Below are 54,977 nucleotides of genomic sequence, written 5' to 3' on the forward strand. Positions count from 1 at the left end.
TCATGACCTACACCACGGCGCTCATCATGGAGTGGCTCTCCTCCATCCTCTGGCCCCTGGCCCGGGTGAGCAGTCTCCTGATGGTGATGGCGGTCTTTGGCAGCCGGCTCGCCCCTGCCCATATCCGCATCGGCCTGGCGCTGGCGATCACCCTCATCATCGCCCCCCTGCTGCCCCCCATGCCGAAGATCGAGCTCTTCTCCCTCGGCAGCTTCCTGGTGCTGGGGCAGCAACTGCTCATCGGCATCGCGCTCGGCCTCATGACCCAGTTCCTGCTGGAGACCTTCGTGATGGCGGGTCAGGTCATCGCCATGCAGACCAGCCTGGGCTTTGCCACCCTGGTGGACCCCATGAACGGCCAGTCGGCTCCCGTGGTGGGCCAGTTCTACCTGATGCTGGCGACCCTGGTGTTTCTCGCGGTGGACGGCCACCTGCTGATGCTGCGCATGGTGGTGCTGAGTTTCGAAACCCTGCCGGTATCTGACAGCGGGCTCACCCTGCCTGCCATCCGCAGCCTGGTGAGCTTTCTCGGGGTCATGTATCAGGCTTCTCTGGTGATGGCGCTCTCGGCCATCATCGCCCTGCTGCTGATCAACTTCGCGTTCGGGGTGATGACCCGTGCGGCCCCCCAGCTCAACATCTTCAGCATCGGCTTTGCGGTCAGCATGATGTCGGGTTTGTTCATCCTCTGGCTCACCATAGGTGGCTTCATGGGACACTTCGACGCGCTCTGGGAGCGGGTGCAGGAGACCAGCTGCGAGCTCATCAACGTCCAATGCTTCGGGGGCCAGCATGACTGAGGCCCTCCCGGTTGCGGCCCTTTTGCCGCCAGTCTGGCGGGCCGCCAGTCGGCTGATGCCGGCAGGAGGCCAGCATGGCTGATACCGATCAGGAACGCACAGAGCAACCCACGGGCAAACGACTGCAACAGGCCCGGGAAAAAGGGCAGATTGCACGTTCCAAGGAGCTGGGTACCGCCAGCGTCCTGCTGGCGACCGTGTTCGGCCTCCTGATGATCAAGGAGAGTCTGGCAGGGGCCATGATCAAGGTGCTCACCATGGGCTTTACCCTGGACCGGGACCAGGCGTTCGACCCCAATGCCATGGGGGCCATGGTGCCCGCCCTGCTGGGGGAGCTGATCCAGCCTCTGGGGCTGCTGTTCATGCTGGTGATCATCGCCGCCTTCGTCGGCAACACCCTGCTCGGCGGGATGAACTTCTCCTCCGAGGCCATGCTGCCCAAGTGGAGCAAGCTGAGCCCCCTGAGCGGCATCAAAAGGATGTTCGGGGTGCAATCCCTGGTGGAACTTGTCAAATCCATCGCGAAAGTGGTGTTTATCAGTCTGTTCGCCTGGTGGATGCTGTCGAGCCAGTTCAACCATCTGCTGAATCTCTCTCTCGAGGGCTTTCCCGGCGGCATCGTCGATGCCCTGGACCTGCTGCTCTGGATGCTGATCATCCTCTGCTGCGCCCTGATCCCCATTGTCGCCATCGACGTGCCGTTCCAGAGTTGGAACCACAATCGCCAGCTGAAGATGACCAAGCAGGAGATCAAGGACGAGTTCAAGGACAGCGAAGGCAAGCCCGAGGTCAAGGGGCGGATACGCCAGTTGCAGATGCAGATGGCCATGCGCCGCATGATGGGGGATGTCCCCAAGGCCGATGTGATCATCACCAACCCGACCCACTACTCGGTGGCGCTCAAATACGATGCGGGCAAGCCGGGGGCGGCGCCCAAGGTACTGGCCAAGGGGGTCGACGAGGTGGCGATGAAGATCCGGGAGATCGGGCGCGAATACGACATCCCCGTCATGTCCTCCCCGCCGCTCACCCGGGCCCTCTATCACGCCACCGAGATTGGCCAGGAGATCCCGGAGGGGCTCTTCTCCGCCGTCGCCCAGGTCCTGGCCTATGTCTATCAGCTCAAGAAGTTCCGCCGTGGCCGCGGCCGGCGCCCGACCCCCATCGCCACGGATCTGCCCATTCCACCCGAGTTTCGCAAATAACGCAGTGGTGGCAGCCTGATCCCGTGTGCTCTCCCTTGTGCTCCCCGCGTTTCGCAAATAAAGCGGTGGGATGGCCCCACCATCCGATCTCTCCCTTGTGTCGCAAACAAGGCCGCAATCTCCCTGTCGAGGCGCGTCGCCTCGCCCCATGGCCTTTGGCCTGCTTGGTGAAGGCAGCTTCCCCCCTGTCATCATTCCCCGTGACGCCAACGACGGACTTCTGACAGCGTTAAAATAAAAGCCATATAGATCAATGCATTGAATCCTTGGCTTGATATTTGCTTTAATCCGTCATTGGCAGTTTATCATTGAGAAGCACGATGGGATTCAAAGCGGGACTGGGCCGTTTCAAAGAGTACAAGTGGCTGCTCAGCAGAGGGGTAGGGACGCCGCTGCTGGTATTGGCCTCTCTGGGGATGGTGGTACTCCCCATTCCGCCCCTGATGCTGGATATCCTCTTCTCATTCAACATCGCCCTCTCCATCGTGGTGCTGCTGGTGGCGGTCTATACCCGCCGCCCCCTGGAATTTGCCGCCTTCCCCACCGTCTTGCTGATCGCCACCCTGCTGCGGCTCGCCCTCAACGTCGCCTCCACCCGGGTGGTGTTGCTGGAAGGCCACAACGGCAGCGCGGCGGCAGGCCATGTGATCGAGGCGTTCGGCAACGTGGTGATCGGCGGCAACTATGCCGTGGGCATCATTGTCTTCATGATCCTGGTGATCATCAACTTCGTGGTGGTCACCAAGGGTGCGGGCCGGATCTCCGAGGTGAGCGCCCGCTTCACCCTTGACGCCATGCCCGGCAAGCAGATGGCCATCGATGCGGACCTGAACGCCGGTCTCATCAACCAGGAAGAGGCCAAGAAGCGCCGTCAGGACGTGACTCAGGAAGCGGACTTCTACGGCTCCATGGACGGTGCCTCCAAATTCGTGAAGGGGGATGCCATCGCCGGCATCATGATCCTCTTCATCAACATCATCGGCGGCTTCATCATCGGCATGATGCAGCACCAGCTCACCTTCGGCGAAGCGGCCCAGGTCTATACCCTGCTCGCCATCGGTGACGGTCTGGTCGCCCAGATCCCCTCGCTCCTGCTCTCCATTGCCGCAGCCATCATCGTCACCCGTCAGAATACCGACCAGGACATGGGGACAGCGGTACTCGGCCAACTGTTCGAAAATCCCAAGGCGCTGGTGATCTCCGCAGGTATCCTGCTGATGATGGGCAGCGTGCCCGGCATGCCGCACCTGGCTTTCCTGAGCCTGGGGGCGGTGGCGGCGGCGGGCGCCTGGTGGCTGCTGCGCCGCGAGAAGCAGAACAAGGCGAAGGCGGCGAGCGGCGAACTCATGCCGGCCCAGGGGGATGCCCCGGTGGAGCAGAAGGATCTCAGCTGGGACGACGTCATGCCGGTGGACATCATCGGCCTGGAGGTGGGTTATCAGCTGATACCTCTGGTGGACAAGAATCAGGGGGGCGAGCTGCTCAACCGGATCAAGGGGGTGCGCAAGAAGCTCTCCCAGGAGCTGGGCTTTCTGGTGCCTGCCGTCCACATTCGCGACAACCTGGATCTTGCCCCCAACCAGTACCGCATCACCCTGATGGGCGTGAGCACGGGGGAAGCCACCGTCTATCACGACAAGGAGATGGCCATCAACCCGGGGCAGGTGTTCGGCCAGATCCACGGTATCGCTACCCAGGACCCGGCGTTCGGGCTGGAGGCGGTCTGGGTCGCCAAGGAGCAGGTCTCCCAGGCCCAGACCCTTGGCTACACCGTGGTCGATGCGGCCACCGTGGTGGCTACCCACCTGAGCCAGATCCTCTCAAACCATGCGGCGCTGCTGCTGGGTCATGACGAGGTGCAACAACTGCTCGACATGATAGGGAAGCATCAGAGCAAGCTGGTGGAAGGACTGGTTCCCGAGGTGATCAGCATGGGCAACCTGGTGAAGGTATTGCAGAATTTGCTCAATGAAGGCGTGCCAATTCGCGATATGCGCACTATCCTGCAGACCCTCGTGGAATATGCGCCCCGCAGCCCGGACCCGGAAGTGCTGACCGCAGCCTGCCGGATCGCCCTGCGCAGATTGATTGTGCAGGAGATTGCCGGCCCCGAGCCCGAGCTGCCGGTGATCACCTTGTCACCAGAACTGGAACGTATATTGCATCAATCCCTGCAAGCAGGTGGGGGAGATGGCGCCGGTATCGAACCGGGACTGGCGGAGCGGATGCAACGCTCCCTGGTGGAAGCCACTCAACGACAAGAACTGGAAGGCCAGCCGGCCGTGCTTCTGACATCGGGGATATTGCGCAATACCCTGGCGAAATTTGTCAAGAATGCCATTCCTGGATTACGCGTGCTGTCCTATCAGGAAGTGCCTGACGACAAGCAGATCCGCATCGTCAGTGCGGTGGGACAGGGCTAGTTAGCGGAGATGACGGGTGAAGATTAAGCGGTTTTTTGCCAAAGACATGCGCACGGCGCTGGCCGAGGTCAAGGAGACTCTCGGACCCGATGCCGTCATCATGTCCAACAAAAAGGTCACCGGTGGGGTGGAGATAGTCGCGGCCGTCGATTATCAATCCCAGGTACCGGGGCCTAAAGACGCGCCGGTTCGCCGTCAGTTGAATGAAGAGAGCGTCAATATCTCGTCTGCGGGCAAGCAGATGACGAGGTCGGCGCCACCCAAGGAACAGAACGAATACTACGCCGATACCCTGGCGGCCCTGCTGGCACGCCAGCAGAAGCTCAATCCGGCCAACCCGGCGGGTGGCAATGGCGCACCGGGATCATGGTCTGGCAACGGAGGCAACGGTCAGCCAGCTTCGGCCTCCTGGCCCGCCAATGGCGCTGCCGGCACCCAGTCCGCCGGACTGGCGGGCGCGGCCAGTGCACCCAGAACCCTGGCCGAACAGGGCCAGTGGGGCGCCGCTCCCGAGTCCGCCAAGCCCAAGGCCCGTCCTGCCGCCGCCCCGCGCCAGGCCCAGTCCGCCCAGCGGGATCAGGAGATGGAGGGGATGCGCAAGGAGATGGCCAGCATCCGCAAGCTGCTGGAGCACCAGATCTCCGGCCTGATGTGGCAGGAGGTGGAACGCCGCGAACCCATGCGCGCCCTGCTCATCAAGGAACTCAAGAAGATGGGGTTCGACGATGCCTTCGCCGATCAGCTGGCGGGCCTCATCCCCGAAGACATGCCGATCCATCAGGCCATGGCCCAGTTGGCCGAGGTGCTGACGGCCCAGCTCAAGATCAGCGAGGACGAGATCCTGCGTCAGGGAGGGGCGGTGGCCCTGCTCGGACCGACCGGGGTGGGCAAGACCACCACCATCGCCAAGCTGGCGGCCCGCTTTGCCATGAAGTATGGCGCCGAGCAGGTGGCGCTCATTACCACGGACAACTACCGGATCGGTGCCCACGAACAGCTGCAGACCTATGGTCGCATCATGGGTTGCCCGGTGCGGCAGGTGCGGGACGCCGAAGAGCTGGCCAGTGCCCTCTATCAGTTCCGCCATCGCCGGCTGGTGCTCATCGACACCGCCGGGGTGGGTCAGCGGGATATCCGCCTGACCGAACAGCTCGACACCCTGGTGAAGAATGCCAAGGTGCGCATCCGCAGTTATCTGGTCATGTCGGCCACCTCCCAGCGACGTGTGATGCAGGAGGCGGTGGATCACTTCCGGCGCATTCCGCTCTCCGGCTGCATTCTGACCAAGCTCGACGAGAGCCTGAATCTGGGTGAAGTGATCAACGTGTGCATTCAAAACGCCCTGCCCATCAGTTACATCACCGACGGGCAACGGGTGCCGGAAGATATTCAAGTTGCCAACGCGGCGCTGCTGGTCGGTGCCGCCATGGGGTCGCTGGAACGGGAAGCAGAAGATCCCTATTTCTGGGGATCGGGTTTTGGCGAATCCGAAGATTCGGAGTTTTATGAGTAACATGTATATGGATCAGGCGAGTGGTCTGCGCAAAATGCGTCAAAACAATCGAGTGAAAGTGATCGCCGTGTCCGGAGGCAAGGGGGGCGTCGGCAAGACCAACGTGACCCTGAACGTGGCGGGAGCCATGGCCGCCCAGGGCAAGCGGGTGTTGGTGCTGGACGCCGACCTTGGTCTGGCCAACGTCGACGTCATGCTGGGGCTGAGGGTGCATCGCAACCTCTCCCACGTGCTGGCGGGGGAATGCACCCTGGATGACATCATCGTCGAGGGGCCCTACGGCATGATGATAGTGCCAGCCACCTCGGGCACTCAGTCCATGGTCGAGCTCTCCCCGGTACAACATGCCGAGCTCATCCGCGCCTTCAGCGAGATGAAGACCCAGGTGGACGTGTTGCTGGTGGACACGGCGGCGGGGATTTCCGACATGGTGCTGAGCTTCACCCGTGCCGCCCAGGACATCATGGTGGTGGTGTGCGATGAACCCACCTCCATCACGGATGCCTACGCGCTCATCAAGATCCTCTCCAAGGATCACGGTGTGTTCCGCTTCAAGGTGGTGGCCAACATGGTCCGCTCCCTGCGCGAGGGGCAGGAGCTGTTCGCCAAGCTGACCCGGGTCACCGACCGCTTCCTGGATACCTCCCTGGAGCTGGTGGCCTGCGTGCCTTACGACACCAACCTGCGGGCCGCGGTGCGCAAGCAGAAACTGATAGTTGAGGCGTTTCCAAAATCCCCTGCCGCCCTGGCATTTCGTGCCCTGGCGAACAAGGCGGCGAGCTGGCCCATCCCGAATCAGCCGGGCGGCCACCTCGAATTTTTCCTGGAAAACTTGTTGCAAAAGCCGGTCATAACACAGGAAGACTCCCGTGAATAAAGCCCAAGCATACTTGCGTCATCAGGATTCCTACGTGCTGGTCGAGCGACACGCTCCGCTGGTCAAGCGGATTGCCCAGCATTTATTGGCTCGCCTGCCAAGCAGTGTCTTGCTGGATGACCTGATCCAGGCAGGTATGATTGGGCTGCTCGAAGCTTCCCGCAACTTTGACGGCAGCAAGGGCGCCAGCTTTGAAACCTATGCCGGCATCCGCATCCGTGGTGCCATGCTCGACGAGATCCGCCGCGGAGACTGGGTGCCCCGCTCGGTGCACCGCAACAGCCGTGCCATTGCAGAAGCGATCGAGAACGTGGAGCAGGCCCATGGCCGGGATGCCAGAGACACCGAGGTGGCCGCCAATATGGGGGTGTCCCTCGGGGAGTACCATGCCATGCTGCAGGATGTCTCCTGCGGCAAGATCATCGGCATCGAGGATCTGGGGGTCAGCGAGGATGTCATCGGTCATCCCGATGAAGGCAACGGTCAGGGAGGATTCGACGATCTGGCGGCCGAGCGCTTCCAGGGGGCCCTGGCCGAGCACATCGCCCGCCTGCCGGAGCGGGAGGCGCTGGTGCTCTCCCTTTATTACGATGAAGAGCTGAATCTGCGCGAGATCGGTGAAGTATTGAGTGTGAGTGAGTCTCGGGTGAGCCAGATTCATAGTCAGGCCATGCACAGGCTGCGCGCCCGTTTGCGAGATTGGAATTTATAAGTGGTTGTACTGGCTACACTGGAGCACAACTCTAAGGCATAATCCGCACCATAAAACCTGCGATCTGCATCATGTAAGTGAGCCGTCTTGGCGGCTATTTAGGAGGAACTTTGGACAAGAACATGAAAATCCTCATCGTCGATGACTTTTCAACGATGCGCCGGATTATCAAGAACTTGCTGCGTGACCTGGGATACAACAATACCCATGAAGCAGACGATGGCAACACGGCGTTGCCGATGCTGAAAAATGGCGACTTCCAGTTCGTGGTCACCGACTGGAACATGCCCGGCATGCAGGGCATCGACCTGCTCAAGGCGATTCGCCTCGACGACAAGCTCAAGCACCTGCCGGTTCTGATGGTGACTGCCGAAGCCAAACGCGAGCAGATCATCGAAGCCGCCCAGGCCGGGGTCAATGGCTATATCGTCAAGCCGTTCACCGCTGCCACCCTCAAAGAGAAGCTCGACAAAATCTTTGAACGTATCGGCTAAGGAGCGGCAGGGATGAAGGCCAAAACGAGTGCCATGATCTCGCTTGACCAGGCAAGGATGCTGGTTGCCCACCTGGAGCGGGAAGAGTTTGAACAGGCCGATACCATCCTCGCCGATGTGTGCGCCCCCAACGCGGCGGCCCTGTTTGACAAGGTGGGGCAGCTGACCCGCCAATTGCACAACTCATTGCAGGATTTTCGCCTGGATCCCAGGATCCCCGACCTGGCCACCCATGAGATCCCGGATGCCCGGGAGCGTCTGAGCTATGTCATCGACATGACGGACAAGGCGGCCAATCGCACCATGGATGCGGTCGAGGCAAGCCTTCCCATCGCCGATCGACTCAACGACAACATTCAGCTGGTCATGCCCAACTGGAATGCCCTGATGAGCCGGGATCTCGAGCTGGGTCAATTCAAGGCGCTGTGCCATCAACTGAATGATTTTATTAAGGCTTCTGAGACGGATGCCGATAAGTTACGACAACTGCTGACGGAAATTCTGATGGCTCAGGATTTCCAGGACCTGACCGGTCAGATGATCCGCAAGGTGATCAAATTGGTGCAGGAAGTTGAAACTAAGTTGATAGAGATGCTGACCATGTTCGGTGAGGGCGTTAGCGACAATTCGGCACGTAGCCTGCCAGCGAGCGGCATCGAGGCGGAAGGGCCCATCATGAACCCGCAGACCCGCTCAGATGTGGTCAATGGTCAAGATGATGTGGACGATCTGCTGTCTAGCCTGGGATTCTAATGGAGTGACGCATGGCCTTCGAAGTTGATGAAGACATACTGCAAGACTTTTTGGTCGAAGCATCAGAAATATTGGAACAGTTGTCTGAACAACTGGTCGACTTGGAAAAGCGGCCCGATGACAAGAACCTGTTGAACGCCATCTTCCGCGGCTTCCACACCGTCAAGGGGGGAGCGGGTTTCCTCTCCCTCACCGAACTGGTGGATGTCTGTCACGGTGCCGAGAACCTGTTCGACATGCTGCGCAACGGCAAGCGGACCCTCAGTGCCGAGCTGATGGATGTCATCTTGCAGGCGCTGGATGCCATCAACGTCATGTTTGCCCAGGTCCAGAACCGCGAAGAGATAAGCCCCGCCTCTCCCGATCTGCTGCACGATCTGCACGAGCTGTGCAAGCCGGAAGGGCAGGAGCAGCTGCGTACCGCCAGCGTGGCGGCCCAGCCAGAGCCTGAGCCCGAACCCGCACCAGAACCCGAGGTCATCGCCGAGGTGGCGCCTGTCGCCGTCAATGGCGGTGGCTCCATCGACGAGATCTCCGCCGACGAATTTGAACGCCTGCTCGATGAGCTGCACGGTGTCGGCAAAGCGCCGACGGTCTCAGCCGCCCCCGTGCTGAGCGGTTCAGGTGACATCACAGACGACGAATTCGAAGCCCTGCTCGACCAGCTCCATGGTCAGGGCCAGCACGGTGGTGCCCCCGATCTGGCCCCCCTGCAGTCGGTCCAGAAAGAGGTGGACGAGCTCATCGACGACGACGAGTTCGAGCGCCTGCTGGATGAACTGCACGGCCGTGGGCAGGGGCCCCAGCACAGTCTGGCATCTGCTCCTACGCCCGCTCCCGAACCCAAGGCCCCGGCACCCGCTGCCCCCGCAGCCCCGGTGACGCCGCCCAAGGCGCCGGCGGCCGCCAAACCCGCGCTGGCAGAGCCCCCAGCGCCAGCCAAGGCCGCCCCTGCCAAGCAGGCGGCTCCCGCCGAGAGCAGCGCGGTACAGAGCGATACCACGGTGCGGGTGGATACCAAGACCCTGGACGTCATCATGAACATGGTGGGCGAACTGGTGCTGGTGAGAAACCGCCTGGTGAGCCTCGGCATCGCCAGCAATGACGAAGAGATGTCCAAGGCTGTCGCGAACCTCGACGTCGTGACCGCCGATCTGCAGGGCGCGGTCATGAAGACCCGCATGCAGCCTATCAAGAAAGTATTCGGTCGCTTCCCGCGCGTGGTGCGCGATCTGGCTCGTACCCTCAAGAAGGAGATCGAGCTGGTGATGGTGGGTGAGGACACGGATCTGGACAAGAACCTGGTGGAGGCCCTGGCCGACCCCCTGGTTCACCTGGTGCGCAACTCCTGCGACCATGGCGTCGAGATGCCTGACGTGCGCGAGAAGGCGGGCAAACCCCGTCAGGGTACCATCACCCTGAGCGCCTCCCAGCAAGGGGACCACATTCTGCTCTGCATCGAGGATGACGGCGCAGGGATGGACCCGGAGAAGCTCAAGTCCATCGCCATCAGCCGTGGCGTGCTCGATGCTGACAGCGCGGCGCGCATGAGCGACAACGATGCCTACAACCTGATCTTCGCCCCCGGCTTCTCCACCAAGTCGGAGATCTCCGACATCTCCGGCCGTGGAGTGGGCATGGACGTGGTGAAGACCAGCATCGTCAGCCTCAATGGCTCGGTGCACATCGATTCCACCTGGGGCAAGGGCACCCGTCTCGAGATCAAGGTTCCCCTGACCCTGGCCATTCTGCCGACCCTGATGGTGGAGGTGGGTCAGCAGACCTTCGCCCTGCCCCTCGGTTGCGTGAATGAAATTTTCCACCTGGATCTGAAAAAGGCCAACGTGGTGGATGGCCAGCTCACCATCATCGTCCGTGACAAGGCGATTCCGCTGTTCTACCTGCACAAGTGGCTGGTACGCGGTGCCGGCAAGACGGCCCGCCAGGACCAGGGCCACGTGGTCATCGTCCAGATAGGGACCCAGCAGGTGGGCTTCGTGGTAGACAACCTCATCGGTCAGGAAGAGGTGGTGATAAAGCCCCTGGACAACCTGCTGCAAGGTACCCCCGGCATGGCTGGCGCCACCATTACCAGCGACGGCGGCATCGCCCTCATTCTGGATGTGCCCAGCCTGCTCAAGGCCTATGCCCGTCGCCACTGAGCGCCAGGCTCAAGGAGTTAAAAGAATAACAATGGCAGTCAAGGTATTAGTGGTCGACGATTCGAGTTTCTTCCGCCGTCGGGTCAGCGAAATCATCAATCAGGATCCCCTGATGACGGTGATCGACACGGCCCAGAACGGGCGGGAGGCGGTAGACAAGGCGCAGCAGTTGCGGCCAGACGTCATTACCATGGACATTGAAATGCCGGTGCTCGACGGCATCAGCGCCGTGCGCGAGATCATGGCCAAGTGTCCGACCCCCATCCTGATGTTCTCTTCCCTGACCCACGAGGGAGCCAAGGCAACCCTGGATGCGCTGGATGCGGGCGCCCTCGATTTTCTGCCCAAGAAGTTTGAAGACATCGCCCGGGACAAGGACGAAGCCGTCAACCTGCTGCAGCAGCGGGTCAAGGAGATCGCCCGCAAACGCTTCCTGATGGCCACCCGGCCCCGAGCCCCCGAGCCTGCCGTCCGGCCCGCCGTCACGGGGACCCTGAATCGTCCCTTGGCCGAACGCCAGCCCGAGCCTGCGCGGGCAGCGGCGGCTCCCGCCGCGTTCAAGCGCAGTGGCAAGAGTTACCAGCTGGTTGCCATCGGTACCTCCACCGGCGGGCCGGTGGCACTGCAGAACGTGCTGACCAAGCTGCCGGGAGATTTCCCTCATCCCATCCTGCTGATCCAGCACATGCCAGCCACCTTCACCGCTGCCTTTGCCGCCCGCCTCAACGGGCTGTGCCAGATAGGGGTCAAGGAGGCGCAGGATGGCGACGTGCTCAAGCCGGGTCAGGCCTATCTTGCCCCCGGTGGCAAGCAGATGTTGCTGGAAGGGCGCGGGCCCGGTGCCCGTCTTCGCATCATCGATGGCAATGACAAGGTCAACTACAAACCCTGCGTGGACATTACCTTCGCCTCCGCTGCCAAGACCTATGGCGACAAGGTGCTGGCCATCGTACTGACCGGCATGGGTGCGGATGGCCGCGACGGTGCCCGTCTGCTCAAGGAGCAGGGGGCGACCATCTGGGCGCAGGATGAAGCCTCCTGCGTGGTCTATGGCATGCCCCAGGCCGTTGCCAAGGCGGGCATAGCAAGCGAATCCCTGCCGCTGGATCGGGTGGCCCAGCGCATTCTGGTCGAGTTGGGTCGCTGACCATGGGCATGCTCGGCCTGGTGCTGGCGCTGGGGGCCGTCGCCATCGCCCAGTGGTGGCATGGCGGGAGCCTGCTGACCCTGCTGGATGGCCCGGCCTTTGTCATCGTCGTCGGGGGAACCTGGGGGGCGGTGATCTTGCAGACTCCCCGCAGGTACCTGCTCAGTGCCCTGAGGCAGGCAACCTGGATGCTGTTTCCGCCGCAGCTGGATCTTGCGGAGCAGGCCGAGCGCCTGAAGGCGTGGGCCCAGTTCGCCCGCCAGCAAGGCTTGCTGGCGCTGGAAAACCAGGCCGAGGCCGAGCCCGATCCCTTCACCCGCCAGGGGCTTTCCATGATTGTGGATGGCGTCTCCATCGAGGATATCCGCAGCTTGCTGGAGGCGGACATCGACATCGAGCAGGAGCGCAACGAGCACTCGGCCAGGGTGTTCGAGTCCATGGGGGGGTACAGCCCCACCATCGGCATCATCGGGGCCGTGATTGGCCTCATCCAGGCCATGTTTCATCTGGAGGAGCCAGGCACCCTGGGGGCGGGCATTGCCGTGGCCTTCGTCGCCACCATCTACGGGGTGGGCTTTGCCAACTTGCTCTATCTGCCGATTGCGAATCGGTTGCGCGCCTTCCACTACCATTACGGCCTCTATCAGGAGATGACCCTGGAGGGGCTTCTGGCCATCGCCCACGGGGAGAACGGCCCGCAGGTTGAAAGGCGGTTACGGGCTTATCTGAAAGGGGAGTAGCCATGCGCAAGCGCTATCGTTTGCACCTGCAAGGGCGAGAGCATCTCGATCGCTGGCTGGTCTCCTATGCCGATTACATGACGCTCATCTTCGCCCTTTTCGTGGTGCTCTACTCCGTTGCCATCGTCAACAAGGAGGAGTACCGCGCCGTCATCGAGGGCATGACCCAGGCCTTCAACCAGGCGCCGCGCAGCGATGGCCTGCTGGAAGGGCGGGGTAATTCCTTGCTGGACAACCCGGTCTCGGCCGCCCCCAGCCTGCTGGAGAGCCAGGCCTCTGCGTCCCCCTCGCGGGCCCCCATCACGGGTACGCCCGTCTCGCAAGATGGCACGGCTCTTGCGCAGATCGACATGCAGATCCAGGAGTCCATGGGCGCCCTGGTCGATGCAGGGGTGGTGAAGCTTGCGCAGGATGACAACTGGCTGACGGTGGAGCTGAGTTCAGGTCTCCTGTTCAACAGTGGCAGCGCTTTTCTGGGGAGCAATGCCGCACCCGTGCTCGATACGCTTTCAGGTATTCTCAAACCGGTCGATAACTATGTCAGGGTGCGGGGCTACACGGATAACCAACCGATAAACAACGAAATTTTCCGCTCCAACTGGACATTGTCAGCGGCCCGCGCCGAGGCAGTGCTCAATGCCCTGGTGGGCAAGGGGGTGGCTCCCGGTCGGCTCGCCTACGAGGCGTACGGAGAGTTTTCCCCCTTCGTCGACAATGGCACCGAGCAGGGACGATTACAGAATCGCAAGGTGGTGGTCGCCATATCCAGGTTCGCCTGGGTGCCGCCAGCCCCCGTCAAACCGCTGACGGCGGCACCGGTGCAGGACGCACCGCAGAGTGTCGACAGTGAAAAGATCAGGGTGATCGCGCTGCCCGGTGGGGGCATACGCATAACAACAAGGCAGGATTGATACAGTGATTGTTTGGACGGTTGCCAATCAGAAAGGTGGAGTCGGTAAAACTACCACGGTCGTCTCCCTGGCGGGCATTCTGGCCCAGCGTGGCCAGCGGGTACTGCTGATCGACACCGACCCACACGCCTCCCTGACCTCCTATCTCGATTTCGACTCGGACAGGTTGGAAGGCACCCTGTACGAGTTGTTCCAGGCGGCCAAACCCAGCGCAGAGCTGGTCAACCGGATGACCCTCAAGACCCGATTCGAGAACATCAGCCTGCTGCCCGCCTCGATTACCCTGGCCACGCTGGATCGGGTGATGGGCAACCGGGAAGGGATGGGGCTGGTGCTCAAGCGCGCTCTGCTGCGGGTGCAGGATCAGTTCGACTACGTGCTCATCGACTGTCCGCCGGTGCTGGGGGTGATGATGGTGAACGCGCTGGCGGCCTGCGATCGCATCCTGGTGCCGGTGCAGACCGAATTCCTGGCCCTCAAGGGGCTGGAGCGGATGATGAAGACCTTCGAGATCATGCAGCGCTCCAAGCGGGAGAAGTTCCGCTACACCATCATTCCGACCATGTTTGACAAGCGTACCCGCGCCTCCCTGATGACATTGCAGTCCATCAAGGAGCAGTATGGGGAGGCGGTGTGGAATGCGGTCATTCCCATCGACACCAAATTCAGGGATGCCAGTCTGGTGCACATTCCTCCCTCCATCTATGCACCGGGCAGCCGGGGCACCTATGCCTATGAGACCCTGCTCAACCATCTCGACGCGCTGGAGCGTCAACGGACCCAGGAGGTGATGCCGTGAGAGAGACCACCCAGGTTCGGGCCATGGACGACTATTTCCACTCCCTGCTGCTGGACGATGCCCTGCTGCGGGAAGATCCCGAAGACGAAGCACCGGCCCCTGCGTTGCAACGTCAGACCGTCGCCGTGCCGGAGGTGGCTGCCACCCCCTATCTTGAAGCCGATACCCGGCTGGCCCAGTTGAGCGAGCTGCTTGCCCAGGTGGGACAGGTCCAGTTCGAGATGGATGCCCTGAGCCACGAAGAGGTGCATGTCGAGCCATTCCAGCTCGAGGCGGAGGTGGTTTACAGTGAGCCTCTGGTCGCCCTGGCAGAGCCGGTGGTGGAAGCCGTGGCGGAGGAGGTCGAGCCCGTCGCCCTCGCAGTGGCGGAACCCGCACCCGCCCTCGGAGCGGCGCCCGCACCGTCGACCTGGGAGAACCTGGATACCGGCAACGAGTTTCAGGCGCTCTTCTTCGATGTGGCCGGGGTGACGTTTGCGGTGCCTCTGACCGAGTTGGGGGGCATCCATCAACTGGGGGAGGTGACGTCTCTCTTCGGCCAACCGGGCTGGTACAAGGGGATCATGACCTCCCGCGAACAGAAGATGAACGTGGTGGACACGGCCCAGTGGGTCATGCCGGGCCAGCATCTGGAGATGGACGATTACAAATATCTGATTATGCTGGGAGAATCACCCTGGGGATTGGCTTGTCACCAGTTGAAGGGCACAGAACTGCTGCACCGGGACCAGGTGAAGTGGCGCCATCAGGAGGGCAAGCGCCCCTGGCTGGCCGGCATGGTCAAGGAGAAGATGTGTGCCTTGCTGCACGTCAGGGAGCTCTTGCTGCTGCTAGGACGGGGCGTGAACATCGAAGGCCGCTGACAACATCGGCATCACCATGGTTTTATTGCTAATTTTACCCGTTGACGGGTTCATACAAGGATCAAGAAGATGACAGAGAAGCGCAATATTGCACAGAATCTGGCCGAAGACGAAGTGCTGCAGTGGGTGACCTTCCAGTTGGAAAACGAGACCTATGGCATCAACGTGATGCAGGTTCAGGAAGTGTTGCGCTACACCGAAATCGCTCCGGTTCCGGGTGCACCTGACTACGTGTTGGGTATCATCAACCTGCGTGGCAACGTGGTGACCGTCATCGATACCCGCTCCCGTTTTGGCCTGCCGGCCGGGGACGTGAGCGAGAACTCCCGCATCGTCATCATCGAGGCGGAGAAGCAGGTGATCGGCATCATGGTGGACAGCGTGGCCGAGGTGGTCTATCTGCGCTCCTCCGAGATCGATGCCGCCCCGGCGGTGGGCACCGAGGAGAGCGCCAAGTTCATCCAGGGCGTCAGCAACCGTGACGGCCAACTGCTGATCCTGGTGGATCTCAACAAGCTGCTCTCCGACGAAGAGTGGGAAGACATTGGTTCCCTGTAACAGGGACGGGAACGTGCGGACGGGGGCGATGGCACCTGTCCGCCTCCCTGTGACGGTAAGGTGATGGTTTGATGATTGAATTTGCAGCCTTGGGGTTGTCCTTGCTCGCACTGGTGCTGGCCCTTTACGGGATCCTGGGGCACCGTCGTCGCCAGCGAGAGTCCGAGGCCAGGGTGGAAGCGCTGCAGGGGCAGCTCGAGAGTCTGCGCAAGCAGATGATGGAGCTGCACACGGGCGCCATCGGCATGGGTCAGCGTCTGCAAGCCGCAGAAGGGGCCATGCAGAAGATCCACGACAGCCAGCAGGAGCTGACGTTGCAGGATCCGGAGCGCCGCCTCTACAGCCGCGCCGCCAAGATGGTGGAGCTTGGTGCCGATCTGGACGAGGTGATGAGCGAGTGTGAGTTGCCCCAGGCGGAAGCGGAGCTGCTTATTTCCCTGCGAAAGGGACGCAGCTGACGGATGTGTCGCGGGGAGGCCGGTGCCTCCCCGCTTTCTGTTCGGCCCGTAGCCACCTCTTTTTCGATGCCGGGACGGTGATAATCCTTTGGCATCAATCTCTTTGGTGGGGGCGCGATCTTCCCCACAAATCCTGTTGATTATTGGCATCTTTGAAAAGACGCCTCCGGATCCTGTGTTAAGATGCAGGCCGCCTCATTTTCAACGATTACATCCCCATGCTGCTTCAAGCGAACAATCTGAGCTGCGTGCGTGAAGATCGCACCCTGTTTGAACATCTCTCCTTCGCGGTGCGTGCCGGGGATTTGATGCAGATTGAGGGTCCCAACGGGGTGGGCAAGACCAGCCTGTTGCGCCTGCTCACCGGCCTCTCCCAGCCCTTTGCTGGCGAGGTGTGCTGGAATGGGGAGAATATCCGCCATTGCCGGGATGAATACCACGCCAGCCTGCTTTACCTGGGCCATCAGCCCGGCGTCAAGGCGACCCTGACCCCCCTTGAGAATCTCTCCTTCTACCAGAAGCTTCATGGCCCTGCCGGGGACGGCGTGGATCTCTGGCGGGTGCTGGCCCAGGTCGGCCTAGCCGGTTTCGAAGACTATCCCGCGGGGCAGCTCTCCGCCGGGCAGCAGCGACGGGTGGCGCTGGCCAGGTTGTGGCTGAGCGAGCGACCGGCGCTCTGGATCCTGGACGAGCCCTTCACCGCCATCGACAAGCAGGGGGTCAGGGTGCTGGAGCAGTTGTTCCTCGCCCATGCGGACAGGGGGGGCATGGTGGTCCTTACGACCCACCAGGATCTGACCCTGATGCAGGGGCGGCTCAAGACCCTCTCCCTGACCTCGCTGTTGCAGGAGTAGCCCATGCTGCGCGCCGTCATACACCTTATTCACCGCGAGTTGCTGATGGCCCTGCGCCAGCGCGCCGACATCTTCAACCCGCTCTGGTTCTTCCTCATCGTCATCACCCTGTTTCCATTGGGGATCGGGCCCGAGCCCCAGTTGCTGGCCCGCATCGCTCCCGGCATCATCTGGGTGGCGGCCCTGCTGGCGGCTATGCTCTCCCTGGAGCGGCTGTTTCGTGACGATTTCAGTGACGGCGCCCTGGAGCAGATGATGCTGATGCCCCATCCCCTGGGGTTGCTGGCCCTGGCCAAAGTGATCGCTCACTGGTTGCTGACCGGTCTGCCGCTGTTGCTGGTCTCCCCCTTGCTCGCCATCCTGCTCTCCCTGGAGCTGAAGACCTATCTGGCCGTGGTGGCCACCCTGGCGCTCGGTACGCCGGTGCTGAGCCTGCTCGGGGCGGTCGGAGTAGCGCTGACCGCAGGGCTGCGCAAGGGGGGCGTGCTGCTCAGCCTGTTGCTGCTGCCGCTCTATATTCCGGTGCTTATCTTCGCCACGTCCGCCATCGACGCGGCCAGCATGGGACTGCCCTATGCCGGTCAGCTCGCCATCCTGGGGGCCATGCTGGTGGGGGCATTGACCCTGACGCCCTTGGCCATCTCGGCGGCGTTGCGGGTGAGTGTCAACTGATTGATTTGGTGAAAAGATTTTCGTTTGAAGCCTTGTTAGGGGCGAGATAGTTGAGATAGATCAAGGGGATGGCTGCTTATTGCTTTCGGGGGATATGATGTTTTTCCCCCATGGGTATGGTAGCCCTCGCCACTTAAAAATTAATAACTGAAAGGTTTCGTGAGCTATGTGGAAATGGTTGCACCCTTATGCCAAACCCGAGCGCGCCTATGGGCTGGCCGGCACCCTGCTGCCCTGGTTTGCCGTGACAAGCCTGCTCGCCTTCATCATCGGCACCGTTTGGGGGCTGGCTTTCGCACCCGCCGATTACCAGCAGGGCGACTCTTTCAGGATCATCTATATCCATGTGCCCTCCGCCATCCTCTCCATGGGCGCCTACTCCACCATGGCGGTGGCCGCCTTCATCGGCCTGGTGTGGCAACTGCGCATGGCAGACATGACGGTGGCGGCCATCGCCCCGGTGGGGGCCGTCTTCACCTTCATCGCCCTCTTTACCGGCGCCGCCTGGGGCAAGCCCATGTGGGGCACCTGGTGGGTGTGGGATGCCCGGCTCACCTCCGAGCTCATCCTGCTGTTCCTCTATCTGGGTGTCATCGCCCTCTACAACGCCTTCAGCGACAAGGTAGTGGCGGGCCGCGCCGCCGGCATCCTGGCGCTGGTCGGGGTGATCAACCTGCCCATCATCCACTACTCGGTGGAGTGGTGGAACACCCTGCACCAGGGGGCCACCATCACCAAGTTTGACAAACCCTCCATCTCCCCCGAGATGCTGTGGCCGCTGCTCATCATGATCCTGGCGTTCGCCGCATTTCTCGGTGCCCTGACCCTGATGCGTTTTCGCAATGAGCTGCTGATGCGGGAGTGGCACCGCCCCTGGGTCGCCGACATCGCCAGGCAGGAGAAGTAAGCATGCACTTTGCCTCGTTCAGTGATTTCATGGCCATGGGAGGCTATGCCTTCTACGTCTGGCTCTCCTTCGGTCTGACCCTGCTCTGCCTGGTCGGCATCGTCATTTCCACCCGGTTGAAGACCCGCAGCCTGCTCGGCGAACTGCGCAACAAGCAGGCTCGGGAGGCTCGCCGCAAGGCGGCCCAGCAGATGGAGAACACCCTATGAACCCGCGCCGCAAGAAACGCCTCACCATCATCCTGGCCATCAGCCTGGGCCTTGCCAGCGTGACTGGCCTGGTGCTCTATGCCCTGAGCCAGAACATCGACCTCTTCTACACCCCGAGCGAGCTGGTGGAAGGGAAGGGGCCGGAGAAGATCAGGCCCGAGGAGGGGCAGCGCCTGCGCATCGGTGGCCTGGTGGTGCCGGGGTCTGTGGTGCGGGATCCCCAGAGCCTCAAGGTAGCCTTCAAGCTGGTGGACAACGGCGGCCATCTGGTGACGGTGGAGTTTGACGGCATTCTGCCGGACCTGTTCCGCGAGGGGCAGGGCATTGTCGCTCAAGGCACCCTCAAGGATGCCACCACGGTCGCCGCCTTCGAGGTGCTGGCCAAGCACGACGAGAACTACATGCCGCCGGAAGTGGCCGACGCCACCAACGGCATGCACTTCAAGCCCGAGTACACAGAGGCACAGTTGCAGGGAGCCAAGCAATGATGCCGGTATGCTCCAAGAATTCACTTCTTTATGCCGCCAAATCGGCAGGTTTCTCCGTGCAATCGAGAGGGAATAGTCAATGATCCCGGAATTAGGGCAGTTCTCACTGATCCTGGCCTTCGCCACCGCCCTGCTGCTGGGCAGTTACCCGCTGATCGGGGCCCATCTCGGCCGTCTTGGCATGATGTCGGCGGCCCGCCCGCTCGCCTACAGCCAGTTCCTGCTGCTGCTGCTGTCGTTTCTCTGCCTCACCTGGGCATTTATCGACAACGACTTCACCGTGCAGTACGTGGCCACCAACTCCAACAGCCTGCTGCCCCTGCAATACCGCATCTCGGCGGTGTGGGGAGCCCATGAGGGCTCGCTGCTGCTCTGGGTGCTGACCCTGGGGGGCTGGACGGCGGCGGTGGCCCTCTTCAGCCGCCGCCTGCCCCTGGATGCGGTGGCGCGGGTACTCGGGGTGCTCGGCCTTATCTCGGTGGGCTTCACCGCCTTCGTGCTGTTCACCTCGGATCCTTTCACCCGCACCCTGCCGTATTTCCCGGTGGACGGGCGGGATCTCAATCCGCTGCTGCAGGATCCCGGTCTCATCTTCCACCCCCCCATGCTCTACATGGGCTACGTGGGCTTCTCGGTGGCCTTCGCCTTCGCCATCGCCTCCCTGATGACGGGGCGTCTGGACGCCACCTGGGCGCGCTGGTCCCGTCCCTGGACCATGGCGGCCTGGGTCTTCCTGACGCTGGGCATCGTGCTCGGTTCCTGGTGGGCCTATTACGAACTCGGCTGGGGCGGCTGGTGGTTCTGGGACCCGGTGGAAAACGCCTCCTTCATGCCCTGGCTGGCGGGCACGGCCCTGCTCCACTCCCTCGCTGTGAGCGAGAAGCGCGCCACCTTCAAGGCCTGGACCGTGCTGCTGGCGCTCTCGGCCTTCTCCCTGAGCCTGCTCGGCACCTTCTTGGTGCGTTCCGGCGTGCTGGTGTCGGTCCATGCGTTTGCCTCGGACCCGACCCGGGGTCTGTTCATCCTGGGCTTCCTGCTGGCGGTGATAGGCAGCTCCCTGCTGCTGTTCGCCTTCAAGGGCTCCCAGGTGAAGAGCCACGGCAAGCATGAGCTGTGGAGCCGGGAGACCCTGCTCCTTGGCAACAACATCCTGCTGGTGGCGGGCCTGCTCACCGTGCTGCTCGGCACCCTGTTGCCCCTGGTGCACAAGGAGCTGGGGCTTGGCAGCATCTCCATCGGCACCCCCTTCTTCAACCACATCTACAGCTGGCTCATCATCCCCTTCGCCCTGCTGCTGGGGGTGGGCCCCCTGTTCCGCTGGCGCCGCCAGGATCTCGGTGAGCTCAAGGGCAAGGTGATGCTCGCCCTGGTGCTGAGCCTGGCCGCGGCTCTGCTGTTGCCCAAACTCTTTGCCGAGGCGTTCAAACCCTGGGCTGCGCTCGGTATCGGGCTTGGCGTCTGGATCATCGTCACCAGCGTGCAGGAGACCTGGGCGCGGGCCACCCACAAACACGGTTTTGCCACCGGCGTGCGCAAGCTTGGCAACAGCCACTGGGCCATGATCCTGGGGCACGTGGGGCTCGCGGTCAGCATCATCGGCATCGCCTGCACCCAGAACTACAGCATCGAGAAGGACCTGCGGATGCAGGCCGGCGATCGCGTCCAGTTCGCCGATTACGAGTTCGTCTTCACCGGCATCAAGGAGAAGAACGGCCCCAACTACGACGGTTTCAAGGGTGTGCTGGAAGTGCACCGGGATGGCAAGCAGGTTGCCCTGCTCAAACCTGAGAAGCGGATGTACACCGTGAGCCGCATGCCGATGACCGAGGCGGCCATCGATGCGGGGGTTACCCGGGATCTCTATGCGGCGCTCGGCGAGCAGCTCGACAACGGCGCCTGGGCGGTACGGATCTACTACAAGCCCTTCGTGCGCTGGATCTGGTTCGGCGGCGTCTTCATGGCCCTCGGCGGCGTGCTGGCCATGCTGGACAAGCGCTACCGCTTCGGACGTCGTGACGAGGAGGCCAAGGCATGAGCAAGAAGACCTGGCTCTATCTGCTGCCCTTCATCATCTTCCTGATGGGGGCCGTGTTTCTGTTCAAGGGGCTCTACTCCGATCCCACCAAGCTCGAATCCGTGATGGTGGACAAGGAGGTGCCCGTGTTCACCCTGCAGGACATCTATGACCTGGGCAAGCAGCACGACAGGAGCATCCTCAAGGGGCGCCCCATGCTGCTCAACGTCTGGGCCACCTGGTGCCCGACCTGTTACGGGGAACACACCTACCTCAAGGAGTTGGCGGGGCAGGGGATCTACATCGTCGGCATGAACTACAAGGACGAGCGTGACAAGGCCATCAAGTGGCTGGCGGAGCTTGGCAACCCCTACCAGATCAACCTCTACGATCCGGACGGCATGCTGGGGCTGGATCTCGGTGTCTATGGCGCGCCCGAGACCTTCTTCATCGACAGCCAGGGTATCATCCGCTATCGCCACGTGGGGGACATCAACCCAGACGTCTGGGCCAGTACCCTCAAACCCATCTTCGATGCCATGAAGTGAGGCCTCCCCGATGAAAACACTGATTGCATCCCTGTTGCTGCTGGCCGGTCTCGTCTGCGCCGGACAGGCCCGCGCCGCCATCGATGTCTACACCTTCGAGAGCGACGCCCAGGAGCAGACCTTTCGCGAGCTGACTAAGGAGCTGCGCTGCCCCAAGTGCCAGAACCAGGACATCGCGGATTCCAACGCCGGGCTCGCCAAGGATCTGCGGGACAAGACCTACCAGATGGTGCGCGAGGGCAAGGAGAAGCAGGAAGTGGTGGACTACATGGTGGCCCGCTACGGCAACTTCATTCTCTATGATCCCCCCCTGATGGCCTCGACCCTGATCCTCTGGCTTGGCCCCTTGCTGGTCATCGTGATTGGCGTCGTCACCGTGGTGGTGCGAAGCCGCCGCCATGCCCCTGCTCCCTTGCAACAGCCTGAAGGCACCCTGAGTGCAGAAGAGCAGGCCAGGCTGTCCGCCCTGCTCAAAGAGGAAGAGAAACCATGACCCCATTCTGGATACTGGGTGCGGCCCTGCTGGTGCTGGCGAGCCTGGCGCTGATCGTGCCGCTGTGGCGCGGCGAGGGCAGGCAGAGCATCAGTCGCTCGGCCCTCAACAAGCAGCTCTATCGCCAGCGCCTGCTGGAGATAGGGGAGGAGCGGGAGCAGGGGATACTGGCGGAGGAGCCGGAATCCCTGGTGGAGCTGCAGCGCAGCCTCCTGGACGACATTCCCGACGTGGAGCAGACCGCCCGTGGCGGCAAGAGCCTGATCTGGATCCCCGGTGTGCTGGTGCTGGCGGTGGTGAGCATCGGCCTCTACGCCAAGCTCGGCGCCTGGCAGGAGGTGAGCCGCTGGCAGGATGCCAGCAGCCGGTTGGGGGAGCTCAGCAATCGCATCCTGGTGGAGCGTGATGCCCGGGTGACCGAGCAGGATCTGCTGGACTTCACCCTGGCCCTGCGAACCCGGCTAAAAGAAGAACCGAACGACTACCGTGGCTGGCTGCTGCTGGGGCGCCTGACCCTGGATGGCAATGATCCCGAGATGGCCCGCGAGGCGCTGGAGCGTGCCTACGTCCTCGCGCCCCAGAAGGCCATGGTGGCGGTGCCCTATGCCCAGGCCCTGATGATGACGGGGGAGGAAGCCCGTGCGGATCAACTGTTGCAGGCGGTTATTACCGAGGACCCGGCCAACATCGAGGCTCGCTCCGTCCACGCCTTCATGGCCCTGCAAAAAGAGGATTTCCAGACCGCCCTCGACCGCTGGCAGGGGATGTTGCCGCTGCTGGAGCCGGGCTCGGCCCGCTACACCATGGTGGAGCGCTCCATGGAGTACGCCAGGCAGCAGCTTGGCCAGCGTGGCATCGCCGTGACTACCCCGTCTGCCGAAGGCCAGGCACAAGCCGAGGTGCTGGCGGTGAAAGAGGGGGAGTTCCCCCTGCACATCACCCTGGCGCCGGGCATCAAGATGCCGGAAGATGCCCATCTGTTCGTCTTTGCGGTGATCCCCAACGGTCCGCCCATGCCCATCGCGGTCAAGCGCATTGCAGGCCCGCATCTCCCGCTCACCCTCTCCCTGGGGGACGGGGATGCCATGATGGAGGGGAGCAAGCTGGCGGCCCATGCCGAGCTGCAGTTCAAGGCGCGCCTCTCCCGGGGCGGCAACGTCATGAACAAGGAAGGCGCCTTTGAAGGGGTTTCGGTCACCGTGCCGACCAGCACCATCCCCACAGCGCCGATTGACATCCGCATCGATCACGCCCTCTAATACGCTTTTGGCCCACCCCTTGGGGTGGGCCCCCTGTATAATTCATATCAATACCCAAAAAAATCTTAGGACTTTCATATGTATCTGCGTTCAGGAGCATTGGCGGTGGCATTGCTGCTCGCGGGCTGTGCGGGCGGCCCTCCCAAGCCGGGCCCGGAGAGCCTGGATCTCGGCGAGACCCCGAGCCGCCCCGGGGCATCCAGCACGGCCAGCGATCCTCGCGACCCCTTCCAGGGGCCCAACCGTGCCATGTGGGCCGTCAACTATGACGTGCTGGAGCCCTATGTGGCGCGCCCCGTGGTACACGGCTATGCCCGCTATGTTCCGCAAGGGGTGAGGGACAGCATCGAGAATTTCGTGGACAACTTCGACGAGCCGAGCAGCATGGTAAACCACCTGCTGGTGGGTGATCTGAAAGGGGCCGGTACCAACCTGGGCCGCTTCACCCTCAACACCACTGTGGGCCTGCTCGGTCTGTTCGACGTGGCCAAGCATGCGGGCCTGGCTCGCAACACGTTGGAGATGGACACCGTGCTCGGCAAGGCCGACATCGGGGATGGCGCCTATCTGATGGTGCCGGTCTACGGTCCCACCACCACCCGGCAACTGGTTGGGGATACCATCGATACCATCTACTTCCCCTATGCCCTGCTGACCTTCCCGCTGAAGGTGGTGCACTGGGCGCTGGATGGCCTCGGTACCCGCTCCAAGCTGATCGATCAGGAGCGCATCATCGACAACGCGCTGGATCCTTACGCCCTGACCAAGGACTTCTACTTGCAGTACAACGATGGCAAGGTGACGGGCCGCAAACCCGAGCTCCAGGAGCAGAAGCCAGAGGCGGCGGATGATGGCAACCTCGACGATTACATGGACGAGATAGACCAGTAAGCACGGTCATCTTCCACAAGGCGCCTGCGGGCGCCTTTGTTGTCGATGGCAGGTGTTCGACCATAAAAAACGCCCCGCAAGTGCGGGGCGTTTTGGCAAGAAAGGCTTATCAGGCAGCCAGGTTCTTGGCCACGAATTCCCAGTTGACCAGGGCCCAGAAGGTTTCCATGTACTTCGGACGCAGGTTGCGGAAATCGATGTAGTAGGCGTGTTCCCACAGGTCGACGGTCAGCAGCGGGGTGGTACCGGCTTCGGTCAGCGGGCAACCGGCGTTGGAGGTGTTGACGATGGCCAAGGAGCCGTCAGCCTTTTTCACCAACCAGGTCCAGCTGGAGCCGAAGTTGCCGATGGCAGACTTGGTGAACGCATCTTTGAACTCGGCGAAGGAGCCGAAGGCCTTGGTGATGGCATCGGCCAGAGCGCCAGTGGGCTCGCCACCGCCGTTCGGGGAGAGGCAGTGCCAGTAGAAGGTGTGGTTCCAGATCTGGGCAGCGTTGTTGAAGACGCCACCAGTGGAGGTCTTGATGATCTCTTCCAGAGACTTGCCTTCAAACTCGGTACCCGGCACCAGGTTGTTCAGGTTGACCACGTAGGTGTTGTGGTGCTTGCCATGGTGGTATTCCAGAGTTTCCTGGGAGATGTGCGGTTCCAGAGCATTGATTGCATAGGGCAGAGCGGGAAGTTCGAAAGCCATTTTCTACTCTCCATTGGCTGGTCCGTGCGAAGGCGACGGTTGCAAGACATTGCGTACTCTTTTCTATCTTGAAAAGAATTGTTCTTGAAATGAGGGGGCCAGACGGCCCAAAGCCCGTCGATTGTAGCAGTATCAAAGATGGGCGAACAACCCTTGATTCTTGCCATGATCCGGATCAAGCTGCGGCGTATTGATGCATGACTTCTTTCATTCGCAACGGTTTGCCAGTTTGTGGTCTGCCCGGATTGCAGTAGAATGGCCGCCGAAATCGCTCCAGTGAGGCATTTATGGAAACTATTGAAAAGATCAAACAGCAGTTGGCTGAGAATCCCATCATCCTCTACATGAAGGGATCCCCCAAGCTGCCCAGCTGCGGTTTCTCTGCCCAGGCCTCCCAGGCCCTGATGTCCTGCGGCGAGCCTTTCGCCTATGTCGACATCCTGCAGAACCCGGACATCCGCGCCGAGCTGCCGAAATTCGCCAACTGGCCCACCTTCCCGCAACTGTGGGTCGAGGGCGAGCTGGTCGGTGGTTGCGACATCATGATCGAGATGTTCCAGGCCGGCGAGCTGCAGACCCTGATCAAGGAAACTGCCGCCAAGCACAAGCAGGATGACGCTGCCGCCGAATAAGGCCGCATCCATACCATGCAAAAAGGGGAGCCATTGGCTCCCCTTTTCTTTGTGCCCACGACAGACATCAGGCGATGCGTTCGAGGCGCGCCATGTAGAAGCCGTCGAAGCCGGTCTCGGCCGGGCTGACGTTGTGATCGCCGATCAGGCGGAAGTGCTCGTTGGCGGCGAGGAACTTGTCCACCTGCTGGCGGTTCTCCTCGGGCAGGATGGAGCAGGTGGCGTAGACCAGCAGGCCGCCCACCTTCACCATCTGGCTGTAGCGCTGCAGGATCTCCTCTTGCAGGGCGACCAGCACCGGCAGGCGCTCGGCGGTGTCGCGCCACTTGGCATCCGGGTTGCGCTTGAGCACGCCAAGGCCGGAGCAGGGGACGTCCAGCAGCACGCGATCGGCGCTTTCTTTCAGGCGCTTGACGGTCTTGCTGCTGGTGATGACCCGGGTCTCCACGTTGTGGGCACCGGCGCGGCGGGCGCGCTGCTTGAGGTTCTCCAGTTTCCACTCTTCCACGTCCATGGCCAGCAGACGGCCCTTGCCCTGCATCATGGCGGCCAGGTGCAGGGTCTTGCCGCCGGCACCGGCACAGGCGTCGATGACCCGCATGCCGGGCTTGACGTCGAGGGCCGCGGCCACCAGCTGGGAGCCGGCATCCTGCTGCTCGAAGCAGCCATCGGCAAAGGCCTGGGTACGGAACAGGGCGGCGTCCGAGGTCACTTGCAAGGCGGTCTCCACTCCGTCGACGGGCACTGTGGTGACATGCTCTTTGGCCAGCATGGCTTGCAGCTCGTCCCGGGTGCACTTGAGGGTGTTGACCCGCAGGTAACGCTTGGGCATCCAGGCCAGGGCGGCACGCTCGGCCGGCCAGGCGTCGCCCAGTTGCTCGCTGCCGAGTTTTTCCAGCCAGGCAGGGCAGCCGTCCATCAGCACGGGGTTCTTCTTGGCCTCGGTCAGGCGGCGGCGGAACGCCTCCTCGTTGAAGCGATCCAGGGTCGGGTGGTTGGGCTGATCTATCTTGTGGAAGGCGTGCCAGCTGTGCAGCAGCGGCCAGACATTCTTCTCCGCCTGACGGACCTGGATGCCGGTGAGGAAGCAGTAGAGGCTGAGGCGGCGCAGCAGATCGCCGGTGACCAGGGCAATCCTTGCCTGTTCTTGCGGTTTGAGTTCGATGCCGGAGAAGTGACGGGCATAGGCGCGGTCGAGGGTAAGACCCTGACCCAGCACATCGTCAACGATGGCAACGACCAGATCCCCGAAACGGGGCAACAGTGGGGACTTGAGCATGAGATTAACCTTGGCCAAAGAAAGAGTGAACCGGCCCCGTCGAAGAGGGGTTCTGGAACGGACAAATCCGCGCCATGATAGGGGCTAGTCTGCATTGGTGCAACCTTCCCCATTCGGGGAATGTACAGAGGATGTTGCTGGACTAATCGGACCAGCGGGCAAATGATGCCGTGGCAGTTCAGGTGAATCCGTTTAAAAAGGAATTAAAAAGATGCAGTTGATGAAATATTCTCCGCTGGCGGTGCTGGTGGCGGGTCTGATGACGTCCGGCAACCTGATGGCCGGCGAGTGGCATACGGTCACGGCGCGGGCCACCGCCGCCGATGGGTACGAGGTGAGGGCCAGCCAGTATCGCATCGTCACCGTCTCCACCGATTACCTGGCTGCCCTGAAGGGGGGCGAGCGCCGCCTGACCCTGCCCCTGCCGGATGGCAAGGAGGTGACCTTCAGCCTGCAACCCTATGATCTGCTGCCGGCGGATCTGGCCGCCAAATATCCCGATATCCTGGCCTTCAAGGGGTACAACGAAGCGGCGCCGGGCGAGACCGGGCGCTTCGATCTCGGTCCCCAGGGATTCCACGCCATGTTCAGCCATGAAGGGAAGATGGTGTTCGTCGATCCCCTTCGCAATGGGGAAGGCTATGCCGTCTATTACCAGCAGGATGCCCACAGCCGGCTGGAAGAAGAGGCGGACAAGGTGATCGGGGGCGGGGCCAAAAAGCTGGCCCGCCAGGTGCTGGTGGATGGCAACGAGCGCAAGCGTTATGTCATCGCCATCTCGGCGGCGGGGGAGTATACCCAGTATCACGGTGGTACCGTGGAGGCGGGTCTTGGCGCCATCACCACCCTGCTCAACCGGGTCAACGAGGTCTACCAGCGTGACGTGGCGGCCGAATTCCAGCTCGCCAGCGGCAACGACACCATCATCTTCACCGACGTGGCGAACGATCCCTTCAACAATGATGACGGCGATATCGATGCCAACATGCAGGTGCAGGCCGATGCCCTGACCAAGGGGCTGGGGGCCTTCGACATCGGCCATGTGGTCAACACCGGTGGCGGCGGCCTGGCGGGACTGGGCGTACTCTGCACCCCTGACAAATCGGCGGGGATGACGGGCTCCTCCGAACCGGTGGGGGATGCCTTCTTCATCGACTACGTAGCCCACGAGATCGGTCACCAGTTCGGAGCAGACCACACCTTCAACGGCACCACAGGCAGCTGTGGTGGCGGCAACCGGGAGGCAAGCCAGGCCTGGGAGCCGGGCAGCGGCAGCTCCATCATGGCCTATGCGGGGATCTGCGGAGACGAAGATCTGCAGCCCCACAGCGAGCCCTATTTCCACAGCAAGTCCATCGAGCAGATGCGGGCCCACATGGCCACGGAGCCAAATTGCGGCACCCCGTTGGCGCTGGTCAACAATGCGCCCCAGGTGGCGGCAGGCAATGACTACGTCATCCCAGCCAACACCCCCTTCGTGCTCAAGGGGGCGGGGGCCGATCTTGACAGCGATCCGCTGAATTACACCTGGGAGCAGATCGATCTGGGGACGGAGTCGAGCAGCCCGGCCACCATGGTGGACGACGGCAGCCGCCCGCTGTTCCGTTTCGTGGCGCCGACCAGCGTGCCGGAGCGCACCCTGCCGAGTCTCACCTCCCTGCTCACCAACACCCTGGCGATAGGGGAGGCCTGGCCTGCCACCAACCGGGACTTGAACTTCCGCCTCACGGCGCGGGACGGCAAGGGCGGTGTCGCCAGCGATGACATGACGATCCAGGTGGTCAACACCGGCAAGGCCTTTGCCCTGACCAGCCCGGTGGTGACCCCCCTGGGGGCGGGCAAGACGCAGACCATCAGTTGGGAAGTGGCCGGCACCAATGCCGCCCCCATCAACTGCAGCAAGGTGGATCTCTTCATGACCCGGGACGAGGGGGCAAACTGGACTTCCCTTGCCAGCGGCAAACCCAACTCGGGCTCGGCGAGCGTCACCATCCCGGCGGGCAAGGATGGCACTGCCCGCTTGAAGGTGGCGTGCAGCGACAACATCTTCTTCGCCATCAGTCCCCTCAAGCTCTCGGTCACCCAGCGCGGTGAAGAGGGGGGAAGCGGTGGCGGCGGTGCCCTCGGCTTCTGGACCCTGGCTCTGGCGTTGCTGGGCTGGCAGCGGAGGCGGGCATGAGACTGGCCGGGGTGCTGCTGCTCACCCTGCTCGGCGGTTGTCAGGCCGATGCAGACACCCTGGATCAGGCGGTCAGCGCCAGCCTCGCCAGGCAGGATTACCGGCTGATCGTGCGGGCCGGGCGCGGCGAGGTGGCGCCCGGGATCGCGGCGGATCAGCAGGCGGCGGCCAAGGCCCGCTGTGGCGTGCGCTATCTCGACGGATTCGGGGATGTCATCAAGCCGGATCAGAAGGAGGCCCACGCCAGGCTGAGCGCCTATGCGGCGGACTACAACCGGCGCATGCTGGCCCATTGCCCGCCGATTGACGGCAAGCAGTAGGCTGACGGTCATCGGCATAAAGAGGGAGGCATGAGCCTCCCTCTCTTTTTGCTCCGCCATTTGGCCGCCCCGAGGCTTGTACCCATGGCGCGCTCGTCGCACAATGCCTGCACCCATCGCCGCACGGGCGGCAGAGAAAGAGAGAAGGAAAATCAAGATGATGGATGTGGCTGATCTGCGTCGCGAATACACCAGGGGTGGACTGCACCGGGCCGATCTGCCGGCCGACCCCCTCGCCCTGTTCGAGAAGTGGCTGGCCCAGGCGTGCGAGGCCAGACTGACCGATCCCACCGCCATGGTGGTGGGCACCGTGGATGCTGATGGTCAGCCCTGGCAGCGCACCGTGCTGCTCAAGCACTACGATGCCGAAGGCATGGTGTTCTACACCAACATGGGCAGCCGCAAGGCGCATCAGCTGGAGGGCAACCCCCGCATCAGCCTGCTCTTCCCCTGGCACACCCTAGACAGACAGGTGCACGTGACCGGCCGGGTGGAGAAGATGAGCACCTTCGAGGTGATGAAGTATTTCCACAGCCGTCCCAAGGACAGCCAGATCGCCGCCTGGGTCTCCAAACAGTCGACCCGCATCTCGGCCCGTGGCGTGCTCGAGGCCAAGTTCCTCGAACTCAAGCAGAAGTTTGCCAATGGCGAGGTGCCGCTGCCGAGCTTTTGGGGTGGTTTCCGGGTGCGCATCGACACCGTCGAGTTCTGGCAGGGCGGGGAGCATCGTCTGCACGATCGCTTCTATTACACCCGCGAGGGGGACGGCTGGCACATCGAGCGCCTGGCGCCCTGATGAACATCGCCCGGCTCAAGAACTTCATCGAGATAGTGAAGAACAACTTCAACATCTCGGCGACGGCGGAGAAGCTCTATACCTCCCAGCCGACCCTCAGCAAGCAGATGAAGATGCTGGAAGAGGAGCTGGGGCTGGCGCTGTTTACCCGCAAGGGCAAGAACCTGGCGGGCCTGACCCCCATGGGGGAGCAGGTGATGGAGCTGGCCAGGGGAGTGGTGGCCCAGGTGGAGCAGATTGGTCAGCTTTCCCTCGGGGATCAGCTGGCCACCAGCGGGGTGCTGCGCATCGCCACCACCCACACCATGGCCCGCTACAAGCTGCCGGCGGTCATTACCGAATTCTCCCGCCGCTACCCCGAGGTGAGCATCCAGCTGCATCAGGGAGCTCCTGCCCAACTGGCGCAGATGGCGCAAAACGGGGATGTGGAGATGGCCATCGCCACCGAGTCCATGCACCTGTTCGACGAGCTGGCGACCGTGCCCTGCTATCGCTGGGGGCGCAGCGTGGTGGTGCCCCACGGCCATCCGCTGCTGGACTGCCAGCCGCTGGCCATGGCGGATCTGGCCCGGTATCCCCTCATCACTTATGTGTTCGGTTTCACCGGCCGATCCAAGATGGACAAGGCGTTCGGACGCCATGGCCTCAGCCCCCGCATCGTGCTGACAGCCACCGACAGCGACATCATCAAGCACTATGTGCGCCTGGGGATGGGGGTCGGGGTGATCGCCACCTCGGCGTTCGACGAAGGGGACAGGGAGAGCCTGGTCTGCCTCAACATCGATCATCTGATCGCCTCGAGCGTGGCCCATGTGTGCCTGCGCAGGCACGCCCACCTGCGGGACTACATGTACGACTTCATCCACCTCTATGCCCCCCATGTGAGCCGGGAGACGGTGCAGCTGGCGCTGCTCAACCAGGGAACGCCCGCCCCGTCTGCGACCCTGCCCTGGCTCTGACGCCGAGACATAAAAAAGAGAGGCCGTCGGCCTCTCTTTGCATTGCTATCCCCTTGTATTGACCCCTCAGGCGGCTCGGGTCGCCAGATTGACGAAGATCTGGGCTCCCACCAGCAGGCAGTCGTCGTCCAGGTAATAGGGGTTCGCGTGCAGGTAGTTGCAGATCCCCTTGGCCTGGTTGCCGCTGCCGAGGAAGAACATGGCCCCCATGCGGCTTGGCGTGGCGTTGATCATGTAGCTGAAGTCCTCGCTGCCGGTCATGGGCTGGCCCTTTGCGTTGATCCCGTCGCTGGACAACACATTCGAGGCGGCTTGTTGCAGGCGCTCGCAGGCCTGGGGGTGGTTCTCCACTGCCGGGTAGCCGGCATGGACCATGGTGGTCTTGAAGCCGCGCAGCTCGCTCTGGGCGATGATGTCCCTGAAGCTGTTTTTCAGGATCTGGTCGGTTTCGGCATCCATGGCGCGGATGGTGCCACGGGCCTGCACATGATCGGCGATGGCGTTGGGAATGGTGCCGCCGTTGATCATGCCGCAACCAAAGACCGCCGGGCTGAACGGGCTGGTGCGCTTGGCGACGATGTAGTCCATGTCCTCGATGATCCGCACCGCCTCCCGGATGGCATCCAGCCCCTTGTGGGGGGTGGAGCCGTGGGCGGAGATGCCGTGCACATCAAGCGTCCAGGCAGACCCCCAGGAGGACATGACCCCCTGGTTGAACTTGATGGTGCCCGTTTCCATGGCGCCGTCGTTGTGCAGGGCATAGACCTCGTCCACCCCCTTCATGCAGCCAAGCTCAACCATCTTTTCGGCACCGGGGACGCGCATGTCCTCTTCCGCCATCTGGAAGATGAAGCGGACGTTGTAGCGCAGGCGCTCGCGGTTGGCGGCCAGAAACCTGGCGGCGGTCAGAGCGATCGCCATGTGGGAGTCGTGGCCGCAGTTGTGGGCCATCCCCTCATGGGTGGATTTGAACGCCACCTCGCTCATGTCGTGCATCTCCAGGCCATCCATGTCGGCACGAAAGGCAATGGTGGGCAGGGCAGGGCCGACCGCCAGATCCCCGTGAAAACCGGTGAAACCGGGATACAGGGTGATCCTGTAGCCGAACTCTTCCATCAACCCACGGCAGTAGGCAGAGGTCTTGAACTCGGCCCCGGAGTATTCCGGGATGCGGTGCAGGTGGTGGCGCACTTCGTAGCTGAAGTCGCGCAGGGCCAACAGGTCAGGTTCGATATGGTAGTGGTTCATCAGATGATCCCTTGAATGGAGAAACCGAGCTGGGCAACCAGGGAGGCGCCAAAGAAGCAGCAGGTGGAGACGATCATGAAGATGAGGATCACCTTCCACGACATCTTCTTGAGCTCCTCCAGCTGACCGCCCACCGAGAGGCCGGCGAAGGCCAGGAGCGGCACGCAGCAGGAGAGGAAGGAGATCTTGGCCACGGCATCGATGAAGAGGCCGCGCACCGGGGTCTCGGGCAGGCAGATGAGAATGCCGATGATGGTGGCATAGGCAAAGGCTGGCAGGGAGGAGGGCAGATAGCGCTTGGTCACCAGGGAGGCGAACACCACCAGGGACATGGCGACGAAGCTGTCCCCCATCTGCCACAGCGGCAGGCCCGAGGTCAGGGTCTGGGTGAACATGGCCAGCAGGATCGCCAGGAAAACGAAGCGCATATCCATCACGATGCTTTTCATGCTTTCTCTCCTTTGGCGGTCAGGGCATAGATTTTTTCAGCGAGCGGCAGACCCAGATAGGTGAGGGAGAGCGCCCCCAGGGCCGACGAGAGCAGGTTCGAAGCGGCGGCGATGCTGAGCACCTGCTGGGCCATCGCCTCGTCCAGGCCGTTGATGAGGGCACCGGAGGCGGCGCTCAGCATGGAGCCGGATCCCACGCCGGAACCGGCGGCCAGGGCCAGGGGATGCAGCCCCGTGAGGGGGGCGATGCTGCCGAGCACGCTGAACCAGAGGGTGCCGATGACGGAGCCGCACAGGTAGATGGCGAGCACGCCGATGTACTCCTGGGAGCCGGTGCCGAACTTGCCCTGGATCACCGCGACCGAGGGTTCACGGCTGATGGAGGAGCAGGCCCCGATGGCGCGGCGGCCAAAGCCGAACTTCACCGCCAGCGGAATGGCGATGAGGATGGGCAGGAGGTTGCCTATCTCTTGCAGGAAGAGCGGTACGCCGACGCTCAGGATCATCTTGAGGTTGGGGATGATCATCCCCGCATACTGGGTCCCGAGGATCAGCAGGCTGAAACCCACCATCTTGCCGCAGAAGCCCTCTTCTCGCTCGGTGAAGAGCCTCTTCCAGCCGGGAATGCGATCCTTGACGGGCTTGGCGGAGACGATCATGCCGATGATGACGGCAAAGAGCATGGGCAGGATGGGGATGATGGCGATGCCGAGTCTGATCTCCTGCTTCCCGATGAGGGATTGGGCCACGAAGATCAGCAGGGCGGTCGCCAGGGTACTGACTACTACCGTTTTGAGTGGGCTGGTTGGCTGCATAGTGTGTTCTCTTGTTATCCGTTGTCCTTCATGGGCGTCTTTGGTCACGCCATGATGGGGGCATGATAGGAAGCGAGGAGGGAAAGGAATGTGACCGCCATCAAGTCAGCCATATGGCATTTTTTCATGGGGTATGCCGTTTAACCATGGTAAACATATGGTTTAACAACTCATTGGCAGCTGCTTATGCTGCCTCAGACAGGAGTGTGGTGCCGCCCGGGCACCCGGTGCCTGATCCGGGGGGGCGGATGTGGGGGAAGGAATGGATCTGTTGATCGAGGGTGCGCTCTGGCGCCCCTCCTGGCAAGCGGCGTTGCAGGCCTGGCAGCACCGGGGAAACCGCTGGTGGCTGCTGCTTGGCAAAGGGGAGGCGAGGGAGATGGCACCCTGGTCGGTCAGCCCGCCAGATGGCATTCTCCTTGCCCGCGACCTGCTTGCCGCTTGGCTGGGGGAGGCAGCCTCCCCGCTGATGGCGACACAGCCGGACCGGCAGATCCTGATCGCTGCCTCCGGCTCCCTGCTGACCCTGGCCAGAGAGAGCGGCTTGCTCACCCTGGGGCCCGTGGGGGCGGATCACCGCCTCGGTTCCGATGACGACCTCGGGGTTGCCCTGCAACGCCTGCTTGCCCGCCGCCTGATGACCCCGGTGCTGCGCGAGCCTGGCGGGCAGGACGCGCTGGTGCTGCGCCCCCTGCTGCCCGGCGATGAGAGCGCCATCCTGCGTTATTGTTCGGATGCGGCGCTCGCCCGCTATACCCTCAACATCCCCCACCCCTATTCGCCGGAGGCGGCGCGGGACTGGCTTGCCCTGAGCGGGCGCAAGGCTGCTCTCGGGCTGGGATGCACCTGGGCCCTGACTCTGCCCCAGGGGCGTGAAGACGAGCCCGCTCCCCTGGTCGGCTCTCTCTCCCTGCACTGGCACGGGGAGCTGGCATGGTGGGTCGGCGTGCCCTGGCAGAACAGGGGGCTGGCCACCCGGGCCGCGAGCCTGGTCAGGGCGTTTGCCTTCGAGCAGTGGCACCTGCCTGCCCTCACCGCCCGCCACATGCCGGGCAACCTCGCCTCAGGCCGGGTGATGGAAAAGACTGGCATGCACCATGACGGGCGTCGGCCAGATCCGGCCGATGGCGCCCTCGAGCTCGATCACTGGCGGCTGGATCGCCCGGCGCGCCTGACGGATGCACGCAAAGAGGCGCTGGCCCCCTGGCTGGATGACGAGGAGGTGGTCGTGGCCATACTGCACGGTGAGGGGGTGGCGCTCTTCATGGCGGGGGAGACGACAGAGGGCGAGCAGACACTCAGCGGGCTGACGGTGCGGCGCTATCCCTGGCCATGCTGGCGCCAGAGGCGCCCGGGGTGCAGGCCCATGGTGGTGGCGCCCTGCTCAAGGAGTGCGGGGATCTGGGCCTCGCCTATCTGCGGCGATTGCGACAGCCTGACGACGGACGCTGATGGCTTGCGCAAGGGCGGTCATCGCGAAGCCTGGTGCGGGGTTTGTCAGGCGTTTTCCTGAGTCCGTCCTCCCATTTTCAGACAAAGGCAGTGAAGTGGCGCACCACTTCTGTGGAATAATGGCCGCCCTGCTGTACGAGGAGTAACGCTGTATGTTGAGAACCGAGCGTCCCGGCGACATGCTGCCAGTCTATGAGCTGGTGAGTGCCGCCTTTGGTCGTCCCGACGAGGCCGAACTGGTCAACCGCCTGCGAGAATGTGGGGCCGCCGTGGTCACCATGGTCGAGGAGGAAGAGTACGAGTTCATGGGGCACCTGATGCTGAGCCCGATCACCATTGAGGGACAGGAAGGGCCCTGGCTGGGACTGGCACCCGTGGCCGTGCATCCCGACTGGCAGGGGCAGGGCATTGGCTCGGATCTGGTGCGGGAAGGGCTGGACACGGCACTGGAGATGGACTGGAAGGCGGTGGTGGTGCTCGGGGATCCTGCCTACTACGCCCGTTTCGGCTTTCGGCCTGCCAGCGACTTCGGCCTGCACTGCATCTACGAGGTGCCGACGGAGTGTTTCATGGCGATGGAGTTGCAACCCGGCGGGCTCGACGGGGTGAGGGGCGAGGTGCTCTATCACCCCCTGTTCGATGAAGAGCCGGTGGAGTGATCGCCTGCCCATCCATGAAAAAGGACCCTGAGCGGGTCCTTTTTCATGGCATGCCCATCGCTTGAATGGACGTCACTGGGCCAGGGATTTCAGCTGCTGCTTGCCCGGCGGGTTGTTCCAGTCGATGGGGCCGTGGGTGAAACGGTACTGAAGCCTTGGCAGACTCAGTTCCAGCCACTCCTCCCGGAAGTAGGCATAGCCCTGGTCCCAGTCCGGATCCTGCGCCCAGCCGGTCTGCAGGAAGTGGAGCCGGGTGCCCTGGCCCTCCGGCACGAAGCGCAGGCTGACCTGGGTCTTCTGCTGACGAATGTGGGGAAACTGGGGAGGGAAATTCCAGCTGAAGCTGAGCAGATCATGGGGCATGACCGCCATCACCCGGCACCCTTCGCTGCCACGCTCGCCGAGCGGAGCATCGGGTCTGAAATAGATCTCGAACGGTCCGTTGGGTTCCGGGACCATGAGGCACTCCGGCGCCAGAAAACTGCGCAGCCCGCTCTCCGTGGTCCAGGCCCGCCAGACATCGTCAATGTGGGCGGGTACCAGAATACTGCCTTCAATTTGCTTGTTATCCATAAATCAGTGAACCTCAAACCAGTCATGGACGGGACCTCGGCAGTATAGCCCCTGAGGCGATAAAATAGGCAGCCCTGTGTCACACGGTTACGTATTCAAGAGGGTCCACATTGCCGATTTGACAGCGCGGCGGGATCCATCGAGAGTGGGAAGCGACAAGCACGCAACGCAAGGATGGTGTCATGATCAGAATGATGACGGAAGCTGACGAGCCCATGCTGGCGCAGCTCTTCCTCAAGGGAAGGCGCCAGGCCTTCCATTGGGTTGATCCCGCCCTGTTCCGGCTCGAGGATTTTGCCGAGCAGACCCGGGGCGAGGAGATCTGGGTGGCGGAGAAAGGGGGCAGCCCGTGCGGATTCGTCTCCATCTGGGGGGCCGAGAGCTTCGTGCATCATCTCTACGTGGTGGCGGACTGGCACGGGCAGGGCATGGGGCGGGCCTTGCTTGCCGCCGGCTTGGCCGGATACCCTTCCCCGGCCTCCCTCAAGGTGGCCATGCGCAACACCACGGCGATGGCTTTCTATCATCGCCTGGGCTGGGAGAACACCGAAGAGACGGGTCATTGCGACATCACGGGGCCCTGGCGCAGGCTGGTCCTGACGCCCGATGACGCAGGGGAATAAGCCGCTGGCAGACTGCGGCAACCGCACCGCATATTCATCTTCAGCCCTGGCAGGGCATACAAAAGCCACTTCGCGGGAAGTGGCTCTTCAACACATCCGGGGGAGGGCAGACCTTCCCCCGCTCAACCGATGATCACAGGGCCGCCACGGCCTCTCTTACCAGGGCGGCCAGCTCTTCCCACCTGCCCTCGTCGATGAGCTTGGCCGGCACCATCCAGGTGCCGCCGCAGGCGATCACGGCATTCAGCCCCAGATACTCCTTCAGATTGGCCGGCGTCACGCCGCCGGTGGGCATGAAGCGCACCGGATAGACGGCGCCCAGGGCCTTGAGCATGGCGATGCCGCCAGACTGCTCGGCCGGGAAGAACTTGAGGTGGCGCAGCCCCATCTCCATGGCCTGCTCCACCAGGCTGGGGTTGTTGACCCCGGGGATGATGGTGACGTTCTTGTCCAGGCAGTACTGCACCGTGGTCGGGTTGAAGCCGGGGCTGACGATGAAGTCGGCGCCCGCCGCAACGGCCGCATCCACCTGCTCGCGGTTGAGCACGGTGCCGGCCCCGATCAGCAGATCCGGATAGGCCGCACGCATCTGGCGGATGGCCTCTGCGGCGGCGGGGGTGCGGAAGGTCACCTCGGCGGCGGGCAGGCCATTTTCCACCAGCACCCGGGCGAGAGGGACGGCCTGGGCAGCATCTTTCAGCGCGATGACGGGGATCACCTTGAGGGCTTCGAGGCGGGGGATGAGATCAGACATGGTGCGTTTCCTTGAGTGATGGCATGTGGGAGGGGGGAATGATGGCCCCCGGATACTGGATGACGGCCGCCGCCAGGCGGTGGCCTGCCCGGGCGGCGTCGGCGACGTCGGCCCCTTGCAGGCGTGCGGCGAGATAACCGGCGCTGAAGGAGTCGCCCGCCGCCGTGGTGTCGATCACCTGTTCGGCGGACAACCGCAGGGCGGCGATTTCGATCCGCTGCGCTGCCGTGACCACCAGGCAAGGCTCAGAGCCGCGCTTGACGACGATCTCGCCCACCCCGAAGCCCTGGCTGCGGGCGAGGCAGGTTTCGACCTCCGCGTCGCCCCAGAGCGCCTGCTCGTCATCCAGGGTCAGCAGGGCGATGTCCGCCAGGCGCAGGATGGCGGTGTAGGCCTCTTTGGCGGTCTCCTTGTCTTGCCAGAGGCGGGGGCGGTAGTTGTTGTCAAAGGCAATTCTGGCCCCCCGGGCGCGCGCTGCGGCGAGCCCTTCCAGCAGGCGCTGGCGCGAGGCGGGCGGCAGTATGGCCAGGCTGATGCCGCTCACGTAGACAAGATCGCACTGGCCCAGGGCGGTGAGAATGGCCTCGCCCTCGGGTTGCGCCAGCCAGTAGCGGGCGGCGGCGTCGCTGCGCCAGTAGGTGAACGAGCGCTCGCCGTCGGCCGCGGTGTCGATGAGATAGAGACCAGGGGCCTTGTCTGCCAGGCGCTGCACCCAGTCGGTGTGGATGCCCTCTTGCTGCCAGGCGGCCAGCATCTGGCTGCTGAACCCGTCCTGGCCGAGGGCCGTGACATAGTGCACCGCGAGCGCCTGGCTCCCCAGGCGGGCGAGATAGAGGGCGGTGTTGAGGGTGTCGCCCCCGAAACCTTGTGCCAGCAGGCCTTGTCCGGCTCGGCGCAGCTCCACCATGCATTCGCCGATGACGGCTATCTGTCGGGTCATGGTTTCGACTCCTTGCAATCGTTACAGGGGGTTCGCCAGGGGATGACGCCACATGCGATACATGGTGTGGCAGTTGACGAACAGGAAGGTGGTCTCAATCAGGCTGCCGCCGATGGAGCCGATCAGTATGTTGTGGCTGGTCCAGCACAGGCCGCCCGCCAGCATGCACAGCCGCAGCGCCAGCCCGCGGGCCCGGAACAGGCCCCAGGTGCCGATGGTGGTGCCGATGATGGGGAGCCACTGCACCGCACTGGTGATCCCGGGGATGCCCAGCACCCACACCAGCACGAGGAAGAAGAGCATCACCCAGGGGCTGCGGGTGCGCCCCGAGGCGATGGTGCGACCACAGCTGAGGGCGGCGCTGAGAGCCGCCGTGCTGGCACCCATTAGCAGGAAGTGGACCGCGATGGCTCCCTGGTAGAGACACAGCCGCCAGCGAAAGCGGCTGTCGTCCCGTTGCAGGAAGGCGCTCACTCCGACCAGCATGGCGGCAAGGCCGATGCCTTGCGCCAGGGGCTGCTGTTCAATCAGGGTCCAGACCGGTTGCAGCCAGCCAAGCTCGAGACTCACAGGGTGACACCACTCTTGAAGATGGCCAGCTCCCGGAAGTCGTTGCGCTCGTTGCAGGTCGGCTTGCCGTTGGCGATGTCGACGATGAGGTCGATGAACTGGGCGAGCAGGCTGCTCATGGGGGTGCCCTCAATCAGGGTGCCGGCATTGAAGTCGATCCAGTGCGGCTTGCGCCTGGCCAGATCGCTGTTGGTGGCGAGCTTGACCGTGGGGGCCGGGCCACCGTAAGGGGTGCCGCGCCCGGTACTGAACAGCACCATGTGGCAGCCTGCGCCGGCCAGGGCGCTGGTGGCGACGGCGTCGTTGCCCGGGGCGCTCAGCAGGTTCAGCCCGGGGCGCTGCAAGCGGGCGCCGTAGGGCAGCACGTCCACCACCTGGCTGTGCCCCGCCTTCTGGGTGCAGCCGAGGGACTTCTCCTCCAGGGTCGAGATGCCGCCCGCCTTGTTGCCGGGGGAGGGGTTCTCGTAGATGGGTTGCTGGTGGTCGATGAAGTACTGCTTGAAGTCGTTGACCATCTGCACCGTCTTGTCGAAGGTCTGCTCGTCCTGGCAGCGGGACATCAGGATGCGTTCGGCGCCAAACATCTCCGGCACCTCGGTCAGCACCGAGCTGCCCCCGTGCTGGATCACGTAGTCGGAGAAGCAGCCGAGCAGCGGGTTGGCGGTGATCCCGGAGAGGCCGTCCGAGCCGCCGCATTCCAGCCCGAATTTGAGCTCGCCGAGCCGACCGGGTTGGCGCCTGTCTTGCTGCATCTGCGCGAGCAGCTCGCGCAGCAGCCCCAGCCCGTGCTCCACCTCGTCATCGTGCTGCTGGCACACCATGAAGCGCACGCGGGCGGCATCGACGGGGCCCAGGGTCTCCCTGAAGGCGGCGATCTGGTTGTTCTCGCAGCCCAGCCCCACCACCAGAACCCCCCCCGAGTTGGGGTGATGCACCAGGTTTTGCAGCAGGGTGCGGGTGTTGAGGTGATCCTGACCGAGTTGGGAGCAGCCGTACTGGTGGTTGAACAGGTGCACCCCGTCGATGGCGCCGAGATCGGTGTCGCGCTCGAGCTGTTGCTTCATCTGTTTGGCGAGGGCGTTGACGCAGCCCACGGTGGGCAGGATCCACAGCTCGTTGCGAATGCCGACCTGGCCGTCGTGGCGGCGGTAGACCTGGATCTCCCGGTCCGGTAGCGCGGTGCTGACGTCGATGAGCTCCGGCTGGTAGCTGTACTCGTCGAGATCGCTGAGGTTGGTGGCCAGGTTGTGGTGATGGATATGTTCTCCCGCCGCGATGGCGCGGGTGGCGTGGCCGATGGGCAGACCGTACTTGATGATCTGATCCCCTTCAGAGAGGGCCACCAGCGCCAGCTTGTGGCCGCGGGGGAGGGGGTCGCTCAGGGTGAAGGCAACACCTTCGTGCGCTATCTGCTCGCCGGCGGCGAGCTCTCTCAGGGTCACCAGCACATTGTCGGCGGGGTGGATGCGAATCACGGCTTGCATGGTCACTCCTTAGCAGCAGGCGGCCAGCGCCACGCGCAGGCCCTGCTCGCGGATCCGGGTCAGGCAGAGATCTACCCGCTCGACCAAGCCGGGCACCTCGCACAGGGACTGGCCCCAGTGGGCCTCCTGCCCGAGCACCTCTTGCACCAGGGCGCGCTGGGGGATCTCGCCGCGCTCCACCGCAGGCCAGAGGCGGGCGTAGGCGTCGAGCCAGGGTTGATCGTCCTGCAGCGGATAGGCGTGTCCGTTGCGCTCCCCGCGATAGAAGGCGAGCAGGGCGGCGAGGGCAAAGCTCAGGCGCGGCGCCAGGGTGCCCTGCTGCTGTTGATAGGTCAGCAACTGCGGCAGCAAACGGGTGCGGAACTTGGTCATGCCGTTCAGGGCGATGGAGAGCAACTGGTGCTTGATGAAGGGGTTGCGAAAGCGCCCCTGCACGACGCGGGCGAAGGAGAGCAGCTCTTCTTGCGGCAGGCTCAAGGTCGGCACTATCTCATCGCGCATGATGCGCTCGACGAACTCGCCAATCTCCTCGTCGGCCATGGCCTCGCCCACCGTGTCGAGCCCGGCCAGGAAGGCGACCGGCACCAGGGCGGTGTGGGCGCCGTTGAGGATGGCGACCTTGCGCTCCTTGTAGGGCTTGATGTCGTCGACGATGAGGATGTTGAGTGCCTGCCCGGCGGGCTGCTGATCGAGGCAGAGGGCGCTCGCCAGCCATGCAGGCCCCTGGATCACCAGCAGGTAGAAGTGCTCGGCGGTGACCACGAACTGATCCTGATAGCCAAATTGCGCCTGCAGCTCGGCGTGCTCGTCCCGGGGGAAGCCGGTGACGATGCGATCCACCAGGGTGGAGCAGAAGGTGTTGTGTTCGCGCAGCCAGGTCTGGAAGGCGTCTGGCAGCTGCCACTGGGCGGCGTAGCGCAGCACCAGCTCGCGCAGGGCGTCGCCGTTGTAGTCGATGAGCTCGCACGGCAGCAGCACCCAGCCCTTGTCGGCGGCGCCGTCAAAGTGACTGAAGCGCTCGAACAGCAAGCGGGTCAGCTTGGCCGGGAAGCTCGCGGGCGGAGTGTCGTCGAACTGGTCGTCGGCGTGATAGCTGATCCCGGCTTCCGTGGTGTTGGAGAAGAGGAAGCGGATATCCGGGTTGCGCGCCAGTGCCAGCACCTCGTCGAACTGGCGATAGCAGCTCAGTTCGCGGTTGACGCTGCGGATCAGGCGCTGGGTGCTGATGGCCTTGCCGGACTCGTCCAGCCCGCGGATGACGGTGGTGTAGAGGCCGTCCTGAGTGCTCAGGCTGGGGGGAAAGTCGCTGTCGATGGGGCGCACTATGACCACGCCGGCGTCGAGGCGGGTGTGCTCGTTGAGCAGGTCCAGCTGCCAGTCGATGAAGGCGCGCAGGAAATTCCCCTCGCCAAACTGGATCACGCGGTCCGGATATTGGGCCCCCGGGAAGGCATCACGATTCAGGCGTTGCATCTTGTTGTGGTCCTCATGGGGCTGTGCCCCTGTGGCGGATATGGATGATGGGCGCGGTTTGACCCATGGAATGGTCCGCTCCGGCGGCGGGACATGCCCGCCGCCTCATTTTTTATTTCTGGTCAGTTCAGCTCGATGGCGAAGTAGTCGCGGGCGTTGTGGAAGCAGATGTTCTCCACCATCTGGCCCAGCAGCGCGAGATCGGCCGGGGCCTCACCGTCCGCGACCCAGTGCCCGATCATGCGGCACAGGATGCGGCGGAAGTATTCGTGACGGGTGTAGGAGAGGAAGCTGCGGCTGTCGGTCAGCATGCCGACGAAGCGACTGAGCAGGCCGAGCTGGGCGAGCTGGGTCATCTGGCGCTCCATGCCATCCTTCTGATCGTTGAACCACCAGCCCGAGCCGAACTGCATCTTGCCGGGAAGGTTGTCCCCCTGGAAGTTGCCGATCATGGTGCCGAGCACCTCGTTGTCCCTCGGGTTCAGGCAGTAGAGGATGGTCTTGGGCAGCGTCCCTTGCGCGTCCTGGGCGTCGAGCAGGCGGGAGAGCGCCTTGGCCACGGGAGCGTCGTGGATGGAGTCAAAGCCGGTGTCCGGCCCCAGGGTCAGCAGGCGGCGGCTGTTGTTGTTGCGCAGCGCCCCGATGTGGTACTGCTGCACCCAGCCGCGCCGGTGGTATTCGCCCGCCAGATAGAGCAGCACGGCGGTCTTGAAGGCGGCCACATCGGCGCTCTCCAGTACGGCGCCCCCCAGACGTCGAGTCAGCATGGCGTCGAGCGCCTGTTCGCCGGCCTGGCCGAAGGGCACTTCGTCCAGGGCATGGTCGGCAATCTTGCAGCCGTGTGCGGCGAAGTGATCCAGCCGCACGCCGAGGGCCCGGGTCAGATCGGCAAAGGTGCGGATCTGGATGTCGCTGACCCGGCCGAGTTCGGCCAGATAGTCCGCAAAGCCATGGGCGTCGATGTTGAACACCTTGTCCGGACGCCAGCTCGGCAGCACCTTGATGTCGAAGTCGCCGTCGGCCGCGATGGCGGCGTGGTGGCGCAGATCGTCGACGGGATCGTCCGTGGTGCCCACCATCTTGACGTTCATCTGTTTCATGATGCCGCGGGCCGAAAAGTCGGGCTGGGCCAGCTTGTCGTTGCACTGGTGCCAGATGGCCTGTGCGGTCTGCGGCCCCAGCAGCTGGCCCGTGATGCCAAAGGGCCGCTTGAGCTCGAGATGGGTCCAGTGATAGAGGGGGTTGCCGATGGTGTGGGGCACGGTGCGGGCCCAGGCCTCGAACTTGGCGTAGTCGTCGGCATCCCCGGTGCAGAAGCGTTCATCCACTCCGTTTGAGCGCATGGCGCGCCACTTGTAGTGATCCCCCTTGAGCCAGATCTCATACAGGTTGGCGAAGCGGTGATCCTCGGCAATCAGCTGGGGCGGCAGGTGGCAGTGATAGTCGAAGATGGGCTGTCCGGCGGCGAAGCCTTGATAAAGCTGGCGCGAGAATTCGGTATCCAGCAGAAAGTCATCGGTCATGAAGGCGGTCATTCGCTTGCTCCCTACGAGAGTGCTCGGTGAAGTGGAGATAGTTGTTGGACCAATTATTCTCATTGCCAGACATCTCGTCCAGTCACCATATTGAAAAAACACCGGTCGGCTCACAAAATCGTCGAATTAAACCATTTTGAGTCTCAAATAGGGCCTTCAATGGTGCCTAACAGGGTGAGAAAGAGCGGGAAAGAGGATGAAGAGGCTGGATGAGAGGTTTGTATGACACCTTTTTACTCTTGTGGATGGGGAAAATGTGACCTGCGTTGGGTTTATCACAGCCCATTTGTGGGGGTATGCCGTTTTTGTGATGGTTCTCAACATTCATAGATGTTCTACCAATTACAGTGTGCATCACAAAGATGTAGGACATTAAGACTGACTCCTCAGGGAAGAGGTCTAGCAGATAAACGCACACACTTGAGGTCCCGCTCCAATGAAAATGAAAACCATCGCCGCCGCCATCCTGATGGCCGCCCCCCTGGCCCTGACAGCCTTCTCTTCCCATGCCATGGAGAGAGTGACGCTGAAGCTGGCCCATAACCTGGACACCAACCATGTGGTACACCAGGCGCTGGCCCAGATGGCCAAGGAGATCAGCACCGCCTCCGACGGCAAGATGAAGCTGCGCATCTACCCGGGTGGCCAGATGGGCGGTCCCCGTGAGACCCTGGAGTTGCTGCAAAACGGCGCCCTGGACATGACCAAGGCCAGTGCCAGCGAGATGGAACCCTTCTCGCCCGCCTTCTCCATCTTCAGCCTGCCTTACCTGTTCAAGGATCAGGCCCACTTCAACAAGGTCATTTACGGCCCCGTGGGCGAATCCATGATGGCCCAGACCCGTGACAAGGGCTTCGTCTCCATCGCCGCCTACGTGGCGGGGACCCGCAGCTTCTACGCCAACAAGCCTATTCACACCCCGGCCGACATGAAGGGGATGAAGATCCGGGTGGTCGCCACCCCCACCACCATCAAGCTGATCGAACTGCTGGGTGCGGCCCCGGCCCCGATCCCCTTCGGTGAGGTCTACACCGCACTGCAGCAAGGGGTCATCGACGGCGCCGAGAACAACGAGCCCTCCTACGTGCAGACTCGTCATGTCGAGGTGGCCAAGTTCTACGCCGAAGATCAGCACACTTCTGTGCCCGATTTCCTGGTGATCTCGAGCAAGGTGCTGGACAAGCTTTCCGACGAGCAGAAGGCCATCCTCACCACTGCCGCCAAGCACTCGGAAACCTACGAACAGGAGCTGTGGGACAAGGAGGTCGCGGCATCTCGCAAGCAGGCGACCGACGCGGGGGCCACCTTCATCCAGGTCGACAAGGAGGCTTTCCGCACTGCGCTGGCCCCCCTGTATGACGATTTCCGCAAGGATCCGGTACGCGGTGAGTGGCTCACCAAGATCGAGAATGAAGCCGGTCAGTAATCATGAGGGGAGGGCGACGAGATCGCCCTCCCGGGAGAACCGCAATGCGTCTTGAAAAGTTCAAGCAACCCATCGACAGGTTGCTCGCCGGGTTTACCGTCGCCGTGATGGCCATGCTGGTAGTCTGCGTGGTCTGGCAGGTGTTCAGTCGCTACGTGCTGGCACAGCCGAGCACCATGACCGACGAGATAGCCCGCTTCAGCATGATCTGGGTGGGATTGCTGGGAGCGGCCTACGCCACCGGCAAGCGTCGCCACCTCAGCATCGACCTGTTCGTTTCCGACCTCAAGGGAGGGCGCAAGCTCGCCAACCAGCTGTTCGTGGATCTCTGCGTGCTGCTGTTTTCCAGCGGCGCCATGGTGTGGGGCGGCCTGACCCTGGTGACCAAGGTCTACAGCACCGGCCAGGTCTCCCCGGCCATGCAACTGCCGATGGCCTATGTCTACGCCGTGCTGCCCCTGAGCGGCCTCATCATCAGTTATTACTGTGTGCTCTTCATGCTGGAGACCCTGCTCGACAGTCTGGCGCCCACCCCCGATCTTGCCCCCTCAGAGGAGAACATCTGATGGATTGGACCATAGCCCTGGTCATGTTCGGCTCCTTCTTCGTGTTGGTGTTCGCGGGCGTGCCCATCTCTTTCTCCATCGGCCTGGCGACCCTGGCCTCCGGCATGATGATGCTGCCGATGGAAACCATCCTTGCGGTGGTCGGCCAGAAGATGGCCACCGGCCTCGACAGCTTCTCCCTGCTGGCGATCCCCTTCTTCATCCTGGCGGGGACCCTGATGAACTGCGGCGGCATCGCCCAGCGGCTCATCAACTTCTCCCAGGTGCTGGTGGGCCGCATGCCGGGCTCGCTCGGCCACGTGAATGTCATGGCCAACATGCTGTTCGGCTCCATCTCGGGGTCGGCGGTGGCAGCCGCGGCCGCGGTGGGTGGCACCATGGCCCCCATGCAGAAGAAGTCCGGCTATGATCCGGCCTATTCGGCGACCATCAACGTGACCTCCTGCATCACGGGTCTGCTGATCCCGCCCTCCAACGTGCTCATCATCTATGCCCTGACCGCCGGCGGCATCTCGGTGGCCACCCTGTTCATGGCCGGTTACGTCCCCGGCATCCTGATGGGGCTCAGCATCATGGCCGTGGGAGCCATCATCGCCAAGCGCCGTGGCTACCCGGTTGCGGAGCGACCCTCCTTTGCCATGGTGATGCGCGCCTTCTGGGATGCCATCCCCAGCCTGCTGCTGGTGGTGGTGGTCATGGGCGGGATCCTGGGGGGCATCTTCACCGCCACCGAAGCCTCCGCCATCGCCGTGGTCTACACCTTCGTACTCTCGGTGCTCATCTACCGCGAAGTGAAGTTCAAGGATCTGCCGGCCATCATGCTGGACTCGGTCATCACCACCGCCATCGTGCTGCTGCTGATCGGCATCTCGGTGGGCATGTCCTGGGCCATGACCAATGCGGACATCCCCTACACCATCAGTGACGCCTTGATGAATGTCTCCGATAACCCTCTGGTCATCCTGCTCATCATCAACGTGATCCTGCTCATCGTGGGCGTCTTCATGGACATGACTCCGGCGGTGCTGATCTTCACCCCGATCTTCCTGCCCATCGTCACCGAGCTCGGCATGGATCCGGTCCACTTCGGCATCATGATGATCTTCAACCTCTGCATCGGGCTCTGTACACCGCCGGTGGGCAGTGCGTTGTTTGTGGGGTGTTCGGTCTCGGGGGTCAAGCTGCAGGCCCTGATCCGGCCTATGCTGCCCTTCTTCTTCGTCTTGCTGCTGAGCCTGATGGCGGTGACCTACATACCGTCACTCAGTCTCTTCCTGCCGGGACTGTTTGGCATGCACTGAGTCATGAGAGAGCAAGTGAGCCCAGGGCTCACTTGTTCATTTTCATGTAAATTGGTATAACAAGTTACCGTATCCGGGTGACAGTCCCGGCACTTGAATAGTATGAGGCTGGGGTGTGAGTGAGATGAATATGGACTTGGTTGAATCAAAGCGTCTCTATCAGAAAGTCGCCGCCGAGCTGAAACAACGCATTGCCAGCCAGCGTTATCAAGTTGGCGAGCGTCTGCCGGCCGAGCGGCTGATTGCCGAGGAGATGGACGTGAGTCGCACCGTGGTGCGCGAAGCCATCATCATGCTGGAAGTGGAAGGGCTGGTGGCGGTGCAGAAAGGGTCCGGGATCCACGTGACCGCCCGGGAGAGCCAGTATGCCGAAGCGACTCCCACCCTGGATGACGCCCTGTTGACGGCGGGCCCCTTCGAGCTGCTGCAAGCCAGGCAACTGCTGGAGAGCAATATCGCCGAGTTTGCCGCGACCCAGGTGACCAAGCAGGACATCATGGAGCTGCTGAAGATCCAGGCCCTGGCCCGCAAGGAGGATCGTGCCCGCGATTCGGAGTGGGACAAGCAGTTCCATATCCAGGTGGCCAAGGCGACCCAGAACTCCGTGCTGGTGATCCTGACTGAGCAGCTCTGGCTGCATCGCGAGCGCAACCCCTACTGGCGCAAGCTCCACGAGCATATCGACGACAAGGCCATCTCCAGCTGGTGCGACGATCACGACCAGATCCTCAAGGCCCTGATGCGCAAGGATCCGCAGGCGGCCAAGCTGGCCATGTGGCAGCACCTGGAGAACACCAAGCAGATGCTCTTCCAGGCCACCATCTTCGATGACGAAATGGAGGATGACCGCTACCTCTTCTCCGAAAATCCAGTCGTTCATCTGACCCAGCCTTCCACTGCCAACGGCTAGTGGAAGATTCTCGGGGGCGAACCCTCGAAGCTGTTTCAACCCCATGGAGGCGCTGGGCTGATGGCGTAGCCCAGAGCGCCCGGGCAAACTGCTGCTCCACTCGTCGGTTTTTGCTGGCCGCATCACCTGGATGCTGGCCCATGTCAAATGCAGTCACCTCCGCAGAGCCTTTGGCCCTTGGTCTGGAGATGCACAGCACTCGCGGGGCGGATACAACCTCTGAAGGTGAGAAAAAGGATACAAAAAGGGCCACTTCTTGCGAAGTGGCCCTTTCCAAACGTTTGGTGGAGCTGGGGGGAGGTGACAACTAATCTTTAGTTTATCATTTCAGATCAATAAGTTAGATGACCTGTTCCAGCGAATCATTTCTGTGACCCTTCACTATGACACCAAAATTTGGACGCCGGTTCAACCTCCAGATGACGAAGAAATTTATCAACTTGCGAGGGAGATCTCTTTCATAAATTAGCCTCATATGAGCATAATATGAGTAATTTACAAGGAGGTAATAATGGAACCTATAGACTTCTCAATTACTCTTTCAGATAAACACTGTGATGATGGTGCAGAACAGTCCCAGCAAATATCAACAAATGATTATTTGAAAAGGCTTGCTGAATATTTCTCTGTTGAGCAAAAGATTGATTTGGTAATATATTCAGGAAATATAGGTTCGCCAGCTGACAATGATTTTAGGAATGCGTTATCTAAAAGTAAAAAGAATGAGAAAGTTATTCTTTGGCTGTCAACGTATGGGGGAGTTCCTGATTCAGCGTATAGAATGGGTAGAGCATTGCAGAGCCACTATAATCATATCACGGTTTATGTTGATAGATATTGTAAGAGTTCTGGTACTTTGCTCGCATTGGCAGCAGATGAGATCTGTATGTCTGAAAGTGGTGAGTTTGGTCCATTAGACATTCAATTATTAAATAAAGAAGAGTTTTATGAAAGGAATTCAGGCCTAGATTCTTTTCAAGCGTTAAGTACGCTAGCTGAGCGTAGTAATGAAATAATGCGTTCTCAGTTCATGGACCTTAGAATGGGGGCTAGGCTTAGTACCAAACAGGCATTAGATGCAGCAACTAAAGTCACAATAGGGTTGCTTAGCCCAATCTATGAACAACTTGAGCCAATGAGGTTAGGCGAGGTGCATAGATCGATGCAAATCGCATATGAGTATGGGAATAGATTAAACAAAGGCATTCTTAAACAGAATGCACTTAGCCATTTGATTGCTCAGTATCCCTCTCACTCTTATGTTATTGATCGTATCGAAGCAGAGGATAGGTTATTTAGCATAGTAACTGAGCCTGGAGATGCCTTGGTTGTACTAAGCAAGATACTTAGCCCAATAGTTGATGAACGGATCGCCAATTCTGCCCCTTTACTTGTACATCTTAATGATTACTTGAAAGAGAGTGATGATAAGCATGACTGTGTAGCTACACAAGAAGATGCCGTTAACGAAGATGCCGTTAATGAAGATGCCGTTAATGAAGATGCCGTTAACGAAGGTGTTGTTAACGTAGATGCTGAAAATAACTAAAGAATAACGGAACAAAATGTTAACGAGCAAATGTAGGGTGATTGTAAGATTACATGATGAAAATCATGGATTTTCTGCATCATTTGGCTCGATAATTGCTTGTGAACTGCTATGTGTCAGATCTGTGTACCTGCCCCCAAAATGAGGAACTAACGGGAGTGCAAGTAGTCTTAATTGGTAAAGTCACTTGCACAAAAGTTCCTAGCTTGTATGGTTACAGAAAGACATCGTTGGGTACGTCTGGGTACATGTATGTCTAATCGAGCATGGAGTGCTCAAGCTGCAATTGAGGAGTGTTTGTTATGTTTTTTTCAGCATCTAAGGTTGCATCCGTGAGTCAAGGCAACTCTGAAGCTGTTGATCTTGCTAAGATTCTTCAGGAGTATCAGAGTGGGGCAGCTAAACGCTGGGAAGGCGGAGATGTAGCTACTGTCGTTATCGTTGATAACAAGCCAGATCGAAACCGAGTGATCAAACCGAAGGTTATTGATAAACCTAGTGCCTATCAAACGCCGCCTGCTGATATTCTATGGTAATGCCACAACGTCAAAAGAAGGCCCTAATGGGGCCTTTTTTTTTGCCTGTTTTTTTTGACCGTTGCGAGTTCTAGTGCTTTGTAAGCAACAGAAATATTTAGTGTCATAAAACGACTGAATTATGACACCAGCACTTGCAACGATCAGAGCATGACCATGAGAGATGAACGGTCACTAACTCAGATATCATTTTTCATGTCTACGCCCACAACGAACGTTGAACATTGTGTGTGGCTGTTGTTAATCCGAGACTAATCCCTTCCTTGCTTTGGCTCAAAATGTGTACCTTTTGAGCCACCTAAACACCCCACTGAAAATGGTGGCTCAAAAGTGTTGATTTTGATATGAGCCACCATTATATTTTGAGCTATAGTTTTTGAGCTACACGTGGGGAATGGTTATGGCGGTCATCGGGTATTTGAGGGTAAGCACTGGCGAGCAGAGCGTTGAGGCCCAGCGCCACAGCATTGAGCAGATCCACAAGGTGGAAACGTGGTTCGCAGACGAGGGCATATCTGGCTCAGTGAAAGCATTAGAGCGCACGGGATTCTCCGAGCTGTTCAAGTTTGTGCGGAAGGGCGATACGCTAATTGTTCCCGCCGTTGACCGTCTTGGGCGTGACACCATTGACGTTCTGCACACGGTTGAGGCGCTGCAAGCCAAGGGTGTGTCGATTATCAGCTTGCGGGAGGGGTTCGACCTATCCACGCCAATCGGTAAGGCAATGCTGACCATGCTGGCCGCTGTCGCAGAGCTGGAGCGCTCAAATATCAAGGCCCGTCAGATGGCCGGGATCGCTAAAGCCAAGGCAGAGGGCAAAGCATTAGGGCGTGAGAAGACCATCGACGATACCGCCGTTGCTATCTGGCGGAAGGAAAACAGCGCAAGCATCCAGGCGACCGCCGAACATTTTGGGATTTCACCCGCCAGTGTGAAGCGAGCCTGCAAAGCAGCGTAATGACGACCCAAACAACACGCGAATAAAGCAACAACATACCGGCCAAGCGCCGGTATTTTTTTGTCTGAAATATGGTGATCGGTCATCTATTTGTGTAACATGCAATCATTGTAACTTATTGAGATTTATAGGCTTATACATGAAGATTTCAATATTGAAGCGTCAGCTCGCAGAGCGGATGGGTGAGGATGCGCACTATCTGGAAGGTAGGGAAAAAGCGTTTTTAGCAGAGCTTGCCGGTATACCGGTTGAGCAGATTGAAGACGACGAGATCATCACTGGTGAAGGGGAAACCGGCTGGATTGAAGAGCGTGAGACCCATCTAGATTTGGCGGACAGGATGCGCATGGAAGTTAAGGAGGAAATCGAGAAGCAGCGTCAGCGCACTATTGAGCGTGGAAGCCTTGGCGGCTCGTATCGTATAGCGGCGGCATTGGCCCGCAATGGAGGTAAAGCATGATCCCGGAAACACGTTTCGAACAGGCGCATGGTGTGACAGCGGGCAAGCTCTCATACGCTTTGGAACTGATGGATAAGGGGGACGTTGTGGCGGCTCGCGATGTAATCCTTGAGGTTCAAAAGACCAATGAAGAGCAGGCCCGGGTTATTGATACCCGGCTTTATGGGGCTGTTCGTAATCTATGCGAGGCGAGGCGTATGGATAGCCGGAGATTTTTCGCATTGCAGCAGGTGTTAGGGTTGCGCGAGATCGTCCGCTCCTTGCTCGTATCACCTGCCGGGGTGGATCTGATCTCTATGCATGTGCCAGTAGAAAATGATTTCTTCGTCTCCATGCTGTCTAGGATCCCACAATCGGCGGCAGTAGCCCCCATAGCCAATGACAATGAGCGGGCGGCAACCCTGACATATCAAAATGGGAATGCGCGTTTATGGACGATGTTCTGCGAACAGCAGCAGGGTTTGGAGCATGGAGAGGGGAAAGCATGAAGCCGCAAAAAACAGTCCAAGTAATACGGCTATCCCGTCCAGTCGCGGAACGTGTGGCGATATGGGCCAGTGCTCTGAATATGTCGCCTACGCAAATTGTGGAGCTGGCAATCACCCGATGGGAGCAATTGACCCCGTGTGATGCGCTCGGAATAGAGGGGGGCCGCGATGCGTCGCACCTCCCCCGCCCTTGAAGCGCAGGTCGCCGCAGCTCTCGCGGCAGGATGGCCTATTGTTGCTATCGCCGAGCAGACGGGAATCAGCCTATCCACAGTGAAACGGATCCGGGGGCGTTCAGGTGTTCGCCCCGACTCGATGCGGGAGGAGTTGATAGAGGAGGCCCGCGCCGGATTGCGGGCCTCATTATCTTCTGAGTTCGCCGCCTCGGAGGGCGCTCGCCTCGTCCGGTCACAGGTTGCACTTTGCAACCAAATCCATACCAAGACAGCCGAGCTGCTGGAGAGCCTGACAATTGATAGTGAATGTGACAGGCACCAAGCGGCCAAGATCCTTTCAGCGTGTGCCACAGCCAGCAAGCTAGCCGCTGATGGGTTGCGCCGGGTTCTCACACTGGCAGCGGAGCCGGAAGTGGTTGAAGCCCTGCCGGAGCTGGTTGTGAGAGACTATACAGACGAGGAGATATTGGCTATCAGGGCCGAGCGCGATTGCTGGGGCGATGTGCCGCCAGAGTGATGCAGGTTGACGGCGACCCCGCCCATGTCGCAAAGTAACTCCGTAATTTTGGCCGATGAGTCGGCCCTACCTCTTCGCTAACGCCCATTTCGCGGCGTCCTTTCGTTGGAATCCCCATAGGTACTGACACCGGCCATAACCGGTCAGTTGTCGCTGTACGCGCTTCACAGGCATGAAAGAGATTGGAAAGAGTGCTTGCCGTTGGCGAGCGATAAAAAAAAAAGCCGCCCAATGAGGCGGCATAAAGGAATTACATTAATGATCATACCAGCAGAAAACCCGGTGAACAATGACCGGTCATCAATACTAGAACGGCCTAAGGTTGTTGAATTTCGTGTGAGGATCATCCGCGAACGGATAGAACGTGACTCATACGCACATGGCACGCCTCGCAGGCAATGGCATTTTGCAAACCATGCAGAGACGGATTTGGGACGGCGCTCTAATCGGAAAAATGGAAATTTTGAACGTGGTTTGAGACGCAAAATTGCACGGCAAAACCTAGAGCTGGCGTGCCTTGCTGCTAACCAAAACCCGCAGAAAATGATCCGACCCGTGGTTATGGGTATTACCCCTGATAGTGACCAAAACAAGATCCTGATTGCAGTCAGGAAGGATTGGAGGAAACACCCCCTCCCTGAATGGGATGAACTATCCAGACCTGAGCGGTGGGCCTTTGGAATTCTCGGACACCTAAAGGCGAGTCGAGGTGAGTATTCAGCCATAACTCTGAATTTTTCCGAAAAGAAGGCCCTGCGATCCCTTGAGCATCTCAGGGACTCGGCACGAAAGAAGCTGGACGAGATCTTTGGCCTCGATGTCTCTTTCAACCTTGAGAGGGACAAAGAGGGTCGCGCCCACTTGCACACCCTCACACCCGGCAACGTCACGGACGCGCAACGCGCAGCACTTAAGAAGATGGGCGGGAAGTGGAGCGGTAGCGACGCGAGGCGGCAACTGGTAATAAAGTGCCGCCATGGTGTGCGGAATGCTATCTCGTGGGTGGCTGGTTATATGGCTAAGAATGTGGTGAAGGGGGAGGGCATTTATTATTTCCCCCACTCCATGACGCGAGAAGGCAAAGCCATTTATGAGAACATGGCCGCGATGGTTAGTGAACAGTGCATTGCTGCTCGGAGCAGTCAGACCACCAGCCCCACACAAACCAAAGTCCTAGAAAAACCAGCTCCCTACTCATCCCCCAGTGAGAACGTCAGCACTGCAATTTTGAAAATCGAGGCCGAAGACCACACAGGCACACCCGGCATAGATCCCCTAGATGCAATGCTTGCCGAGCTAGATAAGTGGGTAGCCACTAACCTAGGAAGGGAGGATGATGTCTGACCAGAAAGCATCTGACCCGGTAACGGACGGTTAATGACCCTGTAGTAAAAGTAGATGTGCGGGGTGTGTCAGGTGTAAGGGGGATCGTAAACGTGTGAGACAGTACCGGGACGATTTACAAAAACCGCTTTAGAGCTCTCCAGCGAGCATCCGGCATCTTACCCAATGGCATACGACAAAAACGCACAGGGGGCGTTCTAGGCCCCCAGAATCAAACCTTTCGCAGCTATGCCACCACCTGACGAGTCACCCCCAGAACATCACGCCCCAGCATCAGGCACAGATTGAAATCGGCAGCAGACACCGGGAGCGTTCCGTTGTCGCTCTCGTCGAGATAATCCAGCACGTCAGCGGGTGAAACGTGCTGGATGTCATCGAAGCCACTCTGGATCAGTAGCGTCCAGAGCGCCCTTTTCCCTGCCTGTGATAATTCGCGCTCGCTCCATTGAAACCACTCGCACACGCCTTCGCAATGATGGATATGGCGACCGTTAGACAGGCGGCACCCACAGGGCAGCGACACGCTCAATACCCTAGCCTGTATGGACAGCAGGACGTCCTC

Annotated in this window: 58 protein-coding genes (1 of these 58 only partly in view); 45 read left to right on the top strand and 13 right to left on the bottom strand. The window is 61.2% G+C overall.

Going from position 1 to position 54,977, the window contains the following annotated elements; genetic code table 11:
- The first annotated feature begins 2 nt into the window (after positions 1 to 2).
- The 26 genes from fliR to OKC41_RS15500 all read left to right on the top strand — a co-directional run bounded on the left by fliR (position 3) and on the right by OKC41_RS15500 (position 24,750).
- Positions 3 to 800 (top strand): flagellar biosynthetic protein FliR, encoded by a 798-nt coding sequence (gene fliR / locus OKC41_RS15375; protein WP_010673928.1) that lies wholly within the window; start codon positions 3 to 5, stop codon positions 798 to 800.
- A gap of 74 nt (positions 801 to 874) precedes the next feature.
- Positions 875 to 2,005, top strand: a complete 1,131-nt coding sequence (gene flhB / locus OKC41_RS15380) for a flagellar biosynthesis protein FlhB (RefSeq protein WP_201894305.1) — start codon at positions 875 to 877, stop codon at positions 2,003 to 2,005.
- 320 nt (positions 2,006 to 2,325) lie between these two features.
- On the top strand, positions 2,326 to 4,428 hold the full coding sequence (gene flhA, locus OKC41_RS15385; protein WP_010673930.1) for a flagellar biosynthesis protein FlhA: 2,103 nt from the start codon (positions 2,326 to 2,328) through the stop codon (positions 4,426 to 4,428).
- A 16-nt stretch (positions 4,429 to 4,444) separates the two neighbouring features.
- Positions 4,445 to 5,941, top strand: a complete 1,497-nt coding sequence (flhF, locus tag OKC41_RS15390) for a flagellar biosynthesis protein FlhF (protein ID WP_042017760.1) — start codon at positions 4,445 to 4,447, stop codon at positions 5,939 to 5,941.
- Between the two features lies 1 nt (position 5,942).
- A complete protein-coding gene (locus OKC41_RS15395) occupies positions 5,943 to 6,818 on the top strand; it encodes a MinD/ParA family protein (RefSeq protein ID WP_010673932.1) in 876 nt (291 codons plus the stop codon).
- Entirely contained in the window at positions 6,811 to 7,530 is a 720-nt protein-coding gene (locus tag OKC41_RS15400; RefSeq protein WP_029314170.1) for an RNA polymerase sigma factor FliA, read from the top strand. The genes OKC41_RS15395 and OKC41_RS15400 overlap by 8 nt, the downstream gene beginning before the upstream one ends.
- 110 nt (positions 7,531 to 7,640) lie before the next feature.
- Positions 7,641 to 8,024, top strand: coding sequence for a chemotaxis response regulator CheY (gene cheY / locus OKC41_RS15405; protein WP_010673934.1), 384 nt, complete (start codon positions 7,641 to 7,643; stop codon positions 8,022 to 8,024).
- 12 nt (positions 8,025 to 8,036) lie between these two features.
- Positions 8,037 to 8,777: a protein phosphatase CheZ gene (locus OKC41_RS15410; RefSeq protein WP_010673935.1), complete on the top strand. Its 741-nt coding sequence runs from the start codon at positions 8,037 to 8,039 to the stop codon at positions 8,775 to 8,777.
- An 11-nt stretch (positions 8,778 to 8,788) separates the two neighbouring features.
- A complete protein-coding gene (locus tag OKC41_RS15415; RefSeq protein ID WP_201894304.1) occupies positions 8,789 to 10,939 on the top strand; it encodes a chemotaxis protein CheA in 2,151 nt (716 codons plus the stop codon).
- Between the two features lie 31 nt (positions 10,940 to 10,970).
- A complete protein-coding gene (locus OKC41_RS15420; RefSeq protein WP_041215583.1) occupies positions 10,971 to 12,086 on the top strand; it encodes a chemotaxis response regulator protein-glutamate methylesterase in 1,116 nt (371 codons plus the stop codon).
- 2 nt (positions 12,087 to 12,088) lie between these two features.
- Entirely contained in the window at positions 12,089 to 12,826 is a 738-nt protein-coding gene (locus OKC41_RS15425) for a flagellar motor protein (RefSeq protein WP_042016381.1), read from the top strand.
- Positions 12,827 to 12,828: 2 nt separating this feature from the next.
- Positions 12,829 to 13,737 (top strand): OmpA family protein, encoded by a 909-nt coding sequence (locus OKC41_RS15430; RefSeq protein WP_113070563.1) that lies wholly within the window; start codon positions 12,829 to 12,831, stop codon positions 13,735 to 13,737.
- 4 nt (positions 13,738 to 13,741) lie between these two features.
- Complete coding sequence (locus OKC41_RS15435) at positions 13,742 to 14,536, top strand: ParA family protein (RefSeq protein WP_010673940.1); 795 nt, start codon at positions 13,742 to 13,744, stop codon at positions 14,534 to 14,536.
- Positions 14,533 to 15,399, top strand: coding sequence for a chemotaxis protein CheW (locus tag OKC41_RS15440; RefSeq protein WP_270672139.1), 867 nt, complete (start codon positions 14,533 to 14,535; stop codon positions 15,397 to 15,399). The genes OKC41_RS15435 and OKC41_RS15440 overlap by 4 nt, the downstream gene beginning before the upstream one ends.
- A 69-nt stretch (positions 15,400 to 15,468) precedes the next feature.
- The gene (locus tag OKC41_RS15445; RefSeq protein WP_010673942.1) at positions 15,469 to 15,957 is read left to right on the top strand and encodes a chemotaxis protein CheW; all 489 of its coding nucleotides are present in this window, start codon (positions 15,469 to 15,471) and stop codon (positions 15,955 to 15,957) included.
- Between the two features lie 71 nt (positions 15,958 to 16,028).
- Entirely contained in the window at positions 16,029 to 16,415 is a 387-nt protein-coding gene (locus OKC41_RS15450; RefSeq protein WP_010673943.1) for a DUF2802 domain-containing protein, read from the top strand.
- Between the two features lie 218 nt (positions 16,416 to 16,633).
- Positions 16,634 to 17,269: a cytochrome c biogenesis heme-transporting ATPase CcmA gene (gene ccmA, locus OKC41_RS15455; RefSeq protein ID WP_039039903.1), complete on the top strand. Its 636-nt coding sequence runs from the start codon at positions 16,634 to 16,636 to the stop codon at positions 17,267 to 17,269.
- 3 nt (positions 17,270 to 17,272) lie between these two features.
- Positions 17,273 to 17,941, top strand: a complete 669-nt coding sequence (ccmB, locus tag OKC41_RS15460; RefSeq protein WP_010673945.1) for a heme exporter protein CcmB — start codon at positions 17,273 to 17,275, stop codon at positions 17,939 to 17,941.
- A gap of 166 nt (positions 17,942 to 18,107) precedes the next feature.
- Complete coding sequence (locus OKC41_RS15465; protein ID WP_010673946.1) at positions 18,108 to 18,848, top strand: heme ABC transporter permease; 741 nt, start codon at positions 18,108 to 18,110, stop codon at positions 18,846 to 18,848.
- Between the two features lie 2 nt (positions 18,849 to 18,850).
- On the top strand, positions 18,851 to 19,057 hold the full coding sequence (gene ccmD, locus OKC41_RS15470; protein ID WP_039039901.1) for a heme exporter protein CcmD: 207 nt from the start codon (positions 18,851 to 18,853) through the stop codon (positions 19,055 to 19,057).
- A complete protein-coding gene (gene ccmE, locus OKC41_RS15475) occupies positions 19,054 to 19,545 on the top strand; it encodes a cytochrome c maturation protein CcmE (RefSeq protein ID WP_039039900.1) in 492 nt (163 codons plus the stop codon). Before ccmD ends, ccmE begins: the two co-directional genes overlap by 4 nt.
- Positions 19,546 to 19,624: 79 nt before the next feature.
- Complete coding sequence (locus OKC41_RS15480; RefSeq protein WP_041212639.1) at positions 19,625 to 21,580, top strand: heme lyase CcmF/NrfE family subunit; 1,956 nt, start codon at positions 19,625 to 19,627, stop codon at positions 21,578 to 21,580.
- Complete coding sequence (locus OKC41_RS15485) at positions 21,577 to 22,107, top strand: DsbE family thiol:disulfide interchange protein (RefSeq protein ID WP_010673950.1); 531 nt, start codon at positions 21,577 to 21,579, stop codon at positions 22,105 to 22,107. The genes OKC41_RS15480 and OKC41_RS15485 overlap by 4 nt, the downstream gene beginning before the upstream one ends.
- 10 nt (positions 22,108 to 22,117) lie before the next feature.
- Complete coding sequence (locus OKC41_RS15490) at positions 22,118 to 22,600, top strand: cytochrome c-type biogenesis protein (protein ID WP_039039897.1); 483 nt, start codon at positions 22,118 to 22,120, stop codon at positions 22,598 to 22,600.
- On the top strand, positions 22,597 to 23,859 hold the full coding sequence (gene ccmI / locus OKC41_RS15495; RefSeq protein ID WP_201894302.1) for a c-type cytochrome biogenesis protein CcmI: 1,263 nt from the start codon (positions 22,597 to 22,599) through the stop codon (positions 23,857 to 23,859). Before OKC41_RS15490 ends, ccmI begins: the two co-directional genes overlap by 4 nt.
- A gap of 78 nt (positions 23,860 to 23,937) precedes the next feature.
- Positions 23,938 to 24,750, top strand: coding sequence for a VacJ family lipoprotein (locus OKC41_RS15500; protein ID WP_029314176.1), 813 nt, complete (start codon positions 23,938 to 23,940; stop codon positions 24,748 to 24,750).
- 109 nt (positions 24,751 to 24,859) lie between these two features.
- Here the strand turns inward: OKC41_RS15500 and sodB are convergent, their stop codons facing one another.
- Complete coding sequence (gene sodB / locus OKC41_RS15505; RefSeq protein WP_010673954.1) at positions 24,860 to 25,444, bottom strand: superoxide dismutase [Fe]; 585 nt, start codon at positions 25,442 to 25,444, stop codon at positions 24,860 to 24,862.
- 287 nt (positions 25,445 to 25,731) lie between these two features.
- Between sodB and OKC41_RS15510 the strand changes: the two genes are divergently transcribed.
- A complete protein-coding gene (locus tag OKC41_RS15510) occupies positions 25,732 to 26,076 on the top strand; it encodes a Grx4 family monothiol glutaredoxin (protein WP_010673955.1) in 345 nt (114 codons plus the stop codon).
- Positions 26,077 to 26,143: 67 nt separating this feature from the next.
- Here OKC41_RS15510 and OKC41_RS15515 read toward each other — a convergent pair whose 3' ends face one another.
- Positions 26,144 to 27,355 (bottom strand): RsmB/NOP family class I SAM-dependent RNA methyltransferase, encoded by a 1,212-nt coding sequence (locus OKC41_RS15515; RefSeq protein ID WP_010673956.1) that lies wholly within the window; start codon positions 27,353 to 27,355, stop codon positions 26,144 to 26,146.
- Between the two features lie 211 nt (positions 27,356 to 27,566).
- Here OKC41_RS15515 and OKC41_RS15520 point away from each other — a divergent pair, with 211 nt between their 5' ends.
- The 4 genes from OKC41_RS15520 (at position 27,567) to OKC41_RS15535 (ending at position 31,609) form a co-directional block, all read left to right on the top strand.
- On the top strand, positions 27,567 to 29,534 hold the full coding sequence (locus OKC41_RS15520) for a reprolysin-like metallopeptidase (RefSeq protein WP_201894301.1): 1,968 nt from the start codon (positions 27,567 to 27,569) through the stop codon (positions 29,532 to 29,534).
- Positions 29,531 to 29,854: a hypothetical protein gene (locus OKC41_RS15525; protein WP_128313477.1), complete on the top strand. Its 324-nt coding sequence runs from the start codon at positions 29,531 to 29,533 to the stop codon at positions 29,852 to 29,854. Before OKC41_RS15520 ends, OKC41_RS15525 begins: the two co-directional genes overlap by 4 nt.
- Before the next feature lie 157 nt (positions 29,855 to 30,011).
- On the top strand, positions 30,012 to 30,650 hold the full coding sequence (gene pdxH / locus OKC41_RS15530) for a pyridoxamine 5'-phosphate oxidase (protein ID WP_201894300.1): 639 nt from the start codon (positions 30,012 to 30,014) through the stop codon (positions 30,648 to 30,650).
- Positions 30,650 to 31,609, top strand: coding sequence for a LysR substrate-binding domain-containing protein (locus OKC41_RS15535; protein WP_201894299.1), 960 nt, complete (start codon positions 30,650 to 30,652; stop codon positions 31,607 to 31,609). Before pdxH ends, OKC41_RS15535 begins: the two co-directional genes overlap by 1 nt.
- 66 nt (positions 31,610 to 31,675) lie before the next feature.
- Here the strand turns inward: OKC41_RS15535 and OKC41_RS15540 are convergent, their stop codons facing one another.
- From OKC41_RS15540 to OKC41_RS15550, 3 genes are read right to left on the bottom strand one after another with little or no spacing between them, the layout of a single operon-like run.
- Positions 31,676 to 32,857 (bottom strand): M20 family metallopeptidase, encoded by a 1,182-nt coding sequence (locus tag OKC41_RS15540; protein ID WP_201894298.1) that lies wholly within the window; start codon positions 32,855 to 32,857, stop codon positions 31,676 to 31,678.
- Positions 32,857 to 33,306: a hypothetical protein gene (locus OKC41_RS15545; protein ID WP_042016367.1), complete on the bottom strand. Its 450-nt coding sequence runs from the start codon at positions 33,304 to 33,306 to the stop codon at positions 32,857 to 32,859. Before OKC41_RS15545 ends, OKC41_RS15540 begins: the two co-directional genes overlap by 1 nt.
- Positions 33,303 to 34,121 (bottom strand): DUF3100 domain-containing protein, encoded by an 819-nt coding sequence (locus OKC41_RS15550; RefSeq protein ID WP_010673963.1) that lies wholly within the window; start codon positions 34,119 to 34,121, stop codon positions 33,303 to 33,305. Before OKC41_RS15550 ends, OKC41_RS15545 begins: the two co-directional genes overlap by 4 nt.
- Before the next feature lie 262 nt (positions 34,122 to 34,383).
- Here OKC41_RS15550 and OKC41_RS15555 point away from each other — a divergent pair, with 262 nt between their 5' ends.
- Entirely contained in the window at positions 34,384 to 35,634 is a 1,251-nt protein-coding gene (locus tag OKC41_RS15555; protein WP_201894297.1) for a GNAT family N-acetyltransferase, read from the top strand.
- 91 nt (positions 35,635 to 35,725) lie between these two features.
- Complete coding sequence (locus tag OKC41_RS15560; RefSeq protein WP_010673966.1) at positions 35,726 to 36,232, top strand: GNAT family N-acetyltransferase; 507 nt, start codon at positions 35,726 to 35,728, stop codon at positions 36,230 to 36,232.
- A gap of 72 nt (positions 36,233 to 36,304) precedes the next feature.
- Here OKC41_RS15560 and OKC41_RS15565 read toward each other — a convergent pair whose 3' ends face one another.
- Complete coding sequence (locus tag OKC41_RS15565; RefSeq protein WP_010673967.1) at positions 36,305 to 36,805, bottom strand: SRPBCC domain-containing protein; 501 nt, start codon at positions 36,803 to 36,805, stop codon at positions 36,305 to 36,307.
- A gap of 182 nt (positions 36,806 to 36,987) precedes the next feature.
- Here OKC41_RS15565 and OKC41_RS15570 point away from each other — a divergent pair, with 182 nt between their 5' ends.
- Complete coding sequence (locus OKC41_RS15570; protein ID WP_041212649.1) at positions 36,988 to 37,428, top strand: GNAT family N-acetyltransferase; 441 nt, start codon at positions 36,988 to 36,990, stop codon at positions 37,426 to 37,428.
- A gap of 133 nt (positions 37,429 to 37,561) precedes the next feature.
- Here the strand turns inward: OKC41_RS15570 and OKC41_RS15575 are convergent, their stop codons facing one another.
- From OKC41_RS15575 to uxaC, 6 genes are all read right to left on the bottom strand, one after another.
- Positions 37,562 to 38,182, bottom strand: coding sequence for a bifunctional 4-hydroxy-2-oxoglutarate aldolase/2-dehydro-3-deoxy-phosphogluconate aldolase (locus OKC41_RS15575; RefSeq protein WP_213319573.1), 621 nt, complete (start codon positions 38,180 to 38,182; stop codon positions 37,562 to 37,564).
- Positions 38,175 to 39,122: a sugar kinase gene (locus OKC41_RS15580; protein WP_128342906.1), complete on the bottom strand. Its 948-nt coding sequence runs from the start codon at positions 39,120 to 39,122 to the stop codon at positions 38,175 to 38,177. Before OKC41_RS15580 ends, OKC41_RS15575 begins: the two co-directional genes overlap by 8 nt.
- 21 nt (positions 39,123 to 39,143) lie before the next feature.
- Complete coding sequence (locus OKC41_RS15585) at positions 39,144 to 39,692, bottom strand: YgjV family protein (protein WP_049637252.1); 549 nt, start codon at positions 39,690 to 39,692, stop codon at positions 39,144 to 39,146.
- Positions 39,689 to 41,176, bottom strand: coding sequence for a UxaA family hydrolase (locus tag OKC41_RS15590; protein WP_201894293.1), 1,488 nt, complete (start codon positions 41,174 to 41,176; stop codon positions 39,689 to 39,691). The genes OKC41_RS15585 and OKC41_RS15590 overlap by 4 nt, the downstream gene beginning before the upstream one ends.
- A 9-nt stretch (positions 41,177 to 41,185) precedes the next feature.
- Complete coding sequence (locus OKC41_RS15595; protein WP_201894292.1) at positions 41,186 to 42,649, bottom strand: tagaturonate reductase; 1,464 nt, start codon at positions 42,647 to 42,649, stop codon at positions 41,186 to 41,188.
- Positions 42,650 to 42,771: 122 nt separating this feature from the next.
- A complete protein-coding gene (gene uxaC, locus OKC41_RS15600; RefSeq protein WP_201894291.1) occupies positions 42,772 to 44,184 on the bottom strand; it encodes a glucuronate isomerase in 1,413 nt (470 codons plus the stop codon).
- Positions 44,185 to 44,620: 436 nt separating this feature from the next.
- On the opposite strand from uxaC, the gene OKC41_RS15605 reads away from it, so the two are divergent.
- The 11 genes from OKC41_RS15605 (at position 44,621) to OKC41_RS15655 (ending at position 54,415) form a co-directional block, all read left to right on the top strand.
- Entirely contained in the window at positions 44,621 to 45,610 is a 990-nt protein-coding gene (locus OKC41_RS15605; RefSeq protein ID WP_045525242.1) for a TRAP transporter substrate-binding protein, read from the top strand.
- Positions 45,611 to 45,654: 44 nt separating this feature from the next.
- Positions 45,655 to 46,176: a TRAP transporter small permease gene (locus OKC41_RS15610; protein WP_043154535.1), complete on the top strand. Its 522-nt coding sequence runs from the start codon at positions 45,655 to 45,657 to the stop codon at positions 46,174 to 46,176.
- A complete protein-coding gene (locus OKC41_RS15615) occupies positions 46,176 to 47,477 on the top strand; it encodes a TRAP transporter large permease (protein WP_201894286.1) in 1,302 nt (433 codons plus the stop codon). The genes OKC41_RS15610 and OKC41_RS15615 overlap by 1 nt, the downstream gene beginning before the upstream one ends.
- A gap of 130 nt (positions 47,478 to 47,607) precedes the next feature.
- A complete protein-coding gene (gene exuR / locus OKC41_RS15620) occupies positions 47,608 to 48,387 on the top strand; it encodes a transcriptional regulator ExuR (RefSeq protein WP_201894284.1) in 780 nt (259 codons plus the stop codon).
- 511 nt (positions 48,388 to 48,898) lie between these two features.
- Positions 48,899 to 49,936: a hypothetical protein gene (locus OKC41_RS15625; protein ID WP_270672140.1), complete on the top strand. Its 1,038-nt coding sequence runs from the start codon at positions 48,899 to 48,901 to the stop codon at positions 49,934 to 49,936.
- A 302-nt stretch (positions 49,937 to 50,238) separates the two neighbouring features.
- Positions 50,239 to 50,472 (top strand): hypothetical protein, encoded by a 234-nt coding sequence (locus OKC41_RS15630; RefSeq protein WP_270672141.1) that lies wholly within the window; start codon positions 50,239 to 50,241, stop codon positions 50,470 to 50,472.
- Positions 50,473 to 50,872: 400 nt separating this feature from the next.
- The gene (locus OKC41_RS15635) at positions 50,873 to 51,430 is read left to right on the top strand and encodes a recombinase family protein (RefSeq protein WP_270672142.1); all 558 of its coding nucleotides are present in this window, start codon (positions 50,873 to 50,875) and stop codon (positions 51,428 to 51,430) included.
- 139 nt (positions 51,431 to 51,569) lie between these two features.
- Entirely contained in the window at positions 51,570 to 51,890 is a 321-nt protein-coding gene (locus OKC41_RS15640; protein WP_203117406.1) for a hypothetical protein, read from the top strand.
- Positions 51,887 to 52,378 carry a hypothetical protein gene (locus OKC41_RS15645; protein ID WP_069651784.1) on the top strand — a complete coding sequence of 164 codons (492 nt, stop codon included), beginning with the start codon at positions 51,887 to 51,889 and terminating at the stop codon, positions 52,376 to 52,378. The genes OKC41_RS15640 and OKC41_RS15645 overlap by 4 nt, the downstream gene beginning before the upstream one ends.
- A gap of 168 nt (positions 52,379 to 52,546) precedes the next feature.
- Positions 52,547 to 53,071, top strand: a complete 525-nt coding sequence (locus OKC41_RS15650; protein WP_167824804.1) for a helix-turn-helix domain-containing protein — start codon at positions 52,547 to 52,549, stop codon at positions 53,069 to 53,071.
- A gap of 258 nt (positions 53,072 to 53,329) precedes the next feature.
- The gene (locus OKC41_RS15655) at positions 53,330 to 54,415 is read left to right on the top strand and encodes a hypothetical protein (RefSeq protein WP_270672143.1); all 1,086 of its coding nucleotides are present in this window, start codon (positions 53,330 to 53,332) and stop codon (positions 54,413 to 54,415) included.
- A gap of 226 nt (positions 54,416 to 54,641) precedes the next feature.
- Here OKC41_RS15655 and OKC41_RS15660 read toward each other — a convergent pair whose 3' ends face one another.
- Positions 54,642 to 54,977, bottom strand: the 3' portion of a protein-coding gene (locus OKC41_RS15660; protein WP_201920384.1) for a hypothetical protein. The gene runs 21 nt beyond the window's last position; only the last 336 of its 357 coding nucleotides appear in the window; its start codon lies off the right edge, out of view; the stop codon is at positions 54,642 to 54,644.

This window comes from Aeromonas sp. QDB17 (assembly GCF_027705305.1).
GTDB classification, from domain to species: Bacteria; Pseudomonadota; Gammaproteobacteria; order Enterobacterales; family Aeromonadaceae; genus Aeromonas; species Aeromonas caviae.

What these genes read in the sequence shown, in the direction of transcription:
- fliR (WP_010673928.1), top strand. Translation starts at nt 3, where the DNA reads ATGACCTACACCACGGCGCTCATCATGGAGTGGCTCTCCTCCATCCTC.
- flhB (WP_201894305.1), top strand. Translation starts at nt 875, where the DNA reads ATGGCTGATACCGATCAGGAACGCACAGAGCAACCCACGGGCAAACGA.
- flhA (WP_010673930.1), top strand. Translation starts at nt 2,326, where the DNA reads ATGGGATTCAAAGCGGGACTGGGCCGTTTCAAAGAGTACAAGTGGCTG.
- OKC41_RS15395 (WP_010673932.1), top strand. Translation starts at nt 5,943, where the DNA reads ATGTATATGGATCAGGCGAGTGGTCTGCGCAAAATGCGTCAAAACAAT.
- OKC41_RS15410 (WP_010673935.1), top strand. Translation starts at nt 8,037, where the DNA reads ATGAAGGCCAAAACGAGTGCCATGATCTCGCTTGACCAGGCAAGGATG.
- OKC41_RS15415 (WP_201894304.1), top strand. Translation starts at nt 8,789, where the DNA reads ATGGCCTTCGAAGTTGATGAAGACATACTGCAAGACTTTTTGGTCGAA.
- OKC41_RS15420 (WP_041215583.1), top strand. Translation starts at nt 10,971, where the DNA reads ATGGCAGTCAAGGTATTAGTGGTCGACGATTCGAGTTTCTTCCGCCGT.
- OKC41_RS15425 (WP_042016381.1), top strand. Translation starts at nt 12,089, where the DNA reads ATGGGCATGCTCGGCCTGGTGCTGGCGCTGGGGGCCGTCGCCATCGCC.
- OKC41_RS15430 (WP_113070563.1), top strand. Translation starts at nt 12,829, where the DNA reads ATGCGCAAGCGCTATCGTTTGCACCTGCAAGGGCGAGAGCATCTCGAT.
- OKC41_RS15445 (WP_010673942.1), top strand. Translation starts at nt 15,469, where the DNA reads ATGACAGAGAAGCGCAATATTGCACAGAATCTGGCCGAAGACGAAGTG.
- OKC41_RS15450 (WP_010673943.1), top strand. Translation starts at nt 16,029, where the DNA reads ATGATTGAATTTGCAGCCTTGGGGTTGTCCTTGCTCGCACTGGTGCTG.
- ccmA (WP_039039903.1), top strand. Translation starts at nt 16,634, where the DNA reads ATGCTGCTTCAAGCGAACAATCTGAGCTGCGTGCGTGAAGATCGCACC.
- ccmB (WP_010673945.1), top strand. Translation starts at nt 17,273, where the DNA reads ATGCTGCGCGCCGTCATACACCTTATTCACCGCGAGTTGCTGATGGCC.
- OKC41_RS15465 (WP_010673946.1), top strand. Translation starts at nt 18,108, where the DNA reads ATGTGGAAATGGTTGCACCCTTATGCCAAACCCGAGCGCGCCTATGGG.
- ccmD (WP_039039901.1), top strand. Translation starts at nt 18,851, where the DNA reads ATGCACTTTGCCTCGTTCAGTGATTTCATGGCCATGGGAGGCTATGCC.
- ccmE (WP_039039900.1), top strand. Translation starts at nt 19,054, where the DNA reads ATGAACCCGCGCCGCAAGAAACGCCTCACCATCATCCTGGCCATCAGC.
- OKC41_RS15480 (WP_041212639.1), top strand. Translation starts at nt 19,625, where the DNA reads ATGATCCCGGAATTAGGGCAGTTCTCACTGATCCTGGCCTTCGCCACC.
- OKC41_RS15485 (WP_010673950.1), top strand. Translation starts at nt 21,577, where the DNA reads ATGAGCAAGAAGACCTGGCTCTATCTGCTGCCCTTCATCATCTTCCTG.
- OKC41_RS15490 (WP_039039897.1), top strand. Translation starts at nt 22,118, where the DNA reads ATGAAAACACTGATTGCATCCCTGTTGCTGCTGGCCGGTCTCGTCTGC.
- ccmI (WP_201894302.1), top strand. Translation starts at nt 22,597, where the DNA reads ATGACCCCATTCTGGATACTGGGTGCGGCCCTGCTGGTGCTGGCGAGC.
- OKC41_RS15500 (WP_029314176.1), top strand. Translation starts at nt 23,938, where the DNA reads ATGTATCTGCGTTCAGGAGCATTGGCGGTGGCATTGCTGCTCGCGGGC.
- sodB (WP_010673954.1), bottom strand. Translation starts at nt 25,444, where the DNA reads ATGGCTTTCGAACTTCCCGCTCTGCCCTATGCAATCAATGCTCTGGAA.
- OKC41_RS15510 (WP_010673955.1), top strand. Translation starts at nt 25,732, where the DNA reads ATGGAAACTATTGAAAAGATCAAACAGCAGTTGGCTGAGAATCCCATC.
- OKC41_RS15515 (WP_010673956.1), bottom strand. Translation starts at nt 27,355, where the DNA reads ATGCTCAAGTCCCCACTGTTGCCCCGTTTCGGGGATCTGGTCGTTGCC.
- OKC41_RS15520 (WP_201894301.1), top strand. Translation starts at nt 27,567, where the DNA reads ATGCAGTTGATGAAATATTCTCCGCTGGCGGTGCTGGTGGCGGGTCTG.
- OKC41_RS15525 (WP_128313477.1), top strand. Translation starts at nt 29,531, where the DNA reads ATGAGACTGGCCGGGGTGCTGCTGCTCACCCTGCTCGGCGGTTGTCAG.
- pdxH (WP_201894300.1), top strand. Translation starts at nt 30,012, where the DNA reads ATGATGGATGTGGCTGATCTGCGTCGCGAATACACCAGGGGTGGACTG.
- OKC41_RS15535 (WP_201894299.1), top strand. Translation starts at nt 30,650, where the DNA reads ATGAACATCGCCCGGCTCAAGAACTTCATCGAGATAGTGAAGAACAAC.
- OKC41_RS15540 (WP_201894298.1), bottom strand. Translation starts at nt 32,857, where the DNA reads ATGAACCACTACCATATCGAACCTGACCTGTTGGCCCTGCGCGACTTC.
- OKC41_RS15545 (WP_042016367.1), bottom strand. Translation starts at nt 33,306, where the DNA reads ATGAAAAGCATCGTGATGGATATGCGCTTCGTTTTCCTGGCGATCCTG.
- OKC41_RS15550 (WP_010673963.1), bottom strand. Translation starts at nt 34,121, where the DNA reads ATGCAGCCAACCAGCCCACTCAAAACGGTAGTAGTCAGTACCCTGGCG.
- OKC41_RS15555 (WP_201894297.1), top strand. Translation starts at nt 34,384, where the DNA reads ATGGATCTGTTGATCGAGGGTGCGCTCTGGCGCCCCTCCTGGCAAGCG.
- OKC41_RS15560 (WP_010673966.1), top strand. Translation starts at nt 35,726, where the DNA reads ATGTTGAGAACCGAGCGTCCCGGCGACATGCTGCCAGTCTATGAGCTG.
- OKC41_RS15565 (WP_010673967.1), bottom strand. Translation starts at nt 36,805, where the DNA reads ATGGATAACAAGCAAATTGAAGGCAGTATTCTGGTACCCGCCCACATT.
- OKC41_RS15570 (WP_041212649.1), top strand. Translation starts at nt 36,988, where the DNA reads ATGATCAGAATGATGACGGAAGCTGACGAGCCCATGCTGGCGCAGCTC.
- OKC41_RS15575 (WP_213319573.1), bottom strand. Translation starts at nt 38,182, where the DNA reads ATGTCTGATCTCATCCCCCGCCTCGAAGCCCTCAAGGTGATCCCCGTC.
- OKC41_RS15580 (WP_128342906.1), bottom strand. Translation starts at nt 39,122, where the DNA reads ATGACCCGACAGATAGCCGTCATCGGCGAATGCATGGTGGAGCTGCGC.
- OKC41_RS15590 (WP_201894293.1), bottom strand. Translation starts at nt 41,176, where the DNA reads ATGCAAGCCGTGATTCGCATCCACCCCGCCGACAATGTGCTGGTGACC.
- OKC41_RS15595 (WP_201894292.1), bottom strand. Translation starts at nt 42,649, where the DNA reads ATGCAACGCCTGAATCGTGATGCCTTCCCGGGGGCCCAATATCCGGAC.
- uxaC (WP_201894291.1), bottom strand. Translation starts at nt 44,184, where the DNA reads ATGACCGCCTTCATGACCGATGACTTTCTGCTGGATACCGAATTCTCG.
- OKC41_RS15605 (WP_045525242.1), top strand. Translation starts at nt 44,621, where the DNA reads ATGAAAATGAAAACCATCGCCGCCGCCATCCTGATGGCCGCCCCCCTG.
- OKC41_RS15610 (WP_043154535.1), top strand. Translation starts at nt 45,655, where the DNA reads ATGCGTCTTGAAAAGTTCAAGCAACCCATCGACAGGTTGCTCGCCGGG.
- OKC41_RS15615 (WP_201894286.1), top strand. Translation starts at nt 46,176, where the DNA reads ATGGATTGGACCATAGCCCTGGTCATGTTCGGCTCCTTCTTCGTGTTG.
- exuR (WP_201894284.1), top strand. Translation starts at nt 47,608, where the DNA reads ATGGACTTGGTTGAATCAAAGCGTCTCTATCAGAAAGTCGCCGCCGAG.
- OKC41_RS15625 (WP_270672140.1), top strand. Translation starts at nt 48,899, where the DNA reads ATGGAACCTATAGACTTCTCAATTACTCTTTCAGATAAACACTGTGAT.
- OKC41_RS15630 (WP_270672141.1), top strand. Translation starts at nt 50,239, where the DNA reads ATGTTTTTTTCAGCATCTAAGGTTGCATCCGTGAGTCAAGGCAACTCT.
- OKC41_RS15635 (WP_270672142.1), top strand. Translation starts at nt 50,873, where the DNA reads ATGGCGGTCATCGGGTATTTGAGGGTAAGCACTGGCGAGCAGAGCGTT.
- OKC41_RS15640 (WP_203117406.1), top strand. Translation starts at nt 51,570, where the DNA reads ATGAAGATTTCAATATTGAAGCGTCAGCTCGCAGAGCGGATGGGTGAG.
- OKC41_RS15645 (WP_069651784.1), top strand. Translation starts at nt 51,887, where the DNA reads ATGATCCCGGAAACACGTTTCGAACAGGCGCATGGTGTGACAGCGGGC.
- OKC41_RS15650 (WP_167824804.1), top strand. Translation starts at nt 52,547, where the DNA reads ATGCGTCGCACCTCCCCCGCCCTTGAAGCGCAGGTCGCCGCAGCTCTC.
- OKC41_RS15655 (WP_270672143.1), top strand. Translation starts at nt 53,330, where the DNA reads ATGATCATACCAGCAGAAAACCCGGTGAACAATGACCGGTCATCAATA.